This is a genomic window from Mammaliicoccus sp. L-M44, from assembly GCF_022386355.1.
Classification (GTDB): Bacteria; Bacillota; Bacilli; order Staphylococcales; family Staphylococcaceae; genus Mammaliicoccus; species Mammaliicoccus sciuri_A.
This window is the reverse complement of record NZ_JAJNIU010000015.1, coordinates 1-57671: the sequence shown is the minus strand read 5'-3', so window position 1 is coordinate 57671 and position 57671 is coordinate 1. Positions and strand designations below refer to the sequence as shown.

Below are 57671 nucleotides of genomic sequence, written 5' to 3'. Positions count from 1 at the left end.
TAATAATAGGATGAGAATGATTAAGAAAACACCCGCTGTAAATGTTGATAATCTACTTGTTGCACCTGATTTTACATTGATGACAGATTGACCAATCATAGCACAGCCTCCCATTCCTCCAAATAGACCTGTGATGATATTGGCAATACCTTGACCTCTGGATTCTTTATTTTTATTACTATGAGAATCTGTTGCTTCATCGACAATTTTAGCAGTTAATAAACTTTCTACTAATCCTACAATTGCCATTGATAAAGAATACGGCAAAATGATGGCTAATGTTTCTAAGTTAAAAGGAACTTGTGGTATTAAGAAATTCGGAAATGCTCTTGTTATCGTACCTAAATCGCCAACTGTTCTTACATTAGAACCTGTTACCATATATAGCGTTGTTAATAAAATAATTGCGATGAGCGGTGCAGGAATGGCTTTGAAATATTTTGGTACAATATAAACAATGAGTAATGTAATAGCTATATAAATATATGTACTTATTGAAATACCGAATATATGCTCAAGTTGAGACATAAAAATCATAATCGCTAAAGCATTTACAAATCCAATCATGACTGACCTTGGTATAAACTTCATGAGTCTACCAATTTTGAGAATTCCTAATAATAACTGTATAATACCCATGAGTATCGTTGCTGCAAATAAATAATCGACACCGTGTTCTCTTACTAAAGGTGTTACAATAAGCGCAACAGCTCCTGCAGCTCCAGATATCATAGCAGGTCTACCGCCTACTATTGAAGTTGTCGTAGCAATAATAAAAGCAGCGTACAATCCTACCATTGGATCTACTCCTGCAATTATAGAAAATGCAATGGCTTCAGGAATAAGTGCTAGCGTTACAACAATACCAGCTAGTAAATTTTTCCCTGGATTAGAAAGCCATTCTTCTATATAAGTTTTAAACATTATACATACTCCTATTTTATATATTTTCAATAGTGCTATTATAAACAAAAGAGTTTCATATGTATACATTTATGAAACTATTGAGGTGAAATTTATGAATTATGGCTATATTAGACCAATCGAATTATATGATACAGTCGCTGAACAACATTCAAAGTTAAGCAAATTTTCGTTAACAATTATTGAAGAATCTCATGTACAAACTGAAATTAGAAAAGAATTAAATACATTATTTTATAGTAAATTACAAAGCGGGGATAAATTATACATAACTGATTTATGTATTCTTGCAGATACTTCATACCAATTAGAAGAACTCATTACAATTGCCCAGGAAATCAATGTGGACATTCATATTGTTAATGCTCAAATAACAATTAGTCAGCATGAGCAAATGAATTTTAACAAATTTTTAAGTCTACTTAATCAGTTTCAAAGCGATATGATTAAATTCAGAACTAAGTCAGGTATCGCAAAAGCCAAAACAGCAGGTAAGACTATCGGAAGACCAAAACGAAACGATCTTAATTTAAAAAATGCCATCGAAATGTACCATTCTAAGAAATATACTTTAGAAGAAATTAAAGAAGCGACCAACATTAGCAGAGCAACATTATATAGACACTTAAATAAATAACAATTAGAGACAGAATTCTGGGAAATGTCCCTTAGACATGCTGTTAGAGACACAATTCAGAATAATGTCCCTTAGACATGCTGTTAGAGACACAATTCAGAATAATGTCCCTTAGAAAACCCCTCTCTTATTACCATTATTCAGAATTATGGTAGTTACAGCGTTCTTATTACCACTTTTCAGAATTATGGTAGTTAGCGCGTACCCATATAACAACTAAAGGCTGAGACAATTTCTGTCTCAGCCTTCTTACTTCTCCTATTATTTCACAACGCCTGCGTCTTTAGGGTGGACGCCGTGTTTATAGTAATCTATTTCTTCTGGTTCTAATGGTTTTTTACCACGAATGATGTCTGCTGCTTTTTCCGCTAACATCAACACCGGTGCGTGGATATTACCATTTGTTGTGCGTGGCATTGCTGATGCATCGACTACTCTCAAGTTCTCCATACCGTGTACTTTCATTGTTAATGGGTCAACTACAGCCATAGGATCTGATGCTGGTCCCATTTTTGCACTACATGATGGGTGAAGTGCTGTTTCTGCATCTTTTTTAACCCACTCTAAAATTTCTTCATCTGTTTGTACTGAAGGTCCTGGAGATATTTCTCCATCGTTATATGGTGCTAAAGCTGGTTGTTTCAAGATGTTTCTTGCAACTCTAATTGCTTCTATCCATTCTTGTTCGTCTTCTTTTGTAGATAAGTAATTAAAGACAAATTTAGGTTTTTCAAATGGATCTTTAGATTTAATCTTCAAGCTACCTCTAGAGTTAGAATACATTGGTCCGATATGTACTTGGAAACCATGTTTTGTATCTGCTTTTTGTCCATCATAACGTACTGCTAATGGTAAGAAGTGGAACATTAAGTTTGGATAATCAACTTTATCATTAGATCTTACAAATCCGCCACCTTCAAAGTGGTTACTTGCTGCTGGTCCTTTTCTACCGAAGATCCATTGTAATCCGATAAAAGGCATTTTAAATTTATTTAAACTTGGTTGCTCAGATACTGGTTTAGAAGATGCATGTTGTACATATACTTCTAAGTGGTCTTCGAAGTTTTCACCTACACCTGGCAAGTGTACACGTGTCTCTATACCTAATGAATTTAAATGTTCAGAGTCACCAATTCCAGAAAGTTGAAGTAATTGTGGAGTATTGAACGCACCACCTGATAGAATAACTTCTCCTGCAGCAACTGTATGTGTCTTACCATTTTTCTTGAATGTTACACCCGTTGCTCGTCTACCTTCATAATTGATTTCTGTAACAAAAGCTCTTGTTTGAACAGTTAAATTCTTACGTTTCATAGCTGGTCTTAAATAAGCAATTGATGCTGAAACACGTCGACCATTATGAATTTGGCTATCAAATGGTCCAAACCCTTCTTGTCTAAATCCATTTACATCAGGTGTCTTATTGTATCCAGCTTGAACGCCCGCTTCAAAGAAAGCTTGGAATAATGGATTTGTTGCTGGTCCTCTTCTTAATTTAATCGGACCATTATGACCACGATATTGATCTGATTTATCTGCTCCAAAAGTTTTTTCTAATCGTTTAAAGTATGGTAAACAATTCGCAAACTTCCATGTTTCCATGCCTTCAGGTTCTCCCCAACCTTCATAGTCCATTGGGTTTCCTCGTTGATAAATCATACCATTGATTGAACTTGAACCACCAAGTACTTTACCTCTTGTATGTGCTACTTTTCTACCGCCCATATGAGGTTCGCCATCTGTTTCATATTTCCAGTCATAGAAACGATTACCCGATGGATACATTAGTGCTGCTGGCATTTGAATTAATAAATCCCATGGATAGTCACTTCTACCCGCTTCTAATACTAATACGGTCTTATCTTTATCTTCACTTAAACGATTACCTAATACAGATCCGGCACTTCCGCCTCCAATAATTATATAATCATAAGATTGCTTCATCTCAAAATCCTCCTATATACTCGTTCTTCTTTGTTGTATTTATTTACTAAACCAATTCACTGGCTCAGGTTGAATATTTGTATAAATATGTTTAGAAATTAAATATTCTTCTAATCCTTCTTTACCTAACTCTCTACCAATACCAGATTGTTTATATCCACCCCATGGTGCTTGTGCAAAATATGGATGGAAGTCATTAATCCAAACTGTACCCATTTTCAATTTATTAGCCACACGATTAGCTTTAGCGATATCTTGTGTAAATACGCCGCCTGCGAGTCCATAAATAGAATCATTCGCTAATTCAATCGCTTCTTGTTCATTAGAGAATCCTTCAATTGTTACGACAGGTCCAAATACTTCTTCTTGTACAATTCTCATAGATGTATCACAGTTTGTAATGACAGTTGGTTCAAAGAAGAAACCATCTTGTAAGTCTGCTCTGTCTGGTCGTTTACCACCAGCAGCAATTGTCGTACCTTCTTCTTTCGCAACTTCTATATATTTTTCAACTTTATCGCGATGTTCTCCAGAAATTAATGGTCCCATCTCAGTAGTTTCATCAAAACCATTACCGATTTTAATTTTATTAACACGTTCAACTAAAGCTTTTTCAAATTTATCTTTAATATCGTTATGGACGATAATTCGTGATCCAGCTGAACAAACTTGACCGGCATGGAAATAGCCACCATTTAATGCTTGATCAATCGCTAAATCAAAATCTGCGTCATCGAAAATAATATTCGGATTCTTGCCACCTAGTTCTAATGCAATATTCGTTACATTGTCTGCTGCACGTTTCATAATATGCTTACCTGTTTGAATACCACCTGTAAATGAAACGAGATCGACTTCTTTATGAGATGCTAATACTTCACCAACTTCAGAACCTTTACCTAGTACGAGGTTGATGACACCTTTAGGAAATCCAACTTGTTCCATTAATTCAAATACACGAATTGTTGTTAATGGCGTAATTTCACTTGGTTTCATAACTAACGAACAACCTGTTACAAGAGCAGGCGCTATTTTCCATGAAGCTTGAAGTAGCGGATAATTCCACGGCGTAATTTGAGTCACAACGCCTACAGGTTCTTTTACTAATTTACTTTCTGAATGAGGTATTGGGGAATCAATAATTTCACCACCATCATGTCCTGCTAAACCTGCAAAATACATAAATACATTATGAATATCATCCATATCTGCATATGATTCTTCTAATGTCTTACCAGTATCTAATGTTTCAAGTTCCGCTAGTTCTTCTTTATGTTCTTTAATTAAATCTGCAATGGCTCTAACTTTACGACTTCTATTCTCAGTCGTTTCACCTGACCATTCACCAGCTTCAAATGACTGTCTAGCTGCTAAAATTGCTTTTTCAGCATCTTCTTCTGTACCTTCAGCTACTGAAATCACAACTTCTTGATTATATGGATTCACAATGTCGCGAGTCGCTTTATTAGAAGCTTCTACCCACTCACCATTTATAAATTGACGTCTAGATAAATGCTCTATATATCCCATTCAAAATACCTCCGTTAACTTTGTTAAATTTTTATTTAACGAACTTTACAAATTTTATGTTAGCATAGAATTATGAAAGGCGTCAAATTTCCAAAGTTCATTTATGATTTGTTTTTAATAGGTATTTCAAATAGACAAGTAATGGAAAAGCAACTACAATGTAAAAGGATTCATGGTACAATTAAGGTAACTATTGGAGGTGTATGTAGTGGTAAGTTCAGATAACTACAAAAAACAACTAGACCAAGCTAAAGACATCGTGATTAACGGTATTGGAGAAACGATGGATTTATATGGTATTAATAGAAGTGTCGGAAATTTATACGGGACGATGGTATTTGAAGGTAGTATGACACTAGATGAAATGCGTGAACAACTTCAAATGAGCAAACCAAGCATGAGTGCTGGTGTTAAGAAACTACAAGAATTTGATATCGTCAAACAACAATTTACAAGAGGAAGTAGAAAACAACATTTCATCGCTGAAAAAGACTTCTTTATCTTCTTTAATAACTTTTTCTCAAGAAAATGGGATCGAGAAATTTCTATTAATATGGATTCTGTTAAAGACGCAGAAATCTTGCTACAAAAAATCATAGATGCAGATGATGTCGATGAAGAAACTAAAGAAGAAGCAATCACCATTCATACACAATTAGAAGAATCAAAAGTATATTATGAATGGTTAGCAAATATCAGTAACGCTATTAAAACTGGAGAGATATATAAATATTTCCCAATACCAAGTCAAGAAGACAAATAAGTAAAAGCGCGAGGTAGCAATGCATACCCCGCGCTTTTGTTATTTTTAGTTGGTACCAGTATTTGCACTTTTGACCAGAACTGCTAATAACGGGAGTCATATTTACAAAACTCGTAAAAATTGTAAATACTGACGCTCTTATGAACACTTCTCATCAAACTTGTTCGTAACGACATCCTTAAGAACACTTCTCACCAAACTTGTTCATAACCACAATACCACAATACAAAAAGCTCACAACACTAGCTAGCGTTGTGAGCTTATTCATTATAAATATTGATTTTCTTTTAAGTATGCAACGATTTTCTCTACAGATTCTTCTACACTTTCGTTTTCTGTATCGATGACTATTTCAGGGTTTGATGGTTCTTCATATGGTGCATTAATGCCAGTGAATTCTTTGATTTCACCGCTTCTTGCTTTCTTATACAGTCCTTTTGGATCTCTTGATTCACACTCGTCTAAACTACATTTAGTGAAAACTTCGATGAATTCACCGTCTTCAAGTATATCTCTAACCGTATTACGGTCTTCTTCATATGGTGAGATGAATGCTGTCATTGTGACTACACCAGCATCTACCATTAATTTACCGACTTCACCGATACGACGGATATTTTCTTTTCGGTCTTCTGGACTGAATCCAAGGTTTTGGTTTAATCCATGACGAATGTTATCTCCATCTAAACGATATGAAGTGATATTTTGTTCAAATAATGCTTTTTCTAATGCTACAGATATTGTTGATTTACCTGATCCTGATAAACCAGTAAACCAAATCACAACACTTTTATGACCGTTACGTTCTTGTCTTTGTGCTTTTGTTACTTCAGAATCATGCCATGTAATATTTGTTGACGCGCTCATTATTCCACTCCTAAAGAAATTAATTTTGTCTTAAACCTTTAATTAATACATCTGCTACTTCTGGTCTTGAGAATTCTTTTGGTAATTGTTCACCGTTACGAAGTTTCTCTCTCACCTTTGTTCCACTTAAATGAACATGATTTGATTTGTCATGGGGACATGTCTTAGCTGTTGTCATGTTGTCACAAACTGTACAGAAGAATGCATGTTCAAATTTAAAGATTTGAATGCCAATTTCATCTTCATATTGTGAAATTAATTCTTGTGCGTCATATGTACCATAGTAGTCACCTACACCTGCATGGTCACGACCGACGATAAAGTGTGTACAGCCATAATTTTTACGTACTAATGCATGTAAAATGGCTTCACGTGGGCCAGCATATCTCATTGCTGCTGGATAAATCACAAGACGTGTTCTTTCTTCAGGGTAATAATGTTTCAAGATAACTTGATAACTTTCCATTCTTATTTCAGCTGAAATATCATCAGACTTCGTTTCACCAACTAAAGGATTTAATAATAATCCATCCACTGATTCAAGTGCTATTTTTTGAATATATTCATGCGCACGATGAACTGGGTTTCTCGTTTGGAAACCTACAACTGTTTTCCATCCTAATTCTTTAAATAATTCACGTGTTTCACTTGGATCTAAATGGAAATCACTAAATTCATCATGTTTTGGTCGATCAACTAATTGAATTGGACCAGCTAAATAAACGTTGCCTTTTTCATATACACGTTTCACACCTGGGTGATCCACATCTGTTGTTCCGTACACATTTTGAGCTTCTTTAGCTTTATCATACGTATATTTCTCTTCAAGTTTTAACACACCATATAAATGATTATCTTCTCCATATAAAGCGATGTCTGAACCTATTTCATAGTTGTTTGCTTCTTCTTCAGTAACCGGTAATGTAATTGGAATACTCCATACAAGTCCGTTTTCTAGACGTAGATTTTCAACGACACTGATATAATCTTTCTCACCTAAAAATCCTGTCAGTGGACTGAAACCACCAATTGCGATTAATTCTAAATCTGATAGACTCCAAGGATTTAATGTTAATTTAGGATATGATTGTGCCGCTTCAATAAGTTCTGCTCTTTCTTGACCTGTTACTTGTCGATTAATTAATTCTCCACCATGAGCTTCGATTGTTTCTTTAGTCTTTTGAGTTGCTGATACCATCAATATTCACTCCTATTAATTAATTTGATCTACTTCTTTTGATTTTTGATTTTGAATATTAAAAGGAAATTTATTATGTTGGTAAAGTGTGAATAGTACTAAACCTAACCAAGCAAGGATAATAACACCTTTTATAATATTGACTGTTGCTTCACTGCTAATTAAAGTACCTAATAACACGCTACTATTTGTAAATATGATCAGACCGCCGACAAGTACCGCTAAAACATACACTGGTAAAGTCTTCACTAACCATGCTGAGAACGGTGCTGCTACGACGCCACCAAATGCTAACGCAACGACAAGTAAAATGTTTATTTGACTCCAACCTAAGAAGATAATAAATCCTAATGAAGTTGAAATTGTCACAAAGAACTCACTCGCTGAAACTGTTCCGATAACATATCTTGGTTCAATTTTATTTCTTGATAGTAATAATGGCGTGTTAACTGGACCCCAGCCACCACCACCAATTGCATCTAAGAATCCTGCAATTGCACCTTGTGGAACAAGTAATAAAGCTGAAAATCTTCCATCTTTCACTTGTTGGTTTTGCTGTTTTTTAAATACAAATTGATAAATAATATATATCCCCATCGACAATAAGAATAATGCGATGAATGGTTTAATAAAATCACTGTGCAAGTTACTCAATACACCCGCACCGATAAATCCAGTTATCGCACCTGGTAAAGCAAGCTTTAAAATGATGGACTTATCAACATTTTTAAACTTTAAGTGTGAAAGTCCTGATGCTGCTGTTGTTGCCACTTCTGAAAAATGAATGGTTGCAGATGCGATAGCTGGTGCCACTCCAAAAGTTAATAGTAATGATGAAGAGGTTGCACCAAATCCCATCCCAAGAGAACCGTCTATAAGTTGTGCTAAAAAACCTACTAATGCAAATATCGTTAACTTTCGCATAAGCTACTCCTCTCTGGCTTTCTATTTAAGTTGTCGTTTCAACCAATTGATGAATTTATTTTGCTCAATCGTATCGAAATATTGATGAGACAAAATATATTCTAATAATTGGTTTTTTTCTGTTTGATCTATTTCTAGTGATTTAATGATTGTGCGACATTCATATAAAAAATCTACATATTCTGTATAATCTACTGAATATTGTTGATCTAAATCTTTCAAAATATTACGCACTAACTTTGGGCTTGCACCATTTGATGTGACGCTTATCTGCAACTTACCTCTATTTAATGTCCCAGGAAATATCACATTGCCATCTTGTGCATCACCGACCATGTTGATTAGACAATGTTTAGGGGCATTATCTTTAATGACATCGGTTATTTCTGGTGAGTTCGTGGCATTTATAATAAAATCAACATGTTCTATATCAGATATTTCAAAGTCCTTTTTGTGCCATTTCAATTTCCCTTCAATTTCATACTGCTTTAACTTGTCAGTAAGTTCTGGTGAAATAACGTGAATCAACGCTTCACTATTTATTAGTGCGTTCACTCTACGTTCAGCAATTTTACCGCCACCAATAACTTTGACGATTTTATCTTGTAAATCTAAATTGATTGGAATGTATGCCACAATAAATCATCCTTTAATCTGATATTTAAACTGTTTGAGTCGTTAGTGTTTCTAACACGCGATCTTTCAATGCTTCTTGTATCGATGGATGATGACCTAAATGTTCGCAAACGATGATGTCGCTTTTCGTATTATGTTCCGCTACTGTTTGCTCTATATGACGCTCCAAGACACCTGTAAACCAAAGATACGGTGCAATGAATACTTGTGAATATTCTTCATGTAATGCATCTTGCAAAGCTTCTTCAAAAGATGGCTCACAGGCAGCTAAGTAACACACTTCTACATTTTTAAATGTTGTCGTTTCGTATAAGGATTGACCTATAGCTGTAATATCTATCTTCGTTTGCGGATTATAACTGCCTCTTCCAACAACAAGTAATTTAGCATCTTCTTGAATCGCAACTTTCGTTTCTTCAATACGTTCTTTAAGAATGGCTGTTAATCTTGATTGAACACCTAAAGGCTCTCCATAAGTAAAAGTTACTTCTGGATATTGTGTCTTAATTTCATCTATCTCTTTCGGTATATCTTTAAAATAGTGACCTGCACTTAGTAACAATACGGGTATAACGGATATCTCGGTTGCACCTTTCGCTATAAGCTTTTCAACGCCTTGATGAATATCTGGTTGTGCTAATTCTAAGAAACAAATTTCTTGTAACGGTATATCAATAGACTGTTTCACTGATTCAATAAAAGAAATTGCCTCATCTGTCGCTTCTTTAATTCTGCTACCGTGACTGACATATAACACGCCTATCATTGTATCCCTCCAGTATTATTAAATAAGTTGTGGAACGTTCTGTTCTGATGCCACTTCTTCAAACCAGCTCATGCGATCTCTCAGTTTGACGACTTCTCCAATAACAATCATTGCAGGGTTTGTAATTTGATATGATTTCTCTACGATGTCTTCTAAAGTCCCTGTCACTGTGACTTGTTTCTGTGAAGTTCCACAATGAATTAATGCTACTGGTGTTTGAATATCTTTACCGTGTTTCACTAATAATTTTTGAATGTCAGGCAACTTCTTTACACCCATATAAATACAAAGTGTTTCTGGTCCTAGTGCTAAGTGTTTCCAATATTCATCTTCATCAACACTGTCTTTCATAACACCTGTTATAAAGGCAACAGATGAACTATAATCTCTATGTGTCACTGGAATACCAGCATAAGCTGGTGCTGCAACACCAGCTGTAATACCTGGAACTACTTCGAACGGAATATCATAGTTCTTTAATGTTTCTGCTTCCTCGCCACCACGACCAAAGATAAATGGATCGCCACCTTTAAGTCTTGTTACGGTGTAACCTTCTAGAGAAAGTTTTACGAGCAATTCATTAATTTCATCTTGAGTCAAAGAATGTTTATTCGGACTTTTACCGCAATAAATCATTCTCGTGTCTTCAGTTGCATAATCTAATAATGCTTTATTGACGAGTCGATCATATAATATGACATTAGACTGTTTAATGGCTTTAATACCTTTAACCGTTATTAAATCTGGATCGCCCGGTCCAGCACCAACCAAGAATACTTTCCCCATTCTTACACCCCATTTTCTGATTAACTATGGAAGTCTTGCCCTGATTGCACTTCTTTAATTATGCCTTTACGGATAACAAAGTCTCCAAAGTGTTCTCCATCATTTTTTTCTTTACCGTATTGAATCAGAATTGGTTTTAAGCTTTCTAAAATCTCATCTTCACCAATATTTTCTTTAAATAATTTATTTAAACGATTTCCAGTGAATCCGCCACCAAGGTACATATTATATTTACCTGGCGCTTTACCGATAAATGCAATTTCAGCTAATGCTGGTCTTGCACATCCATTTGGACAACCTGTCATTCGAATCGTAATTTCTTCTTCATTTAAACCTGCTTCATCTAAAAGTCCTTCAATTTTATTGATCAGTGTTGGAAGGTAACGTTCTGATTCAGCCATCGCTAAACCACACGTTGGAAATGCAACACATGCCATTGAATTTCTTCTAAGTCCTGTATAATGTTCACCGTCTGTTATGCCATATTGATCTATAATTTTTTGAATTTGTTGTTTTTTACTTTTGGCAACATTGGCAATAATTAAGTTCTGGTTAGGTGTTAGACGGAAGTCACCTGTATGAATTTCAGCTATTTCTCTCAGTGCTGTCTTCAATTTGTAATCAGAAGTATCTTTGACACGTCCATTTTGAATAAATAATGTGAAGTGCCATTTTCCGCTTCCTTCAGTCCAACCGTATCGGTCACCATTATGTTTAAATTCAAATGGTTTCGCCTCTTCAATTTCCCAACCTAAACGTTTATTCAATTCTTCACGAATAAAATCAACACCAACACGATCAACAGTATATTTAAATCGTGCATTCTTTCTGTTTTCTCTATTACCATAATCACGTTGGATAGTTAAAATCTTCTCACAAACATCTACCGCTTCTTCTTTAGGGAAGTAGCCTAATAGACGTCCTACTTGAGGGTATGTCTTCGTATCACCATGTGTCATACCCATACCGCCACCGACCGTTACATTAAATCCGACTAATTGATCATCTTCAATAACTGCAATCAATCCGATATCTTGTGAATAAACATCAATATCATTTGATGGTGGTACAGCGATACCGATTTTGAATTTTCTTGGTAAGTATGTCTTACCGTACATTGGTTCTACTTCTTCTTTCGTATCGACTATTTTTTCATCGTCTAACCAAATCTCGTGATATGCACCTGTTTGAGGTGATAAGTGATCACTTATTTTTGTAGCAAGTGTATCTACTTCTTTGTGCACGCCTGATTGATATGGATTTGGATTACACATGACGTTTCTGTTAACGTCACCACATGCTGCTAATGAATCCATGACAGCATGGTTGATACTTTGCATTGAACTTTTTAAGTTTCTTTTTAAGATGCCATGGAATTGAAACGCTTGTCTTGTTGTCAGTTTGATTGTGTTGTTAGCGTATTCTGTTGAAATATCATCCATCGCAATCCATTGATCAGCAGTAGCCGTACCACCTGGAACTCTTACTCTAATCATGAAACTATATGCTGGTTCTAACTTTTGTTTACGACGCTCATCACGAATATCCCTATCATCTTGCATATAGCTACCGTGGAATTTAAGTAATTTTGTATCGTCTTCAGCTATTGCACCAGTTATTTCATCTGCTAAACCTTCTTTAATTGTTCCTCTTAAATAATTACTTCTATTCTTAATGTGTTCCATTTCATCTAATTTGTCGGATAAATTAGTTTGAGTGCTCACAATATTGCCCCCTCTTAATAAATATCTCTTTGATATCTTCTCTCTTTTTTCAATTCAGTTAAAAATGCTTCTGCTTCTTCTTCGTTATAATGTCCTTCTTTTTGAATGACATTTAAAATGGATTGATGCACATCTTTAGCCATATGTTTTTCATCTCCACATACATAGATAGCTGCACCTTCTTGAATCCATTGATAAAATTCTTTACTGTTTTCTTCAATTCTGTGTTGTACATATACTTTTTCTTCTGAATCTCTCGAGAACGCGACACTTAATTTATCAAGCACGCCATCTTTCAACCAACCTTGCCATTCTGTTTGGTATAAAAAGTCTGTCGTAAAGTGTTGTTCGCCGAAGAATAACCAAGCTTTATTAGTAAGCTCTAATTCTTCTTTTTCTTGAATATATGATCTAAATGGTGCAACACCTGTACCTGGACCAATCATAATGACTGGCGTTTCACTTGTTTTAGGGAACTTAAAGTTCGGATTCTTCTTCAAGTAAATTGGTACTGTATCACCAGGTTGTAGTCGTTCTGCAAATTGTACTGAGCAAACACCTTTTCTATCTCTATCATGAGAATGGTAACGAACTGCTCCAATCGTTAAATGTACTTCATCAGGTGCTGCTTGATGACTACTTGCGATTGAATATTCACGAGCTGGCAATTTTCTCAATATTTGATGCAAAGCATCTGGTTGTAAATCTTCAGGTGGAAAATCGTTTAATAAATCTATAAAATCACGACCTTCAACGTATCCATAAATCCATCTATCTTTTTTAACTTTTTCAGATAACACGCCATTACCAAAGATATTCGCAGCTTTTGTGACGATTGGTTTAGTTAATTTTGTAATTTCGAAATGATTAGTTAATGCATCGCGTAAAGTTAATGTATCGCCTGAATCATTAATTGGTACGATTTCTTCTGGGTCCCAAACAAGTGTTTCAATTAACTCTGATACAATTTCAGGATCATTTTTCGGGAATATGCCGATACAATCACCTGGTTCAAATGAATCATTGAAACCTTCTAAAGAAAGTTCGATATGTCTAACTTCTTTATTTGAACCTCTACCGTTCAAGTTAATGTTTTCTAAAATTTCTGCTTCGTATGGATTAGAGCGTGAATACGTTTGAGTAGCTGATAAATCTTCAGCATCTAATTTAACGGGTTCTTCTGCTGTTTGACCTGATACTTGGCCGATTGAATTTAAAATGTCTTCCATCCATTTTTCAGCAGGTTCATCAAAGTCTAAATCACAATCTACTCTTGGATGTATTCTCTCTGCACCTAACTCTTCTAATCTCTTATCAAAATCTTTACCAGTCTGACAGAAGAATTCATACGATTCGTCTCCTAGTGCTAACACTGAGAATCTCACATCATTCAACTTAGGTGCCTTACGACTATGTAAAAACTCATGGAACGTAATTGCGTTATCTGGTGGATCTCCTTCTCCATGAGTCGCTGTGATAATAAATAAATCTTCTACTTTCTTTAAATCTTTAGTCTTAAAATCTTCCATACATGCAAGATTGACATTGAATGATTTTTCTTTTAATTTACTTTCTAACGTTTCAGCTAAACCTTGAGCATTACCTGTTTCAGAACCAAACAATACTGTAATATCTCTCTTCTTAAACTTAGGTTCACCGCTCACTGCTGTAGATTGCTCAACTACAGGTGCACTTGCTTGATCACCTTGTACGACTGACGCCGATAAGTAACCACTCAACCAAATCTTTTGTTCATTTGTAAGTGTTGCAAATACTTGATTTAACTTTTCTGACTGCTCTTGATTAAAAGGGCTATTTGTTACTGATAATTCCAAAGATGTCACCTCATCCTGTCCAATTATTTAAGTTTTAAATACTATTCTTATGGGAATAGTCTGATTTATGCTAAAAAAGATTAATAAATCTCTTAATTAGATTACTTAGGTTTATTATTTACTGTATGCAAACCACATTCAGTTTTGTTGAAATTCGTCCATCTTCCTTCACGTGAATCACCTGAAGAAGATACTTGAGCTGTACAAGGAATACATCCAATACTTGGATAATTAAAGTCATGAAGTTCATTGTAGGTTAAATCGTGGCGTTCGATATATGCCCATACATCGTCCCAAGTCCAATAAATTAAAGGACAAACTTTTATAGATTTAAATCTTTCATCTTTATTAATAAAATCGGTATTTTGTCTACTTGGAGATTGTTCTCTTCTTAATCCTGAGACCCAAGCAGTAGCGCCCGATAATACTTCTTCTAACGGTTTAATCTTTCTGATATAACAACATTGATTCGGGTCACTTGTCCATAGTGCCGGTTCATATTGATCTGCTTGTTGCTCTAGCGTTAAATCTGGCTTTTTAAGTTCAATATTTAATGTTGGATATCTTTCTTTCACACGGTCAATCAAATCGTAAGTTTCTTGAAAATGTAAGTCAGTATCTAAGAATACAATTTTGGCATCTGGTTTAACTTTTGATATTAAATCTATCAAAATCATACCCTCTGCCCCAAAACTACATGAATATACGATAGAATCTCCATAATGTTCATACGCCCATTTAATTATTTGATATGCACCTTTAGTTTCATCGTCAATATCAATATCTTTAAAAGGATCAGTGTCAAAACGTTCATATGTTAACACTTCGGTCATGATATATAACGTCCTCCTTATGCTTATTTCTACAAGCTTTTTAAGTTTAAAATCAATGTTTTTATTAGAAATTATTTAAAACAGATAAGTTTACTAAGAAATAATAAATTATGTTGATTAGCATACCCGATACAGCATATGATGTCAACTGTTCTTTTTAAATTTTCAGTCAATTTAATGAAGAAATTATTCATTCAAAATGATAGTTGTTGCGAACACTTCAGTGTTAGATTGTTTTAAAAAATTAAGATATAAAAATTTCCAACAAAATCATGAGATTTTGTTGGAATTTTCTTTATAAGTTATCGTCTTCTTTTTCTGCTCGTACTTGAACGATTCTTAATGATCGTCGTTCAACTGCTTTTAATTTTTCAGCTCGTTCTTCTAATTTAATTCGATCTCCGCCTAGTGTCCGGATAAATGAAACCATCATCATCACAAATATAACAGTTAGAGGCACACTCGCTAATATGGATGCCGTCTTCAAGACGTCTAAGGCTCGTTCTCCACCTACTAACATTAATGAAAATGGTAATAAGCATAATGCAAACGCCCAGAATAAACGATTTGCTTTTAATGGTTCGTCTATGACTTCTTGTTGAGTTGCTGCTGCTAATATATATGATCCTGAATCAAATGTTGTTGCTAAGTATAAGAATGCTGAGATTAAGAATAGGACAATCATTACTTTTGGAAATGGTAATTGATGCATCACTTCTATTATAGTGGCTTCAGCGCTATGTTGATTCAAGTATTGAATGACATCAAATTGTCCTGAAATTTGTAAGAACACTGCATAGTTACCAAAGATACCAAAGAATAATACACATCCTAAAGTTCCATAAATAATTGTACCTAATACGACTTCTTTTAACGTACGACCTTTGGAAATTCTGGCAATAAATAAGCCAATAAATGGTGCATATACTAACCACCAAGACCAATAGAATATCGTCCAATCTTGTGGGAAGTTTGTTTCTTTTCTATCACCAATACCTCCAAATGGTTCTAACCATGTTGCCATTCTAAAGAAATTCTTCAACATATTTCCTAATCCTGATACAGTCGTTTCCATAATAAATATCGTTGGTCCAACAATCAGTACGATTCCTAAAATTAAGAATGTTAGCCAAACGTTAATATCGCTTAATTTTTGTATACCTTTTTTCAAGCCTGTATAAGAACTAAATGCAAAGATGACCGTAATGATGAGTAAGATAATACTTCTCATAACCATATTTTCACCGTCAAGTCCTGTGAGTCGCTCTATCCCTGCAGAAATCATTGGCACACCTAGTGCTAATGATGTCGCCGCACCTCCTAACAATCCAAAAATAAATAAAATATCTACAATTTTACCGAGTAATTTATCTGTTTGACCTTTTAAAATTGGTCTACATGCTTGGCTGATTTTATAGATTGGTTTCTTCTTAACAAATACTAAATAACCAATTGGCAAAGCAGGTAACACATAAATCGCCCAAGCTATTGGCCCCCAATGAAACATGCCATACATCGTTGCATATTCGAGTGCCTCATCCGTCATACTACCTGCACCATAAGGCGGCACTTGATAATAGTATGCCCATTCGATGACACCCCAGTATAAAATGTCTGAACCGATCCCCGCACAAAACAGCATCGAAATCCAACTAAAATTATTAAATTCAGGTTTATCACTTGCTTTACCTAAAGTGACATTCCCGTATTTCCCAAACGCTATGTATAATACAAATGCAAAAACAATCAATCCAAGTAATAGATACCATGCTCCTAATGAATCCGAAATAATATCATTGATACTTGTGATGACTTCTTGACTAGCTTTAGGGAATACCATCATCGGTATAACAGCGATAAGTAATACTGCAACCGTCCCATAAAATGTCCACCAGTCCATTACTTTATGTTTCTTCACTTCTGAACACTCCTCGTTGTCGATTAATGTACATCGTTAAATAATCATTTTTAATGAACACGATGATTTAAATCACAATGAAGACGATATAGAAGTTTTAATAAAAATGCAAATTACATACAATGAAAAGCATCATTACTTATGAATAAATATATATAAACCTCATTTTATAATCATTATAAATATTGCTATAACGGTTGTGTTAAGTTAAAATTTAACGAACGTAACGAATCTAATGTTCTTTTATTATGTATTTTTATACATGTTTTACGAATATAAATTTATATAAAAAAGAAGGAAATATGACATGAATTTTGCCATATCTCCTTCTATATCTCATTAAATATAAGTGGTCATTAAATAAAGTACTGGTAACATAATCGCACTGAGTACAGCTGTTAAAATCATACCAATTGTACTAAACGCACCTGCTTCAATATTAGATTCCAAAGCTTTTGCTGTACCAAACGCATGTGAAGCATTACCATACGTTAAACCTTTTGCTAAATCACTTGTAAACTTCGCTTTACTAATATAAAAATTACCTAAAATACTACCAATTAAACCTGTCGCTATAATAAACATAACTGTTATCGTATCTGTTCCACCCATTTGGTGAGACACTTCAATACCTACTGCTGCTGTCATCGATCTAGGTAAAATTGTGACAATCGTTGAACTTGGATATCCCATTAAAAAGAGAACTCCATAAATAAGAACAAAGTTAACCATGATACCAGCTAATACACTTGAAATAATAATTTTGAAGTTCGCGACAATCAACTTTCTATATTTATATAACGGATACGCTAAACTCACAACTGAACAGTCTAAAAATTGATGAATCCATGAACCGCCTACCATGTAGTCTTTGTAATTCATACCTAATACTAATAAAATAGTGACAATCATAATTGAAGCAATCAGTGCAGGGTTGAGTATAGGATGTTTGTATTTAATTTGTAGTTTCTTAGCGATGATAAAACAAGCTAATGTTAAAAGTACCATCAATAAAGATTGTATAATCATGATGCATTCTCCTTATCCGTTTTATTAATATTTAAAAACTTCTCACAAACATAACCAGATGACAGTGCTACCAAACTTGTACTCACTATGAGTAACACGACCATAATGATATAACCTGGTCCAATCTGATCTGCAATATCCATAATGCCTACGATGGAAGGCACGAAAAATAAAATCATAACATTAATTAATTTATTAGCACCGACTTCTATCCATCGTTCAGGTAAAATACCTGTTAGAAGTAATAAAAATAATAATGCTAGTCCAACAATACTACCTGCAATTGGTATATGTAATATTTCTTGAAGCCATTTACCAATTTGAGTAATCATATATATGAGAGATACTTGAAATAGTATCTTTATAAACAATTTAATCATATGCGCTCACCCTTTTAATAAGACGTCATAGACAATATTATAGGACGGTTCAAAGTATTAATAAAATACATATTATCGATTTAACATATTCCACTTCGGAATAGTTTGATTATATTTTATTGTTCAAAGCAAAAAACAGGCTAGAACATTATGTTCCAGCCTGTTTCTTGATTAGTGATTCTTTTAGAAATAATATCCATTCTTTCGTAACTCTGTTAACATAGGCACCCTTTTTCCAAATTAATCCGAGATGCCAATATATCTTTTCACCTTCAAGTTCAATCATTGTCACATCATCACTCATTTGTTCAGCAATACTTTGTGGCACAATAGACAGACCAAGTCCTCTTTCTATCATATTGCTGATAAAGGTAAGCTGTGATATTTTAGCAACTGTCTTTGGATAGAAACCCTCTTTCCTGCAGTTCTCAATAATCATATCTCTTAAATAATAGTCATCGTGAAACAAGACAAATTCTTCATCTTTCAATTCTCTGATTGAAACTTGATGTCTCTTGGCAAGTTTATGTGACTTATTCACTACTAAAAACAATTCCTCTTTATAAAGTGACACGCTGTTATATTTAGATGAGTCTACTGGTAATGTCGTCACACCAATATCTACTTCATCTTTATTAATATAATGTTCTACCGCTTTACCGCCACCTTCAGTAACTTCGTATGTGACGTTAGAATATTTACCATGAAAATTCTCGAGACTATCTGTTATAAGATCCACTTTAATCATAGGCGACAAACCTAATCTAATATGTCCACGTTGCACTTCAAAGATATCATTCAGTTCGAGCGTCAAATGATCAAACAGCGTTAAGAATTCTACCGCTTTATCGTAAAATACTTCGCCAGTATCTGTTAGTTTAATGTGTTTTTGTGAACGATCAAAAAGCGTGACATCAAATTCGTTTTCAAGGTTTTTTACAGCTTTACTAATTGTAGATTGCGCTACAAATAAATGTTCTGCAGCTTGGGTCATACCACCATTTCTAACAATTTCCACAAAATATTTTAACTGTTTAAATTCCATTTGCTATACCTCATTTCATGGATTTCATGACAGACTTAAAGCGAACAAATAAATACGATAAGTATAATAATCGGAATGATATATCTCATTAAGAATTTCCATAATTTAAACCATTTTAAAGACAGTTGATTACCCATTTGGAATTCTCGTTTTACGATAGCTTGATCCATTCTAAACGAAATAAATATTGCGATTAGTAAACAGCCAATTGGTAATAATATGTTGCTCACTAAATAATCTGTTGCATCAAATATAGACTTTCCAAAAATCGAAACATCTGCAAGAACACCATATGATAGTGATGACGGAATACAAGCGATAAATGTCAATAAGCCTAATATCCATACTATTTTTGAACGCGATCTTTTGCCTTCTTTTTCGAAAGCTGAAATGATAATTTCAAATTGACTAAATGAAGAAGTCAATGTCGCAAATAAGAATAACAGTAAAAATAACGTTAAGAATACTGAACCAAATGCCATTTGACCAAATACATTAGGTAATACGATAAATAATAATCCAGGACCTTCAGTAGGTTCTAATGAGAATGCAAATACAACTGGGAATATCGCCATTCCTGCTAATATAGACACGATAATATTCATAATCGATACTGACATAGCTGACGTTGGTAAGCTTTCTTTTTTACTTAAATATGAACTATAAGTAACCATACATGAGAATCCAACAGCTAAAGCGAAGAATGACTGACCTAACGCATATAATACGCCTTCAGCTGAGAAATCTTTAAAGTTGAAACTAAAGAAGAAAGATAAACCTTCAGACGCACCTTCTAAAGTTACTGCTCTCACAACAAGAATAATAAAGAATATAAATAATAAAGGCATTAATACATTATTGGCACGTTCAATACCTTTTTTAATACCAAAGTTTAACACAACAACATTCATCAATATAAAGACAAACACACCGATTAATACAGTAAATGGTTCTCCTATAATTTGTTCAAAGACTTTACCGTAGTTTGTACCATCAGATATAAGATTGCCTGTTAATCCCAATGCTGTATAGATTGTAATCCAACCACCTACAACACTGTAAAAGGATAATAATAAGAAACATCCAATAACACCAAGTCTGCCCGTTATTCTCCATGGTGATTTAGGTGCTAGCGTATCATAGGCCGCAACAGCTTCTTTGTTTGTTGCACGTCCAATGATAAACTCCGAAATCAACATCGGTAATCCGATAAATAATGTAAATATAATAAATAACAATAAGAAGGCGCCACCACCGAATTGACCTGCAACATAAGGAAATTTCCATATTGCGCCAATACCGATTGCAGCACCTGCTGATGCCATAATAAATCCTATCTTAGATGACCATTGATCTCTTTGATTGACCATGTTATCACTCCATTCAGTTCTTCCTTAATTGAAGTATAACGTAAATTAATCATCTACACAGTAAGAATTTTTATGACATTTGTTCTACATCTGTAAATATACTGCCCATTTTTATAGCAGCATTATCCGAAAACATTAAATCTAAATTATCTTGAGATTCTTGCGCGTGTTCTTCAGAAGCTTTGTACATTTCATCTTCGTAAGCTGCTATCACATCTTCTAAATTGTCATGATTTTTAAATGCACGTGCTAATAAATACGCATCATATAATGCTGTATTAACACCTTCGCCAGCGAATGGGCTCATAACGTGAGCGGCATCACCTAACAATGTCACATTCGATTGTCGTTCCCATTTGAAACCAATTGGTAATTTATAAATTCTTCTAAATAAAGGTTGATCATCAGCGTATGAAATGTATTTTAAAAGCTCTTTATCCCAATCTTTAAAATCTTGTAATAAACGTGATTTTAGTTGGTCAGGTGACAAAGCTTTATACGTATCTAAATCTTTATAAGGCATGCGATAAGTGACATAAACTTTAATTGATCCATCACCGTTAAATTGCCCGAGTATAGCTTGATCACCGCCAAGCGCCATGATTTTACCATTCTTATTAAAAGTGACTTTAACTTTATGATTATCTAACGTTTCTATTGCTTTAAATTCATAATGGTAACGGATGTTTTCTGGATTAATTTCGTTAAGAATCATATCGCAAAGTTCACCACGATCAATCTCTGGTCTTCCGCCTTCACCTTCTGCATCATCTTCAAAATACAATGTGCCATCTGGTCCTAGAATTTTTGTATCTTCGCCTTCAAATCTTGCCATACTTTTAAATGTTTCAATAAGACCAGCTTCTTTAATCGGCAATTGTCCGGATTCTTCGTGAATGTCTAACGAACCACCTCTATTGCCATTAATATTGCGCTCACCTTTTTCAAATATCGTAAATGGAATCCCTTGTTTCTGTAATAACAAACCGAGCATTAAGCCACTAGGACCTCCACCTATAATTGCGACTTTATTATTTTTATTGCTTTTCAACATGTTTACCTTCTTTTTAGTTTTTATATAAGTTTTTTGCTTTTTCTTTTGTTTCATTTATAAATGATTCGAATTTCGCTTTTTTCTCATCATCTTCCATTGCTTTAATATCAACATTTTGGAATCCTTCTAATCGTTTCGTAAATTCATCTTGATCGATGTTTTCATTTAAAAATGTTTCGCCTTCATCTGTAATTGTATAAACTTTTTTATTACCATCTTTAGAAATTGATACAAAGTCTCTATCTTCTAACATTTGTAAAATTGGATAAACTGAACCTGGACTTGGTGCATAGAATCCTTTAAACCTTTCTTCTAAATCTTTAATGACTTGATAACCATGTTTCGGTTCTTCTTTTAACATTTTTAAAATAATAAATTGTAAGTTCCCTTTCTTAAAGAAACGATCTCTTCCCGGATGACCGCCAAAACCTTTACCAAAATCAAAGCCATCACGATTCATCATATGACCTCTGTGATTGTTAAATCTTCCCTCAAAATTTCTTCTAAACATATAATCACCTTTCTTCTTTTCGATATATCGGAATAAATTTTATCGACATCTTTTCACACCATATTTTTTACAATTTTATGTAATTTTCATGGAATTCCCTAATACTGAGAATGTTTCTCATATAATATAATTGAGATATATAGAAGGTAAATATTTTAAAGGAGGTCATTACATGATTACTAAAGAGCGTCATGTTGCTGATGTCGTAACAGATATTCCAAAGTCTGCTGATATTTTTCGTAAATACGGTATCGACTTTTGTTGTGGAGGTGATGTATCCATTGATGAAGCCGTTTCTAATAATAAAAAGGTCGATTTAGAAACATTGTTAAATCAACTCAATAGCATACCTGTCGATCAACAAAATGGTGGAATTGATATTAAATATTTAGATGCTTCATCACTTATTCAGTACATTCAATCTCGATATCACAAAGCTTTGAGAACTGAATTTCAAAACTTAACACCTTATGTTACAAAGTTGGCTAAAGTTCACGGTCCAAGTCATCCATATTTATTAGAACTAAAGGACTTATATACTAAATTGAAGTCTGCATTATTAGAACATATTGACGAAGAAGATCATCAGTCGTTCCCTAAACTTTTAGATGTATCAGCAGGTAAACAAGTTGATCAATTAAACGAAACGATTACATCTTTAGTTGATGAACATGATGAAGCTGGACAATTATTACGAGAAATACGTGCCATCACAAACGATTACCAACCACCTCTAGAAGCATGTGGTACTTGGAGACTTGTCTATCAACGTTTAGAACAATTAGAACGCGACACACATGAACATGTTCATTTAGAAAACCACGTATTATTTAAGAAATACAAACATCTACTTTAAAAACTTTTTAAAGGAATGATTCATTATAAAGAAAGAAGTAGGACATACATTTTTAGCAAAGTTAGGTAAGAAAAGATTAAGACCTGGTGGAAAAATTGCGACAGATTGGCTCATTAAAAAAGGGCATTTCACGAAAGATAAATATGTATTAGAAGTTGGATGCAATATGTGTACAAAAGCTATGCAAATTGCAAAAACTTACGGATGTAGAATTGAAGGTGTCGACTTAAATGCTAAAGCTCTAGAAAAAGGTATTAAAAATGTATCATCTGCAAACTTATCTCATTTAATTAATGTTCAAAAAGCTAATGCGATGAACTTACCATTTGAAGATGAACAATTTGATATAGTATTAAATGAAGCGATGCTTACAATGTTGCCAATTAAAGCGAAAGAACAAGCATTAAAAGAATATTATCGCGTCTTGAAACCAGGTGGCATCGTATTAACACATGATATCGCCATTATTAACGTTAAATCTAAAGATGAAATTATCCATCATTTAAGCGATGCCATTAACGTTAAAGTAACCCCACTACCAACAGCAGAATGGTATAAACTTTATCAAGATGCTGGTTTCAAACAAATAGAATCGCACATTGGTGCGTTAACACTTATGACACCAGCTGGTATGATACGAGACGAAGGTGTATTTGGTACACTTAAAATTTAAAAAAATGCCTTAAAAAAAGAAAATCGCTCTATGTTCTTTAATATGTTTAAAACAATGAAACGATATAAAAAAGATATGAATTATATTGTTCATGCTGTTAGGAAATAACCGTCTCAACAGATATAATAGTTATAATATAACTATTAACTGAATTGGAGATGTAAACATGAAATTAAATAAAATGGACCATGTAGGTATAATCATTGAAGATTTGGAATCTGTTAAAGAATTTTTTAGTACGTTAGGATTGGAACTAATTGGAGAACAAAATATTAACGGTGAATGGATTGGCAATATTTATGGTGTAGATGCTTTAGAAGCAAGCATTGCTATGATGAAAGTTCCTCACGATGAAACAGCTATAGAACTCATACAATTTCGTGATCAATCATCAACGACTAACAAATCTATACATTTCCCAAGAAATATAGGTGCTAGTCATTTTGCATTTTCAGTTCAAAATATTGAACAAGTTGTAGAACAATTGGCCACAACATCTTCTCATGTGATTGGAGAAATTACGCAATTCGAAGACATCTACAAATTGTGTTATATCAAAGGTCCAGAAGGCATTTATATCGAATTAGCAGAAAAACTCAAATAAGTTATGATAAAAACATTTTGGAAATCAAGATAAATGGTTTCTAAAATGTTTTTATTTGTATTTTAGTGGAATATTATATATAATAATTGTAAAAAAATAGGAGGTTGATAGATGGAACTCACACTATATAACAAGGCAATCTTTGGTCGAATAGATGCCAATCAAGACACCCAAGAAATTTATCGACAAATCCAAGGAGAAGAAGGTGAACAAATTGTACAACAAATGTTAGATAAAGAACTTAAGTTAAATTATGTACATAACATTGAATTAAATATAAAGAACCAAATTCAACTCGATTTCCTCATTGTAGATGATGATAAGATGATTAATTTAGAAGTTAAACACTATAAAGGCGACTATTATATCATCGATAATCAAATGAAAAATAGTTACGGAAATATATTCCAAACCCCTTTTTCACAAATGAAAAGAGCTGAATATGAACTCGAACTGATTAAATCACATCTCAATATTAAACGAGATATTATATCTTATCTCGTATTTACAAACCCCACATTTACACTTCACTCTGACATACCTAATCGTAAACAGGTACTGTTACCAACAGAGTTACACAAAATTCCAAGGCTATTTAATAATTTTAAAGTAGACGAAAATAGAGCCATCCTCAATAAAATCAAAACACTTAAGCAAGACTTTTCCAAGACCTATCCTAGACATATGATTCCATTCGAGCAAATCAAACCAGGCTTAAGATGTCCACATTGCCGTAAAATCAACCAAATACAATTAGATAAACGAATGAGATTCGGTCATTGTATGTATTGCTCAAGACAGATACAGAGACAGTTACTTTACTTAGAAAATTTAAAAGAATTATACGTATTAAAAAATGAGCCATTTACATTGAAAGAAGCAGAATTGTGGTGGGGATGCGCATGCTATCAGAAGAGTATGTAAAAGTCATTTTAAAAAGAAAGGAAAACATAAAAGTTATTTTTATTTATAGAATATTACCTTCTTAAGTATGAAATTTGGGCTCTTCTTGGCTTTACTCCTTCTTTAAGCCAAGACTTAGGCAATCTCTTGGCTTTACTACCTCTTTAAGCCAAGATTTGAGCCCAAATTTATAAAATGACTGTATGTTTTTGTATATTTCTAATTTTTAAAAGTGAATCTACAGACCCCATCTCCCTAGATTCACCCCCCTCAAAAATTAAAACCATGGTATCAGCACTCAAGCTGAAACCATGGTTTTATTCATGCCCACCATATATTTCCTAATGATTCGTTTATATTCACTGTTTGTAAATTATGTGCTGCTTTTTGGAATCCTTCTTCTACTGACATGATTGGGTCTTCATGTTCTATACTCACTACATAATCATATCCATTGATTCTCAATGCACTTATAATATCTCCCCATACTTGTGGGCTATGTCCATAACCGACTGTTCTGAATGTCCAAGCTCGTGTTTGAACTGAACTATACGGCTGCATATCTGTTAATCCGTACATATTGACATTTTCTTGGTCGATATAAGTATCTTTTGCATGAAAATGATGAATCGCACCAGCTTTACCTAAAATTTTAATAGCTGCTATCGGATCAATGCCTTGCCACCATAAATGACTCGGATCTAAGTTCGCACCAATCGCATCGTTTGTCGCTTCTCTAAGTTTTAAAAGTGTATGTGGTGTATGTACTGAGAATCCAGCATGTAGTTCAATACCTATTTTAACGTTGTGTTCTTTAGCAAACTGCGCCGCTTCTTTCCAATAAGGTATCAACTTCTTCTCCCATTGCCACTCTAATATTTCTGAGTAAGCTGTTGGCCACGGTGTTACTGGCCAGTTTGGATGTTTAGCGTCTTCATCTGACCCCGGTATACCTGAAAATGTATTAACAACTGGGACACCTAGAATTGAAGCTAATTTTACCGATTTAATAAATGTCTCATGTGCTTGTTTAGCATGTTCTTTATCTGGTGAAACAGGATTGTCATGACAACTAAATGCACTGATTTCTAATCCGCGTTTCTTGATAGCATCCATAAATGCTTGTCTTTTACTTTCATCTTCTAACAATTCATCTACATTACAAAAATGGTTACCCGGATTCCCACCTGTACCGATTTCGACCATTTTCAATCCTGAATCTGCAACATGATCTAACATTTCTTCAAACGTTTTATCTTGAAAAAGTACTGTAAATACACCAATTTTCATATGTAACACCCCTTATTTTAATTTAACACTCGTACCTTGTTCACTACTTTCATAAATTGCATCTATTAATGCACTCACGCGTCTTGCTTCTTCAGGTTTCACGACTAGCGACTCTAGTCCTAAACAACTGTTCACAAAGTTTAAAGTCTGACGTTCTGCAGCAATATTTTCATTATGTTCAGCATATGCTTGTTCGTTGAAAAATGTACCAAATCGAGGTTGATAAATTTCAAATGGATAAAGGTTAATGCCACCATCTACACCAGACATACTTAAGTGAATTTTATCTTCTTTAATATTCGCAGACCATGAGCATTCAAACTGCATCGTTGAACCGTCTTCAAATGTTATAAATGAAGATACATGATCATCTACTTCAAACGTTTCATGATCAAACGTTCCCCAATCATTGATTTGATTAGGTGTCTGACTTAAACGGTTGTACGTCTTGCCTAATACTTCGACTGGTTTCGCATCAGTTTGTAACCATAAAGCAAGGTCTAATAAATGGCATCCGTAATCAATTAGACTGCCGCCACCTTGAAGTTGTTTATTTGTAAACACACCCCAACCTGGCACTTTTCTTCGACGCAATGCTTGTACTCTCGTTACAAGCGAATCACCTACAACACCTTCATCAATTGCACGACGAGCTGTTATTGCAGCATCTGTAAAGCGATAATGATAGCCTATTGCGAGCACTTTACCGGATTGATTTGCCGCTTCAATCATTGCATCACATTCTTCTCGATTCATAGCCATTGGTTTCTCACAAAATACATGTACACCTGCATTTAACGCTGCAACTGTTATTTCTGCATGAAATTTATTTGGTGTACATATGACGACTGCATCTACACTTTTAAACATCTCCTCATATTCTGAAAAGACATTTGGAATTTGAAATTGTGATGATACTTTTTTAGCGAGTTCTTGATTAACATCTTGTACACCAACAATTTCAACTAAGTGATTTAATTTTTGTAAAGCTGGTATATGTCTGTTTTGTGCGATACCGCCGACACCTATAACACCTAGTTTAAGTTTATCCATAAATATAATCTCCTATTTTATTTCTTACTAATTTCTTCTAAAGGTTGTGCGTTACCATATTGATGTTTAGGTGTGCGGTCATTTTTCGCCCACTTAACAGCATTTTTAATAACTTGTTGAATTTCTTCATTATAATAAGTAGGGTAACTTTCGTGTCCCGGTCTAAAATAAAAAACCTTTCCGTTTCCGCGCTTAAATGTCGCACCACTTCTAAATACTTCTCCACCTTCAAACCAACTAATAAATACTGTTTCATCTGGTGCCGGTATATCAAAGTGTTCGCCGTACATTTCTTCTTTTTCCAATTCAATATATTGCCCTAATCCATCTGTAATTGGATGTGTTGGATCAACTACCCAAAGTCGCTCTCTATCATCTGCTTCGCGCCATTTTAAATCACATGTCGTTCCCATCAAACTTTTGAATATTTTAGAGAAATGTCCAGAATGTAACACGATAAGACCCATACCATCTAGTACACGTGCTTTTACTTTTTCGACGATTTCATCTTTCACTTCATCATGTGCTTTATGACCCCACCATAACAAGACATCAGTCTCAGCTAAGACTTCATCCGTTAATCCATGTTCCGCTTCATCTAATGTTGCTGTTTTAACGTCATGTTCTTCGCCTAAAAATTCAGCAATAACATTGTGAATACCATTAGGATAAACTGCTTTAATTTCTTCACTTTCTACTTCGTGTCTATATTCATTCCATACTGTTATGTTCATTAATAAAACCCCTTCTTAGTCAAAATATACTGCTTTACCTGTCTTAGCTGATTCATAAAGTGCTTCTAATATTTGTGTAATCACAATTGCTTGTTCTGGTTTCACAACAGGCTCTGTATCATTAAGAATACTGTCAATCCAACTACGTGCCTCTACTTCAGCTTCGTCTACTTTTTCACCTTCATAAAAGTCAACGCCTTTATTTTCAAGTTCTACTTGCGTTGTATATAAAGAACCAAAGTCTTCTCCGTGGATTCTTAAGCCATCTTTCATATCGGCACCGCCTTCAGTACCAGATAATGAACATTTTGCTTCATCTACTTCTAAAGAGTTTAACGCCCAACTTGATTCAAGCATGATTGTTGCACCATTTTTCATCTTAATAAAACCGAAAGCTGAGTCCTCTACTTTGAACTTTTCAGGATCCCATGGTCCCCATGCATTAGCTGCATTTTCTTTCTTACCTAATTTATGGAAAGTTGAACCCATTACTGATTCTGGTTCGTAATTATCCATCATCCATAATGTTAAATCGAGTGCATGTGTCCCAATATCAATTAAAGGACCGCCACCTTGTTGTTCTTCATCTAAGAAGACACCCCAAGTCGGCACTGCTCTACGACGAATAGCATGTGCTTTTCCGAAATAAATATCTCCTAAGTCACCACGCTCTGTCGCTTTATGTAAATATTGACTGTCAGGTCTAAATCTATTTTGATAACCAATCGTAAGTTTCTTGCCATTACGTTTAGCCGCTTCAATCATTTCTTGTGCTTCTTCTGTCGTCTTGGCCATAGGTTTTTCACACATAACATGTTTACCTGCATCTAATGAAGCAACCGTTAATTCCTTATGAGAACTGTTCGGTGTACATACATGAATGACATCAATAGCATCATCCTTTAAGAGTGATTGGTAATCTTCGTAAACTTTCGCATTCTCCGTACCATATTCCTTAGCTGCTGCTTGTGCTTTATCAATATCAATATCACAAAAAGCAACAATGTTCACTTCAGTTATTTTTTGCAAACTCGGTAAATGCTTACCATTCGCAATACCACCACAACCAATAATTCCTACATTCAAACTCATATGTACAACCCCTTTTATGTATTTATGCGACAGTTAATAATATTAAGCAATCGCTTACATTTTGTTTATATAACTATGTTAAAATAAAAAACAATAAACACCAACGAATAACACTTGTAAAGACACTTATATTTTACATCTGAATATATTTTCATAAGTTAAAAATATTTTCAGTATGATAAATAGAAAAACAACTGAATTATGTGAAGTAAAAGACCACAAACAAAATCGCATATTATAAAAATACCACCTCATTTCTACCTGATTTAATCAGCAAAATGAGGTGGTACTTATTTATATTTTCACTTCAGTTGTTTGTGTGTATGAATGTTCTCCGAGGTTAATCATGGATTCTGATATATTTCGTGAATGGTAACCGATTCTTTCGAGGATGGATATCATGTCGATATATACAAGGCTACCTTCTGGTGAACATTCTCCAGAGCTTAATCTCTTGATATGTTTTTTACGTAAGTCATGCTCTAGTACATATGAGTCTTGGCTTCGTTTCACAACTTCGTCTTTTTTCAGATTGTCATAAACATCAAATACTTCAAAAGTTTTTTCATATGAAATTTTTACGTGATCATATAATCGTTCGATACTTTCTTCTGCTTTTGATGAAATTTGAATATCAGCTGATTGTTTCTTCTGCAATTCTTCTAAGTATGATTCTGTTAAAGTTGATACTTTCAATATTGTTCTATTAACATCATATAAAACAGATAGCCTTTCAGCATCTTTAGCTGATAGTTTCTTCTCAGATAATTTATTTAAATATTGACGTACATTATCATACATATTATCTACTGCAAGGTGTTTATCTTTATGCTTTTTAATTGCTTTTTCATCAATATTTTCAACATTATTCAACATTGAAACAGTCATTTTACCGATATTTTGAATTTCATCTTGAGCCTCTTGAAGTGCGATACTAGGCGCTCGATTAATTAAATTATTATCAAGATATTTCGGTTTATACTTCTCATTTACATCTTCACCTGGAATGATTTTCGTTACAATCCAAGTTAATGCAAAGATGAATGGTAGTTGTATAAGTGTATTTGTTACATTGAATGTTCCGTGTGCAAATGCTATAACCATTTTTGGATTTAAATTCATAGCGTGTTGAATCCATTCCATCGCCATTTCATAAAATGGTAAAATTAATAAGAATATTGTCGCACCGATAACATTAAACATAACATGCGCCATTGCAACACGCTTAGCAGCGATAGAGCCTGCTAAACTTGCTAATACAGCTGTAATCGTCGTTCCAATATTATCACCTAATAAGATAGGTAATGCACCATGCAATGAAACTAAATCATTTGTATAGAAACCTTGTAAAATACCAATCGTTGCACTTGAACTTTGCACGATTAACGTCACAAATGTACCTGCAAGTACACCTAATATCGGCGTAGAAGACATATCTAACATAATTTGTTTAAAGCCTTCTAAATTAGCAAGTGGTTTCACCGCACCACTCATTAATTCTAGACCATAGAATAGTGATCCAAATCCGAAGAAAATCATACCGATATTTTTAACTTTTCTTTTTTGAATGAAGAAAATTAAAAACGCTCCTAATGCTAGTATTGGTAAAGCATATTCACCAATGTTAATCCCAATAATAAACGCTGTGACCGTCGTACCGATATTGGCACCCATGACAACACCTATTGCTTGTCGCATCGTCATAAATCCAGCACTTACGAGTCCGATTGTGATAACCGTTGTTCCCGAACTACTTTGTATTAAAATTGTCACGATCATACCTGCAAGTACACCCATAATAGGATTACTTGTAAATCTATTTAATATACCTCTTAATCTATCTCCTGCTGCTGCTTGTAAGCCATCGCCCATTTGTTTAATGCCGTATAGGAAGATACCTAAACCACCGATGAATGTAAAAATCATTTGTAATGCCGAGAGTTCCATAACACACCTCTTTAAAGTTATTGTAACCATTGTGAATAATAAACTATAATTGTTAAGCTAATGTAAATTTTTAATTAAATTTTATTAAAATTATGATTATCTTTCTATTTTTTATTTTTAAAGGGTTTTCATTATCGATTTCTGGCAATTATTAATTAAAAAGTTCTTCTATATTATGATGCATTTTAAAAATCATCATACGTTCACCTGTACGTGAACTTAAATCTGTATGGAAACTTTTGACGTCTTGTTGGGTAATATCAAATATCATTTGGTATAAATGTTCCATATCTGATTCTACTAATTTTGAACGTGTCCGTTTTATACTCAATAAACCTTCTTGTGTTTCACATACGCTATATTCTGCAGGTGTAAGGACACCTTGTAAATCAACAATAATCATATCTCTTAAAATATCTGTCTTAACAGATAGAGAGCCTCTACCTAGATATTCTTTTTCCCATTGTGTAATGGCTTTACTAATTTTTGATTCACATGCTCCTTTAGTCATTTCCATATTTGTCTCTCCTTAATGCTAATTTTGCTTTATGTTAAATGTTCAGCAATTGTTTCAATATTATTTTGATTGATGGTCATACCGTTTATTGTAATACCAGATGGTATTAGTGGATGATTAGACACTTGATGAATGCTTTGTTTAATACTTTGATGAATATCACTTTCACCATTTAACCATTCATGAATATTGTCACTACTAAACTCAGGCTTACAATTTTCAAATAAGTAATCAAGTGTTTTAATTTTTTCTGTATGACTTTTGACACTTTCAGGTAATGCGATCACTTGTTTATCGTCTGACTTTCTAATGATATAAACATTCTCTATATCATATTCGTAAATCGCGATAATAATAGACCGCATCACATCACCATATGCATGCGCAATTTCTGCCTGAAAGCTTTGTATCGACATCACATGATTTGGGTTGAAATTTAAAGATTCTACAAGTTGGCTTTCTAGATGTGTATTTAAATCAGATAGTATGAGTATATTTTTTTCATCATTCATATTATACATCCTCTCGAGTCCTGGACATAAATTGTTTTCCTGCTCATTTATTTACCATTTATGCCATTCACCATTTTCATCTATACTTGATAGCATTAACCAATCATTTTTAACTTTCGTGTTAAGCGCAGTATTTTCTTTGAGTAGTTTACGAATGTAATCATTCGGCGCTTGTATCACAACTAATAATCGAATCGGTGCATGATAATATTCCCCATCAGCTTTCATAACTGATTGCCAAGGTAAACCTGTCAGTAAATCACTACCGTTTCCTTGCATAACACCAATGCCACTCGTCACCGTCTGGGTGATTTTATTGCCGCTTCCGTAATAGTAAGGTGCAACTGTTGAAGCATAATATTGTAAGTTAATCCATTGAGCAACTGTCGCCGGCCCACTTAAAATTGTATTTAAAATTTCACCATCATGATCTTTCGTCCAGTCATAATTATGCAAGAACGCGCGACCATTTAATTGTGATTGCTCTGTTAATGTTCTCTTACCAATTACAAATGTTGCATTTCTAGCTAATCCCCATTCTGGTCGAATTTCACTCCAGTCACTTGCCAACTGTTCTGCTTTAGTTGTCGATTGTTCGTTTGAATGTTCCATACCTGGAATATCTTTAAGTCTTAAACGATTTGCTTGATGCCCAGCTTTAGGCAAAGCTAGTTTTAATTTTTCTAATGCGCGCTCAGCTTGATTTGAAAGTTGTGGCACATATAGCCATTCTAATTGATCAGTTGTCGTGCTATGTTCAGCAGCAACAAAGATTGTATCTTCCGGAATTATAATGTGATAGCTTTTGAGACTTTCTCTAACTTCAGGCAAATTACACAAAGTAGCTAATACTTTCGCATTGAAACCACTCGCTGAACCACCACATGCACCACAATCTAATGAAGCTGCATAAGGATTGTTTGCACTATGACTACCGTGTCCGCATATGACCACTAACGGCGCAAAATCTTCCGTTAAATCCATTAATTCCAATGCTTCTCGTGCGTAAGTAAGCTGTTCTTGTTTCGTAAACCCAATAGGTAAATCACCAAACCGATTGGGTGCATGATCTATAGAAAGTTTCGTTTCCGGTTTATTCATAAGATTTTTATTAAATCGATTGACCAAATATCCCGTACGTTTAGGCATAAAGCTTCTCGCAATCGTTTGTACACTTAGCCATGAACCTGTTAGTTCTGGAAGCAACAGACTTGGTAATACATTTTGTTTCATTTTTTTAAATGTATAAAATATTGACGAAATACTTTTTTTCTTTTCAACGTAATGATTGGATTGATGTGCATCTTCGTATTCATAAATCTTATGTTGCGGTTTATTCATTACTGGTAAAGCATTATGTGTATGTTGATGTCCGAGTTCACACTTTTCAATTGGTAATCCAAAGAATCCTGCAATGCCAATCGTTTCGAAAGGACCTTCCATTTCTAATTGTCTTCTAAAAGGTTCCGAACGCGTATCAATACAAAAAGCGAGCTGTGCCTCTACAGGTGCTTTATCATCTTCATGATGGATATGAGATTGAATTTCACTTTGTAATTGTGACGCATATGTATCTTCCCAAGATTCAAGCAATAATTTATGTTGTGTAATACGATCAAATTGATGTGCAAATGCTATATAGTCTTCTCGTTCACCTTGAGATAATGCGAACCAATTTTCCAACGTTAAAATGCCAGTTTTAAACCAAGATAGCACTAGAGAAATGTCATGGTCAGTATGTTGTTGTTCTTGAGCATGCTCACTCATCAATGTCCATTCCAAAGCCAATCTTATAGCTAAAAAATCCGTCAGCAAGTTTAAACGTTCGTCTTTCCAAAGCATCATACCTGCCCATCCTGGTAAAGCCAACAAGTGTATTTCAAGATATGATTGTACTTGTGCTTCTGATATACCAAGTTTGTCTAAACAACTTTCTATTGTTTCAATAGATGTTGATGGTAGCATTTTTATTTTATGCCTTTCTGCCTTCGATAAAGCAGGATCCAAATGAGCTAACCTCTTCCAGTTTTTATAGAAACCTTTACCATCTTTATGGATTGCCCATCCTGATTGATTATCATCAAGATATAATTTACTCCACTTAATCACTTGTGCATTCAACTTATCTAAATACGTCTGTCCAGAATATTGTTCAATACGCGTACTTAAAATAATGTCATCATCTTGTTGTTTATTTAGTGCAACATTTTCTAATGAGGTTCTTAATTGTTGTTGATCTTGTTCAGTAAGATTTACTTTATGAGTTCTATTAAACAATATGCTTTCAGCGTATTCTCTTAACATCACTTTGTTTAATGGCGTATTATCGTTCGATAGCCATGCCGATAATCGTTCTTCTATATATTCCTGTTTAATTTCTCCATTTTCAATTGCAGCAAATAATAAACTTTCGTTCGGATACAAATCGACATCCTGTACCTTTTGAAACCATCTCGCAACATCTTCAAAAGTACGATCTTCTAAACCTGCCCAAGGATGTCTCGCTGCAAATATATTAATAGGAGAAAGTGGTGTTATGACACGACTCGCCTCTTTAATTGAATATGTGATGTCATTTTGTAATTCAATTGTTTGCGTCATGTTGATAACCTCCTTTAAACGTATGATTTTTCAAATAGCGTGGATGTGTTTCAATATTTTGCACTTTCGATTCACCTAAATGTACAATCCATAAATATATAATCGTGACGATTTTTGATGAATGATTTCTTGCAACCCACAAGTTCAGTGCACTTCCTATTAAAAGCAATACAATCATGATAATGACTGCAAATATAGGTGTATGGTTCACATTTGTTGCGTATTGATGTAACAAATCATGGAATAAATGATGTACACCAAAGTAGGATAAACCAACAATTAATAGTGCTAATAATCCAATGATTCTACCTAACTTACCCTCACCATATGCGACCAGTTGCGTCCATGAAACAGACAATGACCAAGCTAAAATAAGCGCACTGATGATTTGGTAACTACTTGTCGGATCCATAAGCCAAAAGATAATACCAATCATAATTGATAATAATCGACCAACTAGAACCCATATATATGACACACTTTCATTCATTCTTGAAGGCATATCAAAAGTTCTTACAGCAGAACCAGAACGTAAAAATAATGTCGCTTTAAATAATCCATGTAACATAAGATGAACGATAGCTGCTGAATAAACACCTAAAGCACATTGGATAAGCATAAAGCCCATTTGTCCAATCGTTGAACCTACTAACTGCCTTTTGTAATCCACATGTACTAAACTAATGCCCGCTCCCATCAATACTGAAATCGTTGCGATAATGATAAGTAACCCAATTATCCATTCATTTGTAAAAATCGGTGCAAATCTCGTTAAAATGACGCCACCTACATTTACAATACCGGCATGCATAATCGCTGAAACTGGTGTTGGCGCCGCTACAGATTCTATTAACCATCTATGAAATGGCCACTGAGCTGCTGGAATGATGACCGATATCACTAACATCAACTGAATAACCACACCTTGCCATGAATCAAATTGGTCAAGATGACCATTACTAAAAATAGTAGACTGTTGCCATTCACCCGTTATATTGTATGTCAGCAAAATCGCGATTACTAAAGCAATCCAACTAACGATAAAGATCACGCTAGTACTTTTCGCTAAACGTTTTGTAATATGCCATTGTTTGTTTAAACCGATTAAACGCGTTAAACAAAATAACGTTAACCCCCATAATATCGCCATTAATCTTAAATCATTACTTAACCAAGCAACTGAAGCAAACACCGTCAGAAAAGTAAATAATGAAAAATATTTACGATACTGAGCATCTCCATCTAAATAGCGTACGGAAAACCTTTGAATAATAAGACCAATGCTCAAAATAAAGAGTGCGAGCAACCATGACAATTTATCTAAATGCCAAAATCCTATATATGTATTTCCGCTTGTCATACACAAGCCAATTAATGCGATAAGCACTGGTATAAATGCGATTACTAAGTGAACATTAATATATGTCTTTGCCACTTTTGGTACTAAATATATGATGCTACTTATAAGCGCTAATCCAATTGAAATAAAAAATAATACTAATAAACCTGTCATGTCGGTTGCTCCTTTTCTGTTAAAAGCAATAAAAAAAGCCGACAATTTAAAACAAACCTCTCGTGCAGATTTGCTTTAATTGTCGGCTTCAATCAAACTAACGCTTACCGTTATTTTAATTGCTTCCTTATTATTTATATGTAATCTTTTTGAAATTTTTAATCGTGAGTCATTGCACCGTTTTTACTTTTTCAATTAGCCAATATCGATTAGCCACTTGCTAAAGTTTAGATGCTATGAATTTTTTATATACTTTAATAACATATATTTATTTTTAGCAAATGTCAATAGTTTGACTATTTAAAATATTCTATAGTTTCATTTATTCGTATTAATGATTATTCACTGTTAAAATAAAACAATATATTAAACAAAATGAGGAGGTTAACATGAATAGATCAGACTTAATAGCACCAGAAACATACAATATTGTTAATGAAATCGAAAGACATGCAGCAGATGAAACGAAAGAAGCCATAATATTCGAAGATGTCGATGGCAACGTACAAACAATTACGTATGCTAAACTCATCCAAAATTCAAATAAAGTGGGCAACATCTTTAAAGCACAAGGCCTTCAAAAAGGCGACAAAGTACTTATAATGATGCCACGCTCAATAAAAACATATGAAGTATACATTGCTGCACTCAAACTTGGCCTTATTATCATTCCAAGTTCAGAAATGTTAAGAACTAAAGACTTACAACATCGCATTACACACGGTGAAGTCAATGCAGTCGTAGTCATTGATCAATGTACAGGCGAATTTGATAATATTCAAGAATATGATCAACTCACTAAATTTATTGTAGGCTCTAAACAACAAGATTGGATTTCTATCGATGAAGAAATACAAACTGCAAGCTCAGAACTTACAGTTGATGAAACAAAACGTGATGATATCGCAATATTATCATATACATCTGGTACAACTGGATTACCAAAAGCTGTTATACATACACATGGATGGGGATTTGCGCACATCCAAACAGCGCCAAAACATTGGTTAAGTATTACAGACCAAGATACTGTATGGGCAACTGCAGCACCAGGATGGCAAAAATGGATTTGGAGTCCATTCCTATCTATATTAGGATCTGGCGCCATCGCATTTGTCTATAACGGCAAATTTAATGCTGCTAAATATTTGGACTTACTCGAAAAACATCAAATTAACGCATTATGTTGTACACCTACTGAATACCGATTAATGGCTAAACTACCTAATCTTTCAGACTATACATTAAAAGATTTACACAGTGCGGTATCAGCTGGTGAACCATTAAATAAAGAAGTCATCGAACAATTCAATCATAACTTTAACATTAAAGTAAGAGATGGATATGGCCAAACTGAGAATACATTACTCATCGCATTTTTAAAAGATACAGAAAGTAGACCAGGCGCCATGGGTAAAGCAATACCAGGTAGTCATGTTACTGTAATAGACGAAGATGGCGACCCAATAACTAACGGTGCGACAGGAGACATTGCCGTATCATTAGATTCACCATCATTATTCCAAGGCTACTTTAAAGACGAAGAACGTACCGAAAAATCAAAACGCGGAAACTATTATGTAACTGGAGACCGCGCAAGTTTAGACGAAGATGGCTACTTCTGGTTTAAAGGTAGAGAAGATGACATTATCATTAGTTCAGGATATACAATCGGACCGTTTGAAGTAGAAGATTCACTCACAAAACATCCGAAAGTACAAGAATGCGCAGTTGTCGCAAGCCCAGATGAAATCAGAGGTAATATTGTCAAAGCATTTGTCATCTTACAAAATGATATCGTAGGCGACGACGCACTCGTCAAAGAATTACAAACTTACGTAAAAAGTGACGTCGCACCATATAAATATCCAAGAGCAATCGAATTTGTATCCGAGCTACCTAAAACAAACTCAGGCAAAATACGCCGCGTTGAATTAAGAGAAGCTGAAAAAGAAAAATATCATCAACAATCATAGGAAAAGCAGTGATTGGAGGATAAGACAAAATGTATGTCTCGTCTTTTTTGTTTGAGGTGAGATATGAAGAGATGTGAGTTTACTACGCCTTTAACTCACATCTTCAGCGATCTCGTGTGTTTATTACAACTTTAACTAACATCTTCGCCGATTTCACATATTTTACTCACCCCTCACACCAACAAAAAAGCATTCGACCGTATGATCGAATGCTTTACATATATTATCTTACGTATTCAAATATGCCTGCTGCTCCCATTCCTACGCCGATACACATTGTTACCATACCGTATTTGGAGTCTGGGCGTTTACTCATTTCTGACAACAGTTTACCTGTTAACATAGCACCTGTTGCACCGAGTGGGTGTCCGAGTGCTATTGCACCACCGTTAACGTTTGTCTTATTAATATCTAATCCTGCTTCGTTAATAGATGCTACTGTTTGTGATGCGAATGCTTCATTGAGTTCTACTAAATCGATATCATCTACTGATAAATTCGTTAATTCTAATACTTCTGGTATTGCATAAGCTGGTCCTATGCCCATTAATTTAGGATCTACACCTACTGCTTTAAATCCTACAAATTTAGCAATTGGTTTAACGCCTAATTCTTTTACTTTGTCACCTGACATCAATACAACAAATCCTGCTCCGTCTGTAAGTGGAGCCGATGTACCTGCTGTAACTGTACCGTCAGCCTTAAATACTGTTCTTAATTTAGATAAAGTCTCTAAATCTGTTTCTGGACGAATGAGTTCATCTTGTTTAAATGTTTCTTTCGTTACATTTGGACCGTTCTCATCGTATTTAACTTTATGCACTTCGATCGGCATAATTTCATCTTCAAACTTACCTGATTTTTGTGCTTCTGATGCTCTTTTATGACTTTCAACTGCATAAGCATCTTGTTCTTCTCTTGAAACTTTATATTCTTCAGCAACCATTTCTGCAGTTAGTCCCATAGGGTAAGAAACACCTGTATCCGCTTCTTGTAACTCTGGATTATTTGTTGGCTCATTACCACCCATTGGTACGGCACTCATTAATTCAACGCCACCTGCTACAAGCACATCTGCCTGCTCAGACATAATTTCATTCGCTGCTATCGCAATGGTTTGCAAGCCTGAAGAACAATAACGATTAACAGTTTGTCCAGGCACTTCATTTGGTAATCCAGCAAGTAATGCTATTGAACGCGCGATATTTTGACCTTGTAATCCTTCAGGAAAAGAGTTCCCCACGATAACATCTTGAACCATACTACCATCAAATGTACCACCTACACGATTGAGTACACCTTTTAATACTTGAGCTGCAACTTCATCAGGTCTTTCATGAAATAATGCACCACCTGGTTTAGCTTTACCTGCTGCAGAACGTCCGTATGCTACTATATATGCCTCTTGCATTGATATCCATCCTCTCTTATTCAACACTTCATTAGTTACGTAATGGTTTACCTTTTTCTAACATATGCGTAATACGATCATATGTTTTTTCATTTTTGAGTAGAGATAAAAAGCCTTCTCGTTCAAGCTTTTGAATATATCGCTGATTAATATACGTATTACGAGGTAAATCTCCACCTGCAAGTATATGTGCAACTTTTAAAGTAATTTCGTAGTCATAATCACTAATGAAGTGACCAATTCTTTGCGCATCTAGTTCAGATTGTGCTAAAGCTTTAAAATCTCTGCCTAGCGCTGGATATTGAGCTTTAGGTTTAGGAATATAGTTCGCTTCAGATTCATATCTCGCTTTATTTAAAGCAACTTCAACACGTCTTTCTTTGTTGAAAATGATTGTATCGATATCTCTTAAATAACCATATCTCTTAGCTTCGTATGCATTTGTAGATACTTTAGCTAAACCTACATTCATTAATACTTTCGTAATCGATGCTTGTTTATCATCATTTTTATGATTTGTTCTAAGTACTCTATCTGCAAACTCTGCTAATCCACCACCTGAAGGTAATAGACCTACACCAGTTTCAACTAATCCAATGTATGTTTCACTCGCAGCAACGATAAATGGTGAATGTAAGACAACTTCACAACCGCCACCTAAAGCTCTACCATGAACTGCAGTTACGATAGGTTTAAGTGAATATTTCATTCTGCCGAAACTTTCATGTAATTTATCAATTGCCGGACCTACTAATTCATCTACTTTCTGACTTTCATGTGCTTGTTTCATTAAGAACAAGTTTGCACCGACACTAAAATTATTACCATCTGCATATATAACCATGCTTGTATAGTCTTCTTGTTCTAATAAATCAATCGATTCTATTAAGTCGTTCGCAAAGCCATCAGATATAATATTATTTTTACTTTGAATTTTGAGTAATAATTGATCTTTGTTTGCTACTGATAAATTAGAATCTTCTCTATTCCAAACTTCACGGTCAATAAAAGCTGATGTCGGTGTAACACGGTCTATTGATTCACCTTCTTTATAGAAGCCACCGCTTTGTTGTTCGATCCATTCAGGTAATTCACCGAGTTCTTGTTTCATTCTATCTTTAACACGGTCAAAGCCCATTAAGTCCCAAAGTTGGAACGGTCCTTTTTTCCAGTTAAATCCCCATACAAGCGCACGGTCTACATCTTTAAAGTCAGATGCAGCTTTAGGCACATTAATCGCTGAATAGTAGAAATTATTTCTTAATGTTTCCCATAAGAATTTACCTGCATCATCTTCAGCATTAAAAATAACATCTAAATTAGATTTTAAGTCTTTACTAAATTTAGTAAGAATTTCGAATTTAGGCGGTTCAGGTTGTACGTACGTATCGCTTTCTATATCGTAAACGAGTCTTGTCTTTTTATCTTTTTTATAGAAACCTTGTTTCGTTTTTCTACCTAACGAGCCATTTTTAACAAGTGTATCGGCAACTTTAGTATCTTTGAAATAAGGTTGCTCTTCAGGCACTTGTTGGAGTCCTCTCGTAACGGTAACGGCTATATCTAAACCAACTAAGTCAGATAAACCATATGTTCCGGTACTCGGTCTACCAATTGCTCTACCTGTTAAAGCATCTACTTCAATAATTGAAAACCCTTGTTCTTCGCCACGATACATAATGTCATTCATCGTTTGTGTACCAACTCTGTTCGCTACAAATCCAGGCACGTCATTCGCAACGACAACCCCTTTACCAAGTACTTCTTCAGCGAATATTTGTGTTCTTTCAACGATCGCATCTGACGTATTACGATTCGGAATGACCTCTACAAGTTTCATAATGCGAGGTGGATTAAAGAAATGTAATCCTAAAAATCTTTCTTTATCTTGATCGTTAAATGCTTTAGATATTGCTTCAATTGGAATACCTGAAGTATTCGTCGCGAATATCGCATTATCTTTCGCAACTTGAGTAACTTGCTTCCAAACTTGATGTTTAATATCTAATTCTTCTTTAACCGCTTCAATATAAATATCTGCATCATCTTCACCTGTTAAATCATCTTGGAAATTACCGTAAGATAAATTAGATGCAAATTCTAAATCGAATAATAAAGGTCTTTTAGCATCTGTAATCACATCATATGCTTTTTTAGAAATTTTATTCGGGTCTTTTTCATCGATTACTATATCTAATAATTTTACTTTTAAACCTGCATTCACTAATAGTGCAGCAATTTGGCTACCCATTGTACCTGCACCTAGAACGGTCGCTTTACTTATCGTCATAAAAAGTCCTCCAAATTCATATATTCTGAGTGTGTTTCATCTTGCTCAGTTAGCTTAAATAAATGCTGAATCTCCAGTTAATGCACGTCCAATTAACAGTGCATTGATTTCGTGTGTACCTTCGTATGTGTATACTGCTTCTGCATCTGAGAAGAATCTCGCAATATCATATTCAGCTAAAATACCGTTACCACCTGTGATACCTCGACCCATTGCGACAGATTCTCTTAATCTAAGCGAGTTCATCATCTTAGCAGTTGAAGTGGCAACTTCGTCATATTCACCATTTTCTTGCATTCTAGCAAGTTGAGCACATATAGACATTGAGTGTGCTAAATTCCCTTGCATCATTGCTAATTTCTCTTGGATTAGTTGATATTTACTAATTTCTTTACCGAACTGTTTACGTTCTGTTACATAATCAAGTGTTGCGCGTAAAGCACCTGCTAAAGCACCCGTTGCCATATAAGCAACACCTGCACGTGTAGAATAAAGTACTTTCGCAATATCTTTAAAACCATTTATATTTTGAAGTCTTTGATCTTCTTCAACTTCTACATTGTCTAATTTAATAATTGTATTTGGGATGATTCTTAAAGCAATTTTATTTTCAATCACTTCAATATCTACACCTGCTTGTTCTGGTCTAACAATAAAGCCTTTAGGTTTACCTGTTTCAACATCAACAGCATATACTGGAATAACATCCGCTAAATTTGCGCCGCCTATCCATTTCTTTTCACCATTTAAAATCCATTTATCTCCTTCACGTTTTGCAGTTGTTTCAAGACCACCTGCAACATCTGATCCATGTTCTGGTTCAGTTAACGCAAAGCATGTTCTTAGTTCATGTGATTGTAATTTAGGGATATAGTATGCAACTTGTTCTTTACTACCACCGAATAAGAATGAATTATGTCCTAATCCTTGATGGACACCTAATAATGTCACTAAAGATACATCGAATCGTGCTACGACATAAGACATGAAAAATTGGAATAATTGACTAGGTGTCTTAGCACCTTCACGCCCTTCAAATAATAATGGATTTTGGAAATAGTTGAGTTTACCCATATCATCGAAGAAGTCTTCTGGCACTGTCGCATTCACCCAATGTTCGTTGATCGTTGGACGATATTTTTCTTCTAATAAATCATCAAGTTGCTTTAAGAACTTGACTTCACCATCTGTTAATTGTTTCGAAATATTCAATACATCCTCTGGGAATAATGCTTTTAACGTTTCTAATTTTGTTGACATATAAATGACCTCCAAATATTATTAAAGCGCTTACATATTTCTCTAAAAAAATTTAGTATTCATGTTAGCGTCATCTTTGTTTATTGTTGAAACTTTCTCTTCATCATTTCTTTCACTTCTAACTTGTCTGGTTTAGCAGTTGAAGTTAATGGCATTTTCGTCACGGATAGATAATTTTTAGGTACTTTATAACTCGCTAAGTTCTCACGCATATAAGCATCTAATTTCTCTACGAAATCTGGGTCTTGTTCATTCAGTAACACAGCAGCCGCTACAGTTTCTCCAAATTTTTCATTTTCATAACCTACGACGACACATTGTGCGACGAGTGGATGACCAGCTAGAACGATTTCAACTTCAGATGGCAAGACGTTCTCTCCACCTGTAATAATCAGTTCTTTTTTTCTATCTACGATAAATATATCGCCATCTTCATCTATACGTGCTAAATCACCTGTTAAGAAATAGCCATCATGGAAAGATTTATCCGTTTCTTCTTGTTTTTGCCAATAACCTGGTGTAACTTGTTTACCTTTAATCGCTAATTCACCAATTTCACCTACAGGTACGTCATTGAAATCTTCATCAAATAATCTTGATTCTACGTACATGACAGGCTTCCCTATACTCATTGGCTTTTTAAGTGAATTAGTAGGTGTATTTATCATCGCTAATGGTGCTTCTGTTAAGCCATAACCATTAATAATATTTAACCCCATGCTTGCAAATTTTTTCTGAACACCAGGTAACGGTGCTGAACCACCTTGAATAAGAAAATCAATATTGTCAAAGTTCTTCACATCAAAGTTAGGTGCTACTAACATGGCGTAATACATTGTTGGAATAAGCGATAAGTAATTCGGTTTGTATTTAGCCATTAGATCATTGAGTTGTTCACCTTCGAAGTAACGATGTAATACGAGTGAACCACCTGCCATCAATAACGGAATGACTAAATCATTAAACCCAAATACATGGAACATCGGTAACGAAATAATAGATGAAAATCCTGAATTCACTTTATAAGTGAGTATCGTATTAATCGCATTCGATGTGAATGAATCATAAGTGAACATGACACCCTTTGGTAATCCTGTTGTACCACTTGTGTACATTAATGCCGCTAAATCATCACGACCTACATCTACTGTCTTGAATGGTTTATGATTTTTAGGATTTACAAGTTCATCATATTCAGGTGAATCGATATCCATGTGTAAATAGTCATCTGCAATCCCTTGTAAACTACTTAAATGACGATTTGCATAGAATATAAACTTCACACCTGAATCTTCAATAACACTTTCAATTTCGTTCGGTTTGAGTCTCCAGTTCATTGGGAAGTATACTGCGCCAATCTTAAATGAAGCGAATAGTAAGTCAATCACCGCTACATCATTAGGTGCAAATATCCCAACGACATCTCCCTTTTTTATGCCTTGTTCTTCAAGATGGTTGGCCAAGTTCTCAGCACGAATATTTAAATCTTGATAAGTCCATTCTGTTCCTTTTAGTGGATCGGTAACTGCTGCCTTTTCTTCGTCATATTGCGCTCTCGTTTTAATCCAATCGTAATTCATATTAAACTACCCCCTTAATAGTTTGAACCATTGTCTTTAATACGTTGTTGCAATCCTCCCCAATTTTCTTGATAAATTTGCTGATCCGTTACTTTAAGTTCTTCAGCAATTATCGGTTGAAATGCTATATTGGATAGAATATCTTTCTCTAAATCTAATCCAGCTGCAATTTCAATTAATTTGACACCTTCATCGGTTAATTGGAATACAGCGCGTTCCGTTACATAATAGACTTCTTGATTTAACGTTTTAGCATATGATGCATTGAAGTCCATATTATGTACTTGTTCAACAAATTTCTGAGCATGACCTTCTTTTTCAATTACTAAACCTTTATCATTCCAAGTAGCCTTACTTCCTACTACCATTGTTCCTGAGAAAATAATTTTTTGGACCGTTTGACTAATATCTATGAATCCTCCACAACCATTCATTCTATCGCCATATTTTGAAACATTGACATTACCAAACTGATCCACTTCAGCAAAGCTTAAATAAGCTACATCTATGCCTCCGCTATAAATAAAGTCCCATGTCATTTCATGTCGCATCTTCGCATCTAAATTGTAATTTAATCCGAAGTTTTGACCACTTCCTATCATTCCACCAAATACACCCGTATCTATATTCAGCTGAACTAAATCTTCAGCTTTTTCCTCAACCAATAAATTCGATAATTCATTGTTAATGCCAAACCCTATACTCACAACATTATCTACATTTAAAAATTGGGCAGCACGTCGTAAAATCACTTTACGTGTACTCAATTCATTAATTGGTTCAGGCATACTAAGTACTTTATATTCACCCGAAATAGCTGGGTCATAATAATTTTGAATGGTTTGTCTATGATGTTTTGGGTCATCATTTACACATACATAATCCACAAGCTCTCCAGGAATAAAGACTTCTGTTGGCTTAAAGCTACCATGTTGTACAATTTCTTTAACTTGTACAATAACTTTTCCACCATTTTGATGCGCCGCTAAAGCAGCACCATAGCCTTCTCCCAAATGTGCTTCATGATGCATATAAATGTTCCCCTCGCTATCAGCGTATGTACCACGAAGCAATGCAATATCAACTTTAGGAAATTTATATTGTAAATATTCCTCATTATTAATTTCTAATAAAGAAACGATATCTTCCTTAGTCACATCATTGACTTTTCCGCCTTCAAATCTAGGATCCACGGAAGTGTGTAAACCTATTTTAGAAATCATATCTGGAAATTTGGCTAACGAATTACGATAATGTGTAGCTAACAATCCTTGCGGTACAAAATATGCTTCTACATCATTATTCTTTATCGCTTCTATCGTTTTAGGTGAACCAATGATAATACTCATAATGAGCCTTTTAACCATACCTCTACTCACAAATGAATCTAAATCATAACCATCACCACGATAATCACTAATATCATTCGCAACCATAAAAGTTAAATCATTAAGATTTCCATATTCATCATGAGCTTTAACCAAATGTTTTAAGACACTCACTGGTAAATTACTCACTGATAATGCTGCCAGTGAAATAACATCTCCACTTTTGACAATGTCTTTCAAATCTTCGAACGAAATAATTTGCATACGATTATCCCCTATCTTTCATAATTACAATCATTCCATAAAAGACCTCCCCAATAAAATGTAAGCCCTTACATTAGTAAATATAACATAGTGTAAATATGAAAGAAAAGTAAAAAGGTATACGACAATATCTTTTTAATTACAAATTCGAAATAATTACAACTAACACTTAGTACCTCCTCACATACTGTAGTTGTAATATTTTTTAAAATAATTATCGCTCGTTCAGAACATACGTATACCCTGAAAATCATTACGCATACAAAAAACTTCATTATATCAATAAAATATTATGGTCATTAAATTACTCATGCATCGTATATACAACAACATTGAAATACCAATCACCAAGCGAAAATATCACATCTCACACTAAAATAATTTGAAATATTATTGTTTGATAAATGAAACAATAATACACAAGCAAATAATTAGAAGGAGATGATGAATGAATCACACTACAAAAAGAAAATATAAAAAAAGCCATTCCGACTTAACGGAATGGCTTCTGTGGTTCAACACTATTTATTTAATTCTAAAGCTTCTGCTGTTTGTTTACGAGTTTTCTTCAATAAAGCAGTATCTTCGATTAAAGATTCACCATATGAAGGGATGATTTCTTTAATTTTAGATTCCCAATTATCCATATATTGAGGGAAGTTCTTCTCGATTACTTCTAAAGCTACAGATACTGATGTTGATGCTCCTGGTGATTCACCTAATAAAGCAATTACAGTATGGTCTTCTGAATTTACAACTTCTGTACCGAATTGAATAAATCCACGGCCATGTTCTTCTGTATCTTTAATAACTTGTACACGTTTACCAGCGATATGAATATCCCAATCTTCGTCTTTTGCATCTGGTACAAATCGACGCAATTCTTTCATACGATCTTCTTTACGTTGTAATACTTGTTGAATTGAATATTTTACAAGTGATAAGTTTTTAACACCTGAAGATAACATTGTCACAACATTACTTGTATTAATAGATTTAAATAAATCTAAGTTAGATCCGTTTTTCAAGAATTTTGGACCGATTGCTGCGAATGGACCAAATAGTAAACTTTCTTTTCCTTGAATATAACGTCTGTCTAAGTGAGGTACAGTCATTGGTGGTGTGCCAGGTGGCTCTTTACCATAAACTTTGGCATTATGTTCACTTACAACTTTAGGGTTGTTACATACTAAGAATGCACCACTAATTGGGAATCCTCCAAGATGTCTACTTTCAGGAATTTTTGTTTTTTGTAGTAATGGAATGGCATGTCCGCCTGCACCGATAAAGATATAATCAGCAACATGCGTTTCTACTTTACCAGTTTCTAAATTACGAACTTTAACTTCCCATTTACTATTAGAAAGTTGTTTAAAGTCTACTACTTCATGACGGAAATGAACTTGTGCATTTTCGTGTTTTTCGATATTTTTAACTAATTTACGTGTTAATTCACCGAAGTTAACATCTGTACCTTCGTCAATTTTACTTGCTGCAAGTGGTTCGTTTGAATTACGACCTTTCATCATTAAAGGCATCCACTCAGCTAATACTTTATGATCTTCTGTATAAGTTAAGCCTTCAAACATTGGTAGAGATTTTAATGCATCATAACGACGTTTTAAGAAATCTACATTTCGAATACCCATTACGAAACTGATGTGTGGTAATGGTCTAATGAATTCTTGAGGATTCTCGATAGCTTTACTCTTAACTAAGTATGACCAAAATTGCTTAGAAATTTCGAATTGCTCGTTAATTTCTTTCGCTCTTTCAACATCAATTGAACCGTCCTCTTGCTCAACTGTGTAGTTTAATTCGCATAGCGCAGCATGACCTGTACCAGCATTATTTTTTTCATTTGAACTTTCAATTGCTGGTTGTTCTAATCTTTCGAATAACTTAATATTCCAATCTGGTTCAATATTTTTCAAAAAAGAACCAAATGTCGTACTTAAAATACCAGCACCAATGAGAATAACGTCTTTTGGTTGGTTATTATCCATTTTGATCACCTTTCTAAAATTTAAGATGTATTATATTCATGAATTGGGTATACATAAATATAAAGGTCTGAAAGAATTGCAACTTTCTTTAAGAGATATCTTAATTCTTTATATACCAATTCTAAATTAATATTGTGTAAAAGTAAATCATAAGGTGTTCTGGTCATACTATGTGTTGTAATAATACATTAAAAATTTTTATTTGAGCTTTCTAGTTGTAATTTCTCTTGTGTAATAATACACTAATGTTAAATAGGTATTTGTCTCTTGCTTTGAATTTTGGATATTCATTATGAGTAATCAAGGAGGTTTTTCAAATGACTGTTGAAGGTAAAAATCTTATAAAAGTGAACCGACAGAATGAACAAAGATCTTCAGAGATTTCAGTTATGATTGAAGAAGGTGGATTAGGCGCTGATAATTACTATCAAATTATTAAGCCAAACGCGAGCCATAGGGAAACAGAGGAAAACATTTTCCAATTCGAAGATGAAGTTAGTCAAAAAAGTGATTCTGAATTAATCGACTTACTTATTGTCAATGCACAGGAACATACTGCAGAGAATTACAAAGAAGCACAAAATATTATTAAAACTGAGTTATTGAAACGAATGTGTTAAGTGGATTTATAATATAAGACTGGACCATGATTGATATGGTCCAGTTTTTTATTTATTTTGCCGGCTAACGATCTTGTTTTCGACTCTTGATCGTTAGCCTCCTTCTATCTACTATCCTTTTTTGTATATCTTTGGTAAATTATGGTACAATATTTCTTATTGGAAATTTTTACAATTTATTGAGGAGTCAATGTGAAATGAATGGTCAAATGAAAGAGATAAAGTCACACTCAATTCGTTATTTATATGGTTTAGATGGCTTACGTGCAATTGCGGTTATAGCTATCATCATTTATCACCTTAATCCTAAGTGGTTATCGGGTGGTTTTTTAGGTGTGGATACTTTTTTTATCATTTCTGGCTATTTAATCACGAGCTTATTAATCCATGAATATCAACATACAGGCACGATTGACCTCTTACATTTTTGGAAGAAACGTATTAAAAGGTTACTGCCGGCAGTCTTATTTTTATTAAGTATTGTACTCATATATACGCTATTATTTGAACCGAGTATTATTAAAAATGTGAAACAAGATACGTTTGCTGCTTTATTTTATGTATCCAATTGGTGGTATATTTTTCATCATGTTAGTTACTTTGATAGCTTTAAAGTGATGCCACTTAAACATTTATGGAGTTTAGCAATTGAGGAACAATTTTACGTATTTTGGCCAATTTTATTAATGATTTTACTTCGCATTAAAAAGTTGAAAAGACATTTCGTTTTAGTTGTATTTATATCTTCTCTTATTTCATTATTGTTAATGATTTTAATTGCTGAACCGAATGTTGATAATTCAAGAGTGTATTTTGGAACAGACACTAGATTACAAACTTTGTTATTAGGTGTATTACTAGCATACATATGGCCGCCTTTTAGATTGAAACAGCAAATTATAACGCCGTTAAAGATTGGAATCGAAACGATAGGTTGTATTTCAATTGCGCTATTAATTTATTTTATGTTGACTGTTTCATCCAATGACAATTGGTTATACTTTGGTGGTATTCATCTTATATCTTTAAGTTCTTTACCTGCCATTGCGAGTGCCGTTCATCCTAGTACGTTATTATCTAAAGCATTAGGTAATCGATTATTGTTATGGATTGGACAGAGATCCTATAGTTTATATTTATGGCATTATCCTGTCATAACATTTACCAATAAGCATTTCGTTCAAGGGCAAATCCCCTTTTACATGATATTGATTGAAATCATATTAACGTTACTGTTAGCTGAATGTTCATATCGCTATGTTGAAGTACCCATTAGAGTACGAGGGTTAGCCTATTTTAAACCTGGAAAAGCTCAATTAAAATCACTCATTGCTAAAAGTAGCATTACTTTAGTATTAGTTGGTCTTACGTTAACAATACTTTCAGGACATTTTGATTATTTACAACAAACGCAACATCATCATGCCAAGACGACGTTTAAAGTTTCAAATCACGATGATAGGAATAGTTTGATATTACCTATTCCTAAAATTAATGTTAATAGCGAACAAACCATTAATCATAAAGGGAAACATCAAGAAAAGATGTTATTTATCGGTGATTCCGTCATGGTTGATATCGGCGAAGAAATACATAAAGCATATCCAGATGCAATAATAGATTGTAAAGTCGGCCGTAATTTAAATGATGCTATTCCACTCGTTCAAGAGAAATACAGTACATTTAACAAAGCTAATCAACAAGTAGTACTTGAACTTGGAACGAATGGCGATTTTTCATATGATGATTTGACGAAGCTCATTAAAATGTTCGGTAATGCCCATGTTTACGTCGTTAACACACACGTACCAAGAGATTGGGAACAAAGTGTCAACGAAAAACTTTCGAAAGCAGCAGATTCACATAAGAATGTTCAATTAGTCAATTGGTATCAAAAAGCAAAAGACCATTCAGAATACTTCGCATATGACGGCGTGCATTTAGAATATAAAGGCGTACAAGCACTCGTATCCGAAATAAATAAACATGTGAAATCATGATATTTGAAATTAACAAAAAACAGTCTAGAACCCTATTTCGTTCTAGACTGTTTTTTTCGTTTAGCTCTTATTGTTTCTTCTATAATTGAACCGACTATGAGACCAACTGAGATGATGATTTTTCCTATTAATAAAATCATACGAAATCACCCTTTAATAACATATTTGAGTTCTGAAACAAGTAATTATATTTGTGCTAATAATCCATAAGATTGCATTCTATCCTCATGCGTTATTGTATTTGTACTAACCATGATTTCATCACATTGATATTCTGCTTGAATCGCTTGAAGTCTTGATTGAACGGTTTCGACATCACCTATGATCATATTGTCTTTCATATCATAAAGCATTTCTTTTTCTCGGTCACTTAACGCATCAAATGTTTGTACTTTTTCCTTTTTATCTTCACCTTGCGCTTTAGGTATTAAACTTTCTATCGCAAGTGTTTCAGCTTCTTGATTAGTCTCTGCACATATAACAGATACCGTAACAATCACTTTAGGCGTTTCTTGATTTCTTTGTTCAAAGTGTTCACGGTAACGATCAACAATTGCACGACCATCTTGATCACTCATAAAAGCACCGAACACATATGGCATGCCATTTTTAGCAGCAAGTAAAGCACTTTTCTCACTTGTTCCTAATAACCAAGGTATTGGTGGTACATCAGGTTGAGGTAACACGTTTACTTTATGATATTCGTGATTTAAAGGAAATTGCCCTTCCAAGAACATCAATAATTCTTCTAACAGTTCTGGTAAAGCCCACACTTGCTTTAAAAACTGCGTCGATAATGCATTAGTTGCTTCCGCTGAGCCACCGGGTGCTCTACCTATACCTAAATCTACTCTATTTGGAAATAACGTAGCCAGAGTATTAAACTGTTCTGCAACTTTATAAGGTCTATAGTGTGGTAATAATATGGCACCTGCGCCAATTCTTATATGGTTTGTATGCGCACCAATATAAGAAAGTAATACTTCTGGTGCTGAGCTTGCAAGGTTAGACAAACCGTGATGTTCAGTTAGCCAATACCTTTCATAACCTAAAGCCTCTCCTAATTGTGCTAATGCCAACGAATCTTTAAAAGCATCATGTGCTGTTTGACCAGGTGCAATCGGTGATTGATCAAGTATACTTAACTTCATATTGTTCATCCTTTTTGTTCCTCAGGTATTTCTATAAGGACAAGACGGTACACCGCAACTTGATTTTCCTCATATAAATTTGTTAAAGACGTTGAATAATTGTAGATTTCACCTTTAAATTGCTTATTTTTAGCCGGAACTTCAACATCAAAATGCCCTCTATATAACAAAACAGCAATATCGTGATACGCTTCGCTCGTTACATTAAATTCAATCGTTACTTTATATAACCCATCTACAGTTTCGTCTTCAAAATGTGTTAATGGAATATCCGTTTCATCTAAATATATATGTTCAACCATTTATGTCACCTTCAAAATTTATATTTAATATCTAAGTTCAGTATAATATGTCGAAAGATATAATACATGCATTCTGTTTATAGCGCATGAATACTTGAGTGAGTATCTAATCATTTATTTGTCACGCATTCATTAAACGCTTACAATATAATATGAATCTAAATGTGGACTTGAAATGTGGTGGGATTATTGTTAGAAAGACATGTGAAATTAATGAAACTATTACTTTTAAATCGTGATAGTTATTTAAACGGGACTGAAATAGCTGACTATTTGAATGTTTCAAATAGAACTGTAAGAAGCGATATTAAATATATTAATAGTGAAATTAAAGATGTCATTATCAGTATTAAAGGGCGTGGTTATCAATTAAATCACGAGTTGTATCAAACTGAAGAGATAGAAACCATTCTGAATCAATATACGGAAAAGAACGGTCAAACGCTCATCAAGATGGCTTATCAATTATTAATGTATAAACAATCTGTTACGCTTGAGCAATTATCTGATGACTATGCTTTAACGAAGAATGAACTCATCGATCATTTAAATCAAATTCAAGCTTGGTGTGAGTCTTATGACGTTGCAATTAACCTTGTTAAAAGAAAAGGCGTAACGGTAAGTGGCAATGAAATGGATATTCGCAATGCTATTCTTCATTTAAACCAGCTCTCTACAAACAATGTTAAAGTAGAGGACTTTATTTTGAATGAAATTCCAAAAGCGCATAGCGAATTAATGATGCATATTATGGAACAACACTTAGAGCATCACCATATTCAAACTTCAAAAGTGCATATTAAACAGTTGCTCGTACACCTGATCATTATTTTCAAAAGAATCCACGATACAACTGAACAATGGGATATTAATCAAGAGGCATTGGCCATTTCTCGGGCAATTATAGAAGATATTAATAGACAGCTTAAATACACTTTAAGCGATGAAACAGCGAAGCTATTTTCATTTTTTATTAGCTATTATTTTGACAAATATGACCTAGGCTTCAAACAAATATTTATTCAAAGTTATATTGAACGTTTAATTTATCAAATGAATGCCAAAGTCGGTATAGATTTTATGCAAGATGCTGTACTTCGTGAAAATGTTTATTCACATTTCAGCAGAACATATTTGCGCATTGTTAAGAACGTTTATATTAACAATCCGCTTACAGAGGATATTAAACAGCAATACCCGTTTGTGTTCAACGCTTTATATGAAACGGTTCATTTACTTGAAGAAGATGCACAACTCAATTTAAGTGAAGATGAGATAGCATTTTTAGCATTGCATTTTCAATCATCAATAGATCGTAATGTACAAGATCAATTTAATGTTGTCATTACTTGTTATTACGGACTTGGGATTTCAAGCTTATTAGAAGCAAAAATTCAAAAATTAAACCATAAAATTAATATTACGGATACGATTAAACTTGAAGATGTTTCAACATACCCATTCACTAACACAGATATACTTGTTACAACACACGACATTGACTTGACACATCTACCTAGTAATGTACAAGTTGTTCAAGTATCGCCGTTATTTTCAGAAGAAGATGCACATAAATTTCAAACCATTTTAAATCAGAAGCAAAACCCTGTTTTAAACAACGATGCATTATTGCCTATCGACTTTCTATCAGTACCGATCGAAACAGACATACATTCTACTGTTGATATATTCCAACATGCAGAACATTTGCTTAATCAACAACATGCAATATCAAGTGGGTATATTGAAAGTGCGTTAGAAAGGGAGAAGTTCTCATCAACTTATATTGGAAATGGCATTGCTATTCCACATGGCGACCCTACTAAAGTATTTAAGTCACATGTATTAATGTTTAGACTCCGACAAGATATATCATGGAAACAGCATAAAGTTCATTTAGTATTTTTCTTATCTATTGCAGACAAAGATAAACAAGTAATGAAGAAAATCATACACAGTGTTGCTACATTAACAGAACAAAATGTTACGCATTTACTAAAACTAGAAGATGAACCATTCAAACAATATATCATTGAACGTTTTAAAGAATAATTGCCACTACTAACGGCAATTATTCTTTTTTATGCTTTAGTGAATGCGTTTACAATTGAATTAAGAAGGAGCTGACGTTATGAAAATATTAGCAATTACATCTTGTCCAAACGGGATTGCACATACTTATATGGCTCAAGAAAAATTAGAACAAGCCGCAAAAGAAATGGGCATAGATATTAAAGTAGAAACACAAGGTGGTGTCGGTGCAGAAAATGTTCTGACATCAAAAGAAATTAGAGAAGCAGACGGTATTATTATCGCTGCTGACAGACAAGTTGATTTATCAAGATTTGACGGGAAACGATTAATTAACGAAAGTGTTAGAGAAGGTATTCACAACCCTAAATTATTAATTCAACGCATCATCGATCAAGATGCGCATATCCATCATGAAAAAGGTGGCAATAAACAAACAGATGATGACGAAGATCAAAAAAGCGGTCTACAAATGGTCTACCAACATTTAATGAATGGTGTTTCATTCATGGTGCCATTTATCGTAGTCGGTGGTTTATTAATGGCCATTGCTTTAACTTTAGGTGGGCATACAACACCTGAAGGCCTTAAAATTCCTGATGATTCATTCTGGAAATCTATTGAAAATATCGGTAGTTTAGCATTTAGCTTTATGGTCCCAATTCTAGCTGGTTACATTGCAGTTAGTATTGCTGATAAACCAGGTTTAGTACCAGGTATGATTGGTGGCGCAATTGCTGCTGATGGTAGCTTTTACGGAAGTGAAGCTGGTGCAGGATTCTTAGGTGGTATTGTCGCTGGTTTCTTAGCAGGTTATATTGCAAAATGGATTAAAAACATTAAAATTCCTAAAGCAATGGCACCGATTATGCCAATTATCATTATTCCTATTATTTCTTCAATTATTGTAGGACTTATTTTCATATTTGTTATTGGTGCACCGATTGCGAGTATTTTTGAAGGCTTAACAACATGGTTAAAAGGTATGCAAGGTACAAATAGTATTATCTTAGCGCTTATTATCGGAGCTATGATTGCATTCGATATGGGTGGTCCAGTAAACAAAGTTGCTTTCTTATTCGGATCAGCTTTAATTGCTGAAGGAAACTATGCCGTTATGGGTATGGTTGCAGTAGCTGTATGTACACCACCAATTGGTTTAGGTCTTGCTACTTTTATCAATAGACGTAAATTTAATAAAGGTGAAATTGAAATGGGTAAAGCATCATTTACGATGGGCTTATTTGGTATTACTGAAGGTGCTATTCCATTCGCCGCACAAGACCCATTACGTATTATTCCTGCAAATATGATTGGTGCAATGGTTGCAGCAGCGATCGCAGCTATAGGTGGCGTTGGCGATAGAGTTGCACATGGTGGTCCGATTGTAGCTGTACTTGGTGGTATCGATAAAATACTATGGTTCTTTATTGCTGTCATCATCGGAAGTAGTGTTACAATGCTTGTTACACTTTTATTAAAGAAAAAAGAAGCAACAGTTGCAACACCTGAAATGGAATCATCTAATAGCGGTATCACAACATCATTTATGGGATTAGATGAAGATGATAACGATCAAAAAGAAACATCAAGTTCAAATGATGAAACTCAGACAGAATCAGAACAAGTCTTTCATGAAAAAGTCATTACGATAGAAGACGCTGAGATGTCTCGAGATGACGCAATAGATAAACTGATTCACAATTTAAAACATCACAACTTTATAGACGATGAAGAAATGTTAAAAGAAGCTGTATTGAAACGCGAATCAGAATCAACAACAGCAATCGGTATGAATGTAGCCATCCCGCATGCTAAATCAAATGTTGTCAAACAGCCTGTCGTAGCTGTTCTGAAAAACAAACATGGTGTTGAATGGGAAAGCTTAGATGAAACACAACCTAAAATCATCTTCTTAATTGCTGTACCAAATGATAGTAGTGATACACACTTGAAGCTATTACAAAGACTGTCACGTACACTTATGGATGATGAAACAAGAGAAAAATTAATCAACGCTGAAAGCACAGAAGCTATTTATAACATTTTGAAAGAAATTTAATTTAAAAAGCCTGGAACGAAGGGAGTGTAAAATAAACTGTGTAAGTAGAGAACGTACGACTCTACTTCACAGTTTATTTTTTTATATAATCTAGCGCGCTATCGCTTACTATATCCGTAAAAAGTGTTGGTTAAAAATCAAACCAACTACTTGTTACGGATGCCGAGCTAAATACTATGCATAGTGTTAAAATACACTTATTAAAACTTGGAGGTTAGTTATGGCTAGAAAAAAACGAGATCCTAAATCTGTCGAACTTGCTAATAGAATTATTGCTGAGTATGCACCTGAATCTGTTGAAGATATGGAAAATGGTTCTGTTGCAAAGTAAAAAAAATATAGCTAACCACTAATTTATCATGTCAGTGTTCGCTTAACTTGCTAGCATGATGCTAATTTCGTGGCATGGCGAAAATCCGTA

46 protein-coding genes and 1 pseudogene (1 of these 47 running past the window's edge) are annotated in these 57671 nt (G+C 34.2%); 11 read left to right on the top strand and 36 right to left on the bottom strand.

The window, feature by feature from the left end; translation table 11 throughout:
- A protein-coding gene (locus LQ611_RS09420) for a SulP family inorganic anion transporter (RefSeq protein ID WP_107565858.1) crosses the window boundary here: on the bottom strand, positions 1-924 show its 5' portion. 528 nt of this gene lie to the left of the window's left edge; only the first 924 of its 1452 coding nucleotides appear in the window; it begins with the start codon at positions 922-924; the stop codon falls past the left edge of the window.
- Between the two features lie 94 nt (positions 925-1018).
- Here LQ611_RS09420 and LQ611_RS09415 point away from each other — a divergent pair, with 94 nt between their 5' ends.
- Complete coding sequence (locus LQ611_RS09415) at positions 1019-1561, top strand: recombinase family protein (RefSeq protein ID WP_025907287.1); 543 nt, start codon at positions 1019-1021, stop codon at positions 1559-1561.
- Positions 1562-1822: 261 nt separating this feature from the next.
- Here the strand turns inward: LQ611_RS09415 and betA are convergent, their stop codons facing one another.
- Both betA and betB read right to left on the bottom strand, forming a co-directional pair.
- Positions 1823-3505 carry a choline dehydrogenase gene (gene betA, locus LQ611_RS09410; RefSeq protein WP_025907285.1) on the bottom strand — a complete coding sequence of 561 codons (1683 nt, stop codon included), beginning with the start codon at positions 3503-3505 and terminating at the stop codon, positions 1823-1825.
- Between the two features lie 39 nt (positions 3506-3544).
- Entirely contained in the window at positions 3545-5035 is a 1491-nt protein-coding gene (gene betB, locus LQ611_RS09405; protein WP_107565382.1) for a betaine-aldehyde dehydrogenase, read from the bottom strand.
- Positions 5036-5243: 208 nt separating this feature from the next.
- Between betB and cudC the strand changes: the two genes are divergently transcribed.
- A complete protein-coding gene (cudC, locus tag LQ611_RS09400; protein ID WP_233678260.1) occupies positions 5244-5798 on the top strand; it encodes a choline uptake/conversion transcriptional regulator CudC in 555 nt (184 codons plus the stop codon).
- 267 nt (positions 5799-6065) lie between these two features.
- On the opposite strand, the gene cysC is transcribed toward cudC, so the two are convergent.
- From cysC to LQ611_RS09320, 16 genes are all read right to left on the bottom strand, one after another.
- The gene (gene cysC, locus LQ611_RS09395) at positions 6066-6665 is read right to left on the bottom strand and encodes an adenylyl-sulfate kinase (RefSeq protein WP_048540525.1); all 600 of its coding nucleotides are present in this window, start codon (positions 6663-6665) and stop codon (positions 6066-6068) included.
- Between the two features lie 19 nt (positions 6666-6684).
- Complete coding sequence (sat, locus tag LQ611_RS09390; RefSeq protein ID WP_107577344.1) at positions 6685-7863, bottom strand: sulfate adenylyltransferase; 1179 nt, start codon at positions 7861-7863, stop codon at positions 6685-6687.
- A gap of 15 nt (positions 7864-7878) precedes the next feature.
- Positions 7879-8787, bottom strand: a complete 909-nt coding sequence (locus LQ611_RS09385) for a sulfite exporter TauE/SafE family protein (protein WP_025907279.1) — start codon at positions 8785-8787, stop codon at positions 7879-7881.
- A gap of 21 nt (positions 8788-8808) precedes the next feature.
- The gene (locus tag LQ611_RS09380; RefSeq protein ID WP_107590460.1) at positions 8809-9423 is read right to left on the bottom strand and encodes an NAD(P)-binding protein; all 615 of its coding nucleotides are present in this window, start codon (positions 9421-9423) and stop codon (positions 8809-8811) included.
- A gap of 25 nt (positions 9424-9448) precedes the next feature.
- Positions 9449-10189 (bottom strand): sirohydrochlorin chelatase, encoded by a 741-nt coding sequence (locus LQ611_RS09375; RefSeq protein WP_107617804.1) that lies wholly within the window; start codon positions 10187-10189, stop codon positions 9449-9451.
- An 18-nt stretch (positions 10190-10207) separates the two neighbouring features.
- The gene (gene cobA / locus LQ611_RS09370; RefSeq protein ID WP_239709539.1) at positions 10208-10975 is read right to left on the bottom strand and encodes a uroporphyrinogen-III C-methyltransferase; all 768 of its coding nucleotides are present in this window, start codon (positions 10973-10975) and stop codon (positions 10208-10210) included.
- Between the two features lie 20 nt (positions 10976-10995).
- Positions 10996-12699, bottom strand: a complete 1704-nt coding sequence (cysI, locus tag LQ611_RS09365; protein ID WP_374229791.1) for an assimilatory sulfite reductase (NADPH) hemoprotein subunit — start codon at positions 12697-12699, stop codon at positions 10996-10998.
- 14 nt (positions 12700-12713) lie between these two features.
- Positions 12714-14534, bottom strand: a complete 1821-nt coding sequence (locus tag LQ611_RS09360; RefSeq protein ID WP_119475091.1) for an assimilatory sulfite reductase (NADPH) flavoprotein subunit — start codon at positions 14532-14534, stop codon at positions 12714-12716.
- Positions 14535-14635: 101 nt separating this feature from the next.
- Entirely contained in the window at positions 14636-15367 is a 732-nt protein-coding gene (locus LQ611_RS09355) for a phosphoadenylyl-sulfate reductase (protein ID WP_037590199.1), read from the bottom strand.
- A gap of 295 nt (positions 15368-15662) precedes the next feature.
- On the bottom strand, positions 15663-17285 hold the full coding sequence (locus tag LQ611_RS09350; RefSeq protein ID WP_107590457.1) for a BCCT family transporter: 1623 nt from the start codon (positions 17283-17285) through the stop codon (positions 15663-15665).
- Positions 17286-17624: 339 nt separating this feature from the next.
- Positions 17625-18314: an LrgB family protein gene (locus LQ611_RS09345; RefSeq protein WP_037560312.1), complete on the bottom strand. Its 690-nt coding sequence runs from the start codon at positions 18312-18314 to the stop codon at positions 17625-17627.
- Positions 18311-18694 (bottom strand): CidA/LrgA family protein, encoded by a 384-nt coding sequence (locus tag LQ611_RS09340; protein WP_048540515.1) that lies wholly within the window; start codon positions 18692-18694, stop codon positions 18311-18313. The genes LQ611_RS09345 and LQ611_RS09340 overlap by 4 nt, the downstream gene beginning before the upstream one ends.
- Before the next feature lie 148 nt (positions 18695-18842).
- A complete protein-coding gene (cidR, locus tag LQ611_RS09335; RefSeq protein ID WP_107565373.1) occupies positions 18843-19739 on the bottom strand; it encodes a cidABC operon transcriptional activator CidR in 897 nt (298 codons plus the stop codon).
- A gap of 35 nt (positions 19740-19774) precedes the next feature.
- Positions 19775-21109, bottom strand: a complete 1335-nt coding sequence (locus LQ611_RS09330; protein WP_025907258.1) for a sodium-dependent transporter — start codon at positions 21107-21109, stop codon at positions 19775-19777.
- Positions 21110-21179: 70 nt separating this feature from the next.
- Positions 21180-22160, bottom strand: a complete 981-nt coding sequence (locus LQ611_RS09325; protein ID WP_481817047.1) for an FAD-dependent oxidoreductase — start codon at positions 22158-22160, stop codon at positions 21180-21182.
- Positions 22161-22176: 16 nt separating this feature from the next.
- Complete coding sequence (locus LQ611_RS09320) at positions 22177-22674, bottom strand: PadR family transcriptional regulator (RefSeq protein ID WP_204166964.1); 498 nt, start codon at positions 22672-22674, stop codon at positions 22177-22179.
- Positions 22675-22846: 172 nt separating this feature from the next.
- Between LQ611_RS09320 and scdA the strand changes: the two genes are divergently transcribed.
- The 4 genes and pseudogenes from scdA to LQ611_RS09300 all read left to right on the top strand — a co-directional run bounded on the left by scdA (position 22847) and on the right by LQ611_RS09300 (position 25731).
- Complete coding sequence (scdA, locus tag LQ611_RS09315; RefSeq protein ID WP_025907252.1) at positions 22847-23530, top strand: iron-sulfur cluster repair di-iron protein ScdA; 684 nt, start codon at positions 22847-22849, stop codon at positions 23528-23530.
- A gap of 25 nt (positions 23531-23555) precedes the next feature.
- Positions 23556-24311 (top strand): annotated as a pseudogene (locus LQ611_RS09310) (class I SAM-dependent methyltransferase).
- A gap of 58 nt (positions 24312-24369) precedes the next feature.
- Entirely contained in the window at positions 24370-24807 is a 438-nt protein-coding gene (locus LQ611_RS09305) for a VOC family protein (RefSeq protein WP_107565369.1), read from the top strand.
- A gap of 111 nt (positions 24808-24918) precedes the next feature.
- Complete coding sequence (locus LQ611_RS09300) at positions 24919-25731, top strand: nuclease-related domain-containing protein (protein ID WP_239709536.1); 813 nt, start codon at positions 24919-24921, stop codon at positions 25729-25731.
- Between the two features lie 300 nt (positions 25732-26031).
- Here LQ611_RS09300 and LQ611_RS09295 read toward each other — a convergent pair whose 3' ends face one another.
- The 9 genes from LQ611_RS09295 to LQ611_RS09255 form a co-directional block, all read right to left on the bottom strand.
- Positions 26032-27000 carry a sugar phosphate isomerase/epimerase family protein gene (locus LQ611_RS09295; RefSeq protein ID WP_025907246.1) on the bottom strand — a complete coding sequence of 323 codons (969 nt, stop codon included), beginning with the start codon at positions 26998-27000 and terminating at the stop codon, positions 26032-26034.
- 12 nt (positions 27001-27012) lie between these two features.
- Positions 27013-28053, bottom strand: a complete 1041-nt coding sequence (locus LQ611_RS09290; RefSeq protein ID WP_182476214.1) for a Gfo/Idh/MocA family protein — start codon at positions 28051-28053, stop codon at positions 27013-27015.
- Positions 28054-28070: 17 nt separating this feature from the next.
- Positions 28071-28787: a ThuA domain-containing protein gene (locus LQ611_RS09285; protein ID WP_239709535.1), complete on the bottom strand. Its 717-nt coding sequence runs from the start codon at positions 28785-28787 to the stop codon at positions 28071-28073.
- 15 nt (positions 28788-28802) lie between these two features.
- Positions 28803-29879, bottom strand: a complete 1077-nt coding sequence (locus LQ611_RS09280) for a Gfo/Idh/MocA family protein (RefSeq protein WP_107565367.1) — start codon at positions 29877-29879, stop codon at positions 28803-28805.
- A 294-nt stretch (positions 29880-30173) separates the two neighbouring features.
- Positions 30174-31826, bottom strand: coding sequence for a Na/Pi cotransporter family protein (locus tag LQ611_RS09275; protein WP_107565366.1), 1653 nt, complete (start codon positions 31824-31826; stop codon positions 30174-30176).
- A gap of 151 nt (positions 31827-31977) precedes the next feature.
- Positions 31978-32343 (bottom strand): Na-translocating system protein MpsC family protein, encoded by a 366-nt coding sequence (locus LQ611_RS09270; RefSeq protein WP_025907236.1) that lies wholly within the window; start codon positions 32341-32343, stop codon positions 31978-31980.
- A gap of 29 nt (positions 32344-32372) precedes the next feature.
- Positions 32373-32855: a carbonic anhydrase gene (locus LQ611_RS09265; protein ID WP_025907235.1), complete on the bottom strand. Its 483-nt coding sequence runs from the start codon at positions 32853-32855 to the stop codon at positions 32373-32375.
- Between the two features lie 51 nt (positions 32856-32906).
- Positions 32907-35456, bottom strand: coding sequence for a DUF2309 domain-containing protein (locus tag LQ611_RS09260; protein WP_239709534.1), 2550 nt, complete (start codon positions 35454-35456; stop codon positions 32907-32909).
- Entirely contained in the window at positions 35440-36969 is a 1530-nt protein-coding gene (locus LQ611_RS09255) for an NADH dehydrogenase subunit 5 (protein WP_025907231.1), read from the bottom strand. Before LQ611_RS09255 ends, LQ611_RS09260 begins: the two co-directional genes overlap by 17 nt.
- A 389-nt stretch (positions 36970-37358) precedes the next feature.
- Between LQ611_RS09255 and mbcS the strand changes: the two genes are divergently transcribed.
- Positions 37359-38945, top strand: coding sequence for an acyl-CoA synthetase MbcS (mbcS, locus tag LQ611_RS09250; protein ID WP_107572884.1), 1587 nt, complete (start codon positions 37359-37361; stop codon positions 38943-38945).
- A gap of 223 nt (positions 38946-39168) precedes the next feature.
- Here mbcS and LQ611_RS09245 read toward each other — a convergent pair whose 3' ends face one another.
- The 6 genes from LQ611_RS09245 to mqo all read right to left on the bottom strand — a co-directional run bounded on the left by LQ611_RS09245 (position 39169) and on the right by mqo (position 49084).
- On the bottom strand, positions 39169-40356 hold the full coding sequence (locus tag LQ611_RS09245) for a thiolase family protein (protein ID WP_239709533.1): 1188 nt from the start codon (positions 40354-40356) through the stop codon (positions 39169-39171).
- A 31-nt stretch (positions 40357-40387) separates the two neighbouring features.
- Positions 40388-42646, bottom strand: a complete 2259-nt coding sequence (gene fadB / locus LQ611_RS09240; RefSeq protein ID WP_204175807.1) for a 3-hydroxyacyl-CoA dehydrogenase/crotonase FadB — start codon at positions 42644-42646, stop codon at positions 40388-40390.
- A gap of 54 nt (positions 42647-42700) precedes the next feature.
- Positions 42701-43906, bottom strand: coding sequence for an acyl-CoA dehydrogenase FadE (gene fadE, locus LQ611_RS09235; protein WP_025907634.1), 1206 nt, complete (start codon positions 43904-43906; stop codon positions 42701-42703).
- 80 nt (positions 43907-43986) lie between these two features.
- Positions 43987-45486, bottom strand: a complete 1500-nt coding sequence (fadD, locus tag LQ611_RS09230) for a long-chain-fatty-acid--CoA ligase FadD (protein WP_107509281.1) — start codon at positions 45484-45486, stop codon at positions 43987-43989.
- 14 nt (positions 45487-45500) lie between these two features.
- Entirely contained in the window at positions 45501-47078 is a 1578-nt protein-coding gene (gene fadX, locus LQ611_RS09225; protein WP_204175808.1) for a fatty acid degradation protein FadX, read from the bottom strand.
- Between the two features lie 521 nt (positions 47079-47599).
- Complete coding sequence (mqo, locus tag LQ611_RS09220; RefSeq protein WP_204175809.1) at positions 47600-49084, bottom strand: malate dehydrogenase (quinone); 1485 nt, start codon at positions 49082-49084, stop codon at positions 47600-47602.
- A gap of 317 nt (positions 49085-49401) precedes the next feature.
- Here mqo and LQ611_RS09215 point away from each other — a divergent pair, with 317 nt between their 5' ends.
- Positions 49402-49704, top strand: a complete 303-nt coding sequence (locus tag LQ611_RS09215; protein WP_025907628.1) for a hypothetical protein — start codon at positions 49402-49404, stop codon at positions 49702-49704.
- A 197-nt stretch (positions 49705-49901) separates the two neighbouring features.
- A complete protein-coding gene (locus LQ611_RS09210) occupies positions 49902-51704 on the top strand; it encodes an acyltransferase family protein (protein WP_107617791.1) in 1803 nt (600 codons plus the stop codon).
- 185 nt (positions 51705-51889) lie between these two features.
- Here the strand turns inward: LQ611_RS09210 and LQ611_RS09205 are convergent, their stop codons facing one another.
- Together LQ611_RS09205 and LQ611_RS09200 are read right to left on the bottom strand one after the other, a co-directional pair.
- Complete coding sequence (locus LQ611_RS09205; protein ID WP_103361684.1) at positions 51890-52855, bottom strand: LLM class flavin-dependent oxidoreductase; 966 nt, start codon at positions 52853-52855, stop codon at positions 51890-51892.
- Between the two features lie 5 nt (positions 52856-52860).
- Positions 52861-53157: a DUF3219 family protein gene (locus tag LQ611_RS09200; protein ID WP_025907599.1), complete on the bottom strand. Its 297-nt coding sequence runs from the start codon at positions 53155-53157 to the stop codon at positions 52861-52863.
- Between the two features lie 189 nt (positions 53158-53346).
- Between LQ611_RS09200 and LQ611_RS09195 the strand changes: the two genes are divergently transcribed.
- The gene (locus tag LQ611_RS09195) at positions 53347-55209 is read left to right on the top strand and encodes a BglG family transcription antiterminator (protein ID WP_107565360.1); all 1863 of its coding nucleotides are present in this window, start codon (positions 53347-53349) and stop codon (positions 55207-55209) included.
- 79 nt (positions 55210-55288) lie between these two features.
- Positions 55289-57250: a fructose-specific PTS transporter subunit EIIC gene (locus LQ611_RS09190; RefSeq protein WP_070369348.1), complete on the top strand. Its 1962-nt coding sequence runs from the start codon at positions 55289-55291 to the stop codon at positions 57248-57250.
- Positions 57251-57671 lie beyond the last annotated feature (421 nt).

Bases quoted from the DNA above. Each gene is read 5' to 3' on its own strand.
- LQ611_RS09245 (WP_239709533.1), bottom strand. From the start codon at position 40,356: ATGCAAGAGGCATATATAGTAGCATACGGACGTTCTGCAGCAGGTAAA.
- LQ611_RS09305 (WP_107565369.1), top strand. From the start codon at position 24,370: ATGAAATTAAATAAAATGGACCATGTAGGTATAATCATTGAAGATTTG.
- LQ611_RS09415 (WP_025907287.1), top strand. From the start codon at position 1,019: ATGAATTATGGCTATATTAGACCAATCGAATTATATGATACAGTCGCT.
- LQ611_RS09320 (WP_204166964.1), bottom strand. From the start codon at position 22,674: ATGTTTAGAAGAAATTTTGAGGGAAGATTTAACAATCACAGAGGTCAT.
- fadD (WP_107509281.1), bottom strand. From the start codon at position 45,486: ATGAATTACGATTGGATTAAAACGAGAGCGCAATATGACGAAGAAAAG.
- LQ611_RS09375 (WP_107617804.1), bottom strand. From the start codon at position 10,189: ATGATAGGCGTGTTATATGTCAGTCACGGTAGCAGAATTAAAGAAGCG.
- sat (WP_107577344.1), bottom strand. From the start codon at position 7,863: ATGGTATCAGCAACTCAAAAGACTAAAGAAACAATCGAAGCTCATGGT.
- fadX (WP_204175808.1), bottom strand. From the start codon at position 47,078: ATGCAAATTATTTCGTTCGAAGATTTGAAAGACATTGTCAAAAGTGGA.
- LQ611_RS09280 (WP_107565367.1), bottom strand. From the start codon at position 29,879: ATGAGTTTGAATGTAGGAATTATTGGTTGTGGTGGTATTGCGAATGGT.
- LQ611_RS09260 (WP_239709534.1), bottom strand. From the start codon at position 35,456: ATGACGCAAACAATTGAATTACAAAATGACATCACATATTCAATTAAA.
- LQ611_RS09295 (WP_025907246.1), bottom strand. From the start codon at position 27,000: ATGAAAATTGGTGTATTTACAGTACTTTTTCAAGATAAAACGTTTGAA.
- LQ611_RS09205 (WP_103361684.1), bottom strand. From the start codon at position 52,855: ATGAAGTTAAGTATACTTGATCAATCACCGATTGCACCTGGTCAAACA.
- mbcS (WP_107572884.1), top strand. From the start codon at position 37,359: ATGAATAGATCAGACTTAATAGCACCAGAAACATACAATATTGTTAAT.
- cidR (WP_107565373.1), bottom strand. From the start codon at position 19,739: ATGGAATTTAAACAGTTAAAATATTTTGTGGAAATTGTTAGAAATGGT.
- scdA (WP_025907252.1), top strand. From the start codon at position 22,847: ATGATTACTAAAGAGCGTCATGTTGCTGATGTCGTAACAGATATTCCA.
- LQ611_RS09275 (WP_107565366.1), bottom strand. From the start codon at position 31,826: ATGGAACTCTCGGCATTACAAATGATTTTTACATTCATCGGTGGTTTA.
- LQ611_RS09290 (WP_182476214.1), bottom strand. From the start codon at position 28,053: ATGGATAAACTTAAACTAGGTGTTATAGGTGTCGGCGGTATCGCACAA.
- fadB (WP_204175807.1), bottom strand. From the start codon at position 42,646: ATGACGATAAGTAAAGCGACCGTTCTAGGTGCAGGTACAATGGGTAGC.
- LQ611_RS09255 (WP_025907231.1), bottom strand. From the start codon at position 36,969: ATGACAGGTTTATTAGTATTATTTTTTATTTCAATTGGATTAGCGCTT.
- cobA (WP_239709539.1), bottom strand. From the start codon at position 10,975: ATGGGGAAAGTATTCTTGGTTGGTGCTGGACCGGGCGATCCAGATTTA.
- LQ611_RS09355 (WP_037590199.1), bottom strand. From the start codon at position 15,367: ATGACCGAAGTGTTAACATATGAACGTTTTGACACTGATCCTTTTAAA.
- LQ611_RS09330 (WP_025907258.1), bottom strand. From the start codon at position 21,109: ATGGTCAATCAAAGAGATCAATGGTCATCTAAGATAGGATTTATTATG.
- LQ611_RS09285 (WP_239709535.1), bottom strand. From the start codon at position 28,787: ATGAACATAACAGTATGGAATGAATATAGACACGAAGTAGAAAGTGAA.
- LQ611_RS09265 (WP_025907235.1), bottom strand. From the start codon at position 32,855: ATGAATGATGAAAAAAATATACTCATACTATCTGATTTAAATACACAT.
- fadE (WP_025907634.1), bottom strand. From the start codon at position 43,906: ATGTCAACAAAATTAGAAACGTTAAAAGCATTATTCCCAGAGGATGTA.
- LQ611_RS09200 (WP_025907599.1), bottom strand. From the start codon at position 53,157: ATGGTTGAACATATATATTTAGATGAAACGGATATTCCATTAACACAT.
- LQ611_RS09215 (WP_025907628.1), top strand. From the start codon at position 49,402: ATGACTGTTGAAGGTAAAAATCTTATAAAAGTGAACCGACAGAATGAA.
- betB (WP_107565382.1), bottom strand. From the start codon at position 5,035: ATGGGATATATAGAGCATTTATCTAGACGTCAATTTATAAATGGTGAG.
- betA (WP_025907285.1), bottom strand. From the start codon at position 3,505: ATGAAGCAATCTTATGATTATATAATTATTGGAGGCGGAAGTGCCGGA.
- LQ611_RS09340 (WP_048540515.1), bottom strand. From the start codon at position 18,694: ATGATTAAATTGTTTATAAAGATACTATTTCAAGTATCTCTCATATAT.
- cysC (WP_048540525.1), bottom strand. From the start codon at position 6,665: ATGAGCGCGTCAACAAATATTACATGGCATGATTCTGAAGTAACAAAA.
- LQ611_RS09300 (WP_239709536.1), top strand. From the start codon at position 24,919: ATGGAACTCACACTATATAACAAGGCAATCTTTGGTCGAATAGATGCC.
- mqo (WP_204175809.1), bottom strand. From the start codon at position 49,084: ATGGATAATAACCAACCAAAAGACGTTATTCTCATTGGTGCTGGTATT.
- LQ611_RS09385 (WP_025907279.1), bottom strand. From the start codon at position 8,787: ATGCGAAAGTTAACGATATTTGCATTAGTAGGTTTTTTAGCACAACTT.
- LQ611_RS09270 (WP_025907236.1), bottom strand. From the start codon at position 32,343: ATGGAAATGACTAAAGGAGCATGTGAATCAAAAATTAGTAAAGCCATT.
- LQ611_RS09345 (WP_037560312.1), bottom strand. From the start codon at position 18,314: ATGATTATACAATCTTTATTGATGGTACTTTTAACATTAGCTTGTTTT.
- LQ611_RS09210 (WP_107617791.1), top strand. From the start codon at position 49,902: ATGAATGGTCAAATGAAAGAGATAAAGTCACACTCAATTCGTTATTTA.
- LQ611_RS09190 (WP_070369348.1), top strand. From the start codon at position 55,289: ATGAAAATATTAGCAATTACATCTTGTCCAAACGGGATTGCACATACT.